Source organism: Borborobacter arsenicus, from assembly GCF_003934165.1.
Classification (GTDB): domain Bacteria; phylum Pseudomonadota; class Alphaproteobacteria; order Rhizobiales; family Rhizobiaceae; genus Pseudaminobacter; species Pseudaminobacter arsenicus.
Window position 1 is genome coordinate 57672 of sequence record NZ_RKST01000017.1, and the last position, 56631, is coordinate 114302.

Consider the following 56631-nt stretch of genomic DNA (forward strand, 5'->3'; position numbering starts at 1 on the left):
AGTGCGCCATAAAGGCAAACGTCGATCTGCGCCTTCCAGTCCTCCGGGGTAGTCTCGATAAAACGCTGGTACTTCACATAACCCGCATTGTTGACCAGGATGTCGACACTGCCCCATTCGGACGCGACCAGTTCCGTCATCGCCTTGACCTGAGCATGGTCACTGACATCGGCCTGGAAGGCACGCGCCGTGCCGCCAGCCGCCTGGATGCTTTCCACCACCTTCGCCGCCTCGCTTTCGGAGCGGCGATAGTTGACGGCGACCTTCGCCCCCTCGGCCGCAAGCGCCCGCGCTATGTCGCCACCCACATCGCGGCCGCCGCCCGTCACCAGTGCAACCTTGCCCTTCAGACCGAACTCCATCTCATTCCTCCATAGCATTTGTTTCTTGCGCAATTCCGGACGGAAAACCGGCTCCCGCTTTTCCTGGAATTGCTCCAGCCGCGCTGATCAGCCGAAACAGGCGTTCGGGCGTCGCGGGTAATTCGAAAATCTCGATGCCGAGCGGAGCCAACGCATCGGCGATGGCATTGGCAACCGCTGCAGGAGCACCGATTGTGCCGCCCTCGCCCATGCCACGAAAACCGCCGGGATTGTTGGGCAGCACCGATTCCAGATGACTGACCTCGATGGCAGGCACCTCGACCGCGGTCGGCACCATGTAGTCCACCAGGCTGGCGGTGAGCAGTTGGCCTTGGCCGTCGAAGACCAGTTCCTCAAGCAGTGCAGCTCCGATGCCCTGCGCCACGCCGCCATGTACCTGGCCGTCGACGACAAGCGGATTGATCATGCGGCCGCAATCTTCGGCAACCACGAAACGCTGCAATTTCACGCCATAGGTTTCCGGGTCGATCTCGACCAGGGCGATATGCGTGGCCGTGGTCGTCGTGCCCAGATAGGGATCGAAGCTCTCGCTCGCCTCCAGTTTCTCGCGCTTGTCCAACGGCAGGGTCTGCATGTCCGAATAGACCGCACGAGCCAGTTCGGCGAAGGTGATTTGGTGATCGGTGCCGCGCACGAAGATGCGGCCGTCGCCGGTTTCAATGTCCTCCACCGACGCTTCGAGCAGATGCGAGGCGACCCGCTTGACCTTTTCGCGTAGCGCCCGCGTCGTCAGGATGGCGGCACCGCCGCCGATGACTGCGCTGCGGCTGGCATAGGTGCCGGTGCCGTGGGCAGTGGCGGCGCTGTCGCCATGCACGATCTCAACGTCCTGCGGCCGCACGCCGAGTTCCTCGGCCACGATTTGCGCCAGCGTCGTCTCCAGACTCTGCCCATGCGAAGCAACGCCGAAGATCGCCGTCACCGCCCCGGTGGAATCGATGCGCACGGTCGCTGATTCATTGCCGGTGTTGATCGGCATGCCCGGTGCCACCGAGATGCGCGAGCCGATGCCGGTCAGTTCGGCATAGGTGGCGATGCCGATACCCAGCCAACGGCCCTGCTTACGCGCCGCCTGCTGGCGCTGGCGAAGCGCCTCATAATCTATGACCTCACAGGCCCGGTCGAGGCATTCGACAAAGCCTGATCTCTCCCAGATGATGCCTGAACCGATCCGATAGGGAAACTCATCAGCCCCCACCAGATTGCGGTGGCGCAGGTCCTTCGGGTCCATGCCTAGCTTGTGCGCAGCCATGTCGACCAAGCGCTCCAGCACGAACACCGAAGTCGGCCGGCCGACGCCGCGATAAGGCCCGGTCGGGGCCTTGGAGGTGGCCACGCCGCGCACGCGCCCAAAATAATTCGGGATCTTGTAGGCGCCCGGCAGGAAGCTCACCACCTGGACTGGTTCAAGGGCTGCCGTCCACGGGTAGATCGAGTAGGCGCCTATATCGCCCAGCACGTCCGCCTTCAGCGCCAGGAAACGCCCGGTTTCGTCGAAGCCGAGTTCGGCCTCAACCAGTTCGTCGAACCCCTGGCTCGACGAGGCGAGGTCTTCCATGCGGTCACTGACGAACTTGACCGGCCGCCCGAGCTTGCGCGCCAGCGCCGAAACGATGATCTCCTCCTGATAGAGCGAACCCTTGCCACCGAAGCCGCCACCGACATCCGGGGCCACCACGCGGACCTTTCCCGGCATTGCCAGCAGGCTCGACAATACATCCCGAACAATACCTGGAATCTGGGTTGAGGAGTGAAGTGTCAGCAGATCCCGGCCGCGGTCGTATTCGGCAAGGTAGGACCGGTTTTCCATGAACAGCGGCGACTTGCGGTGGAAGCGGAACCGACCCTTGACGCTGAGCGGGGCAGCGGCAAGCACTTGACTGGCTTCTCCGGTCTGGAACACCCGCTCGAAAATGACATTGGTGCCGAACTGATCATGCAACAGCGCGGTCGTCGATGCCGCAGCCGCCTCCGGCTCGATCACCGCATCCAGCGGCTCATAGTCGACTTCGATCAGCGCCAGCGCATCCTCGGCCAAGTACCGGCTCTTGGCCACCACCACGGCCACCGGCTCGCCGACATAGCGTACCTTGTCCACCGCCAGCGCCGGATTTGATGTGGCGTGATAGTTCCTCATCCGCGATGTCGCTACCACTGGCGGGATGTCGCTGAAATCGGCTGCGGTGTAGACGCCGATCACGCCGGTTGCGGCGCGCGCCGCCTCCGTCCTGATGGCAAGGATGCGCGCATGCGACTGGTCACTGCGCAGGAAGGCGACATGGACCATGCGATTGATCACCATGTCGGCGACATAGCGCCCTGCACCGGTCAAAAGCCGTGGGTCCTCGAGCCGCTGCACCGGCTTGCCGACATATTTCGGTCTCGACGAGACGAGAACATCGTCCTCGGAAAGCGGAACGGGCGTGCTTGGTCCCGGTTGGAAGGCAGCGTCATTCATAGGCATCGACGCCTTTGCGCAAGTTCTGCCACTGTGCGGCGTCATGGCCACAGATGACCATCGCTCCGGCCTGCTCGATCCGGCGAACCTCTTCATAGGAATTCACCAGATCGTCGGCATTCCAGGCATTGCGAGGAACCTCGTCCCGGTCCAGATTGCGGCGCAGGCTGACCGCATCGGAAACAAGCAGGACATCGCCGGTCTTTTCCAGCGCCGCACACATCCCCATCATGCCAGGCGTGTGCCCCGGCAACGGGATGGTCACCAGCCTGTTGTCGCCGAAGATATCGCGGCTGCCGGTAACAGTCTCGATCGGCATCGGGTGATCCCACTCTGCGGCGAGATAGCCTTGCGCGGCGGCATCGGTTGCCTTGGCCGAAGCAAGTTCGGCCTCGTGGCAGATGAAACTTGCCTTGCGGAAAAAACCATTGCAGCCGCAATGGTCGGGATGGAAGTGCGAATTCACCACCAGATCGATGTCGTCGGGTTGAAGCCCTATCTCGGCCAGACCTGAAACCACGTTCACCTCCGGCTGGCCGATATAGTTCATCACCCGCGCCAGGCTGCCCCAGCGCGCTTCGGCATCGGTTTCCACTGAAGGGTGGCAGCCGGTGTCGAACAGCACATTGCCGGACGGATGCCGGAACAGATGCGCGGCGACCGGGAGTTCGATCGTCTCGTCGCGTTCGGCATCCGGCACATAGATGCGGCTTTTCATTCTGAGCCGGCCGCCGTTCAGCACATGCATCTTCATGACGCAACTCCATCACGTTCATTGGCGAGTTCGCGAACCGCCTTCACGATGTGGTCGTAGCCGGTGCAGCGGCAGATGTTGCCCGAAAGGCCGTCGCGAATGTCGGCGTTGGTCGTGAGCGGATGACGTTCGAGCAAATCCTTCACCGTCATCAGGAAGCCTGGTGTGCAGAAGCCGCATTGCAGGGCATGGTGCTTGCGAAACGCCTCCTGAATGCGGTGCAGGCTGGAGACCGTGCCGAGACTTTCCACGGTCTCGACCGTTGCGCCATCGGCCTGCACAGCAAACATCAGGCAGGAGCGGGCCGAAACGCCATTCACCCGCACGGTGCAGGCCCCGCATATGCCGTGTTCGCAGCCGACATGCGTGCCGGTGAGCCCCAGTGTCTCGCGCAGGAAATCCGACAGGAGCAGGCGCGGCTCGACCGTCTCGGCGAAGCTTTCGCCATTGACGGTGAGTTCGATGTCGACCGTCCGGCTCATTCGCATGCACCCCTTGCACGCCGCGCCGCCGTGGCAAGCACGCGCCTTGCCAGGATCGGTACGAGATGCAGCCTGTATTCGGACGAAGCGTGCAGGTCCGTGTTGGGTTCGAGCCCTTCGACTGCCAGCGTTGCAGCCTGCGCCAATAACCCATCGGAAAGCGGCTTGCCGACCAGATGCGTCTCGGCTGCCTGTGCCCGCAGCGGCGTGTCGCCGACGCCCCCCAGCGCCAGCCGTGCTTCGGCAATCACCCCGTCTCGAAGGGCGACAACCGCCCCCACCGACACGATGGCGAAATCGCCGGCACGCTGTGCGAATTCATCGAAGGCCGCTCCCGCGCCTGCCGGCAGATAAGGCAGATGCGCGGCGGTCAGGAGTTCGCCTTCCTGCAGGTCGGTGACAAGCGGCCCTAGGAAGAATTCCGCTGGAATGGCCCGCCTTTCACCATCCGGCCCATGAATTTCCAGTTCGGCGTCAAGCAGGGTTGCCAGAAGCGGCCATTCGGCAGCGGGATCGGCATGAACGAGGCTGCCGCCGATCGTACCGCGGTTGCGGATGGCAACATGGGCGACATGGTGCATCGCCTCCGCTATCACCGGAAAGTGGCGGATGGTGAGTTGCGATTTCTGGCTCTCCACATGGCGCACCAATGCGCCGATTGTCAGGCCACCCGTCGTTTCGGTGATCTGCGACAATGCAGCTATGCGATTGATGTCGACCAGCAATTCCGGCTGCACCAGCCGGAAATTCATCATCGGCACCAGGCTCTGGCCGCCGGCAATGATCTTGGCATCGCAGGACGCTTGCAGCGCGCGGACCGCCTCATCGATGCTGGTCACGGCCAAATAATCGAACGGTGCCGGCTTCATCCGCACAGCTCCGGAAATCGGGTACTGGATCCGGCGCTCATCATCATTCACCCGTGAAGTGCGGTGCGCGTTTTTCCGCAAACGCGGCGCGCCCTTCGCGATAGTCGTTGCTGTCGCTGGCGGCATCGATCAGCCCTGCGGCCTGCGTGGCGTCGAACGTGCCGAACGCAGTCTCGTTCAGGATGTATTTGGCGCCTGCTATGGTTAGCGGCGCATTGCGGGTGAGCTGCTCGGCAAAGGCGCGCGCCGCAGCCATCGGGTCGGGCGATACATGGTCGACAAAGCCGGTCTTCATCGCCCGTGCCGCGTCGAAGCGCTCGGCCGAATAGAGGATGCGCTTGGCTTCTGTCAGGCCGACAAGGGCCGCCAGTTTCCGTGTCGCCTGCACGCCATAGACGATGGAGAGCCGCGCCGCCGGAATGCCGAAGATCGCGGCGTCATGGGCGAACCTGAAATCGCAGGACATGGCCAGATGCGCGCCGCCGCCAAGGCAGTACCCGCTGGTGACAGCGATAACCGGCTTGGCGATATTGGCAATCTCGTTGCAGCCATGGTCGACCGCCTCCTCATAGGCAATGCTTTGGGCGCGGTCATCGCGGGTGGAGGCGAATTCGCCGATGTCGGCGCCGGCAGAGAAATCGCTGCCTGCGCCGGTCAGGATCACGGCGCGGACCGAACGGTCACGCCCCAATTTCGAGAAGATGTCGCCGACCTCGCGCCACATGGCGAAGGTCACCGAATTGCGCAGCGTCGGCCGGTTCAGCGTGACCGTGGCGATGCCGGCCTCGATGGCGCACAGCATGTCGCTCACGACAACGCCTCCGCAGCCGCGTCCGCACAGACCGCGGCGCTGAAATCTTCGAAGAACTGCTTCGACAACTTGCGTGCCGTGGAATCCAGCAGCCGCGCACCAAGCTGGGCGATCTTGCCGCCGACATCGGCAGTGACGTCGTAGTGAAGCAAGGTAGCATCCGCTCCCTGCGCCTCCAGCCGAACCCTGGCCGAACCCTTGGCAAAGCCGGCAATGCCACCCTTGCCCTCGCCGGACAGGCGGTAGCTTTCAGGCGCATTGATCTCGCTCAGCGTCACCTCGCCGGCGAACTTCGCCTTGATTGGCCCGACCTTGAGCGTCACCGTGGCTGTCATGTTCTCTGGTGAGGTCTGCTCCAAGGTGTCGCATCCGGGGATCGAGCGGCGAAGGACCTCGACGTCGTTGAGGGCGCGCCAGACCGTTTCACGGTCTTGCGCAATGAGGACGCTATCCCTGATTTCCATGGCTCGCACCTTTCGGGCCTTACACGCGGGATGCACGCGGCAGCGGCGCTGCCACGCGCGGGTTGGGGATGAAGGGTCAGTCCTTGACCAGCGGACAGGCGCTTTCCGACAGTGGCCGGAAGGCCTCGTCGCCTGGAATGGTGGCGACATAGTCGTAGACGTCCCACTCGCTCTTGGAATCGGCCGGCGCCTTGACGCGATAGACATACATGTCGTGAACCATGCGGCCGTCTTCGCGGATCTTGCCGTTCTTGGCGAAGAAGTCGTTGATCGGCAGTTCACGCATCTTGGCCATCACTGCTTGCGCCTCGGTGGTTCCGGCCGCTTCGACTGCCTGCAGATAGTGCATGGTCGAAGAATAGTCGCCGGCGTCGCCCATATGCGGTTTGCGGCCCATCTTCTCTTCGAACTTGGCAGCGAAGGCGCGCGTTTCGTCGTCGCGATCCCAATAAAATGCGTTGGTCAGGATCATGCCCTGTGCAGCCTGAAGTCCGAGTGCATGTACGTCGGTAACCCACACCAGCAGACCGGCGACGGTCTTGCCGGATGCTCCCAGGCCGAACTCGCCAGCCGACTTGACGGCGTTGATAAAGGTCGTGCCCGAGCCGGCGATGGCGACCACATCGGCCGGCGATGCCTGCGCCTGCAGCATGAAGGCGCTGTGGTCCGAGGTTTCGATCGGATAGCGCACGGCTCCCGATACGGCGCCCCCCGCCTCCTTGACGATCGCCGAGGCATCACCCTCCAGCGCATGGCCGAAGGCATAGTCGGCAGTCAGGAAATACCAGTTCTTCTTGCCCTGGCGGATCAGCTCATTGGCCGTGCCGTTGGCAAGAGCATAGGTGTCGTAGGCATAGTGGATGCTGTTTGGCGTACAGCCTTCGCCTGTCAGTTTCGACGAACCTGAGCCGTTGACGATGGCGATGCCGTTTTCATCCTTGGCAACCTGCGCAACCGCAAGCGCGATGCCGGAATTGATCAGGTTTCCGATCATCGTCACCTTTTCGGATTCATACCATTCCTTTGCCTTGGCGACCGCCACCTCCGGCTTGTTCTGGTGATCTGCGACCAGAACCTCGATCGGCTTGTCAAGAACCTTGCCGCCGAAATCCTCCACCGCCATCTTGATCGCAGTGACGGAGCCCTCACCCGCTTCATGCGAGAACTGACCGCTGATATCGGTCAGAACGCCGATCTTGACGGCACCGTCCTCGGCCAGTGCCCCGGCGGCCGTAAATACCGTGCTTGCCGCAAGTGCTGCCGCAAACCCGACACCCAATAATCTGTTTAGCCTTCCCATTGCCTTCTCCTCCGCTGCGCGTTTCTTATGCGCGTATTAACGCTTTCACTATAAGACCTTGTCTCTTTCCTGAATTCACATTTCACTAGCATATCACGCTTGCAAAGTCATGATACGTAGATGCATTCGCATTTGCTAGCTTGCATTAATAGACTTTATATGATTAGGTTCTGTCAAGCAGCGCCGCTGAAAAAATCCGCACCCTCAACGACTGCGGGCAAGTCGGAGCTACCAAGACTCAAGACGGCAGGGAGGAAACGTGCCGGAAATCGAGCCTATTCTCGAAGCCCGAGGCTTGACGCGGGCCTTTCACGGCTTTGTCGCCGTCAGCAATGTCAACCTGCGGGTTCGGCGCGGCACGATCCATGCGCTGATCGGCCCCAATGGCGCCGGCAAGAGCACGCTGTTCAACCTGCTCACTAAGTTCCTCTCGCCGAGCAGCGGCCAGATATTCTTCAAAGGCAAGGACATCACCGGCCTTGCGCCGCCCGAAATCTCGCGGCGCGGCATGGTGCGCTCTTTCCAGATCTCGTCCGTCTTTCCGCATCTGAACGCCCATGAGAATGTGCGCGTGGCGCTGCAGGCGCGCAACAGAGACACCTTCGCCTTCTGGCGTTCCGACAGCCGGTTAAGCAGCTTGAACGCCGAAGCGGCACGACTGCTGGAGCGTGTTGGGCTCGGCGACGATGCGCACAGGCCGGCAGCCGAACTCTCCTATGGCCGCAAGCGTGCGCTTGAACTGGCCACCACGCTGGCGCTTGACCCCGAACTTGTCCTTCTGGACGAACCGATGGCGGGCATGGGCCGCGAGGATATCGGGCGCACTGCCGCGCTGATCCACAGCCTTGCCGGTTCACGCACCGTGCTGATGGTGGAGCACAATCTCGGTGTCGTGGCCGATCTCTCCGACACGATCACCGTGCTGCGGCGCGGCGAGGTGCTGGCGGAAGGCAGCTATGCCGAAGTGTCGGCCAATCCGGAAGTGCAGCAGGCCTATATGGGAAGCCACCATGCGTGAGCAGCAGCATCTTCTCGAAGTGAGCAACCTCAACGGCTGGTATGGCGAAAGCCATGTGCTGCACGGCATGACCTTCAATGTCGGCGCCGGCGAGATCGTCACCCTGCTTGGCCGCAACGGTGCCGGCAAGACCACCACACTGCGCGCGATCATGGGCGTGGTGCGCAAGCGGCGCGGCGCGATCACCTACAAGGGCAGCGACATCATCTCGCTGCCGCAGCACAAGGTTCCATGGCTCGGCATCGGCTACGTGCCGGAGGAACGAGGCATCTTCGCCACACTCAACGTGCTGGAGAACCTGATGCTGCCGCCCGTCACCCAATCCGGCGGCATGGGCATCGACGACATCTACCAGCTTTTTCCCAATCTGCGCGGACGCGACCAGACGCCGGGCACGCGGCTGTCGGGCGGCGAACAGCAGATGCTGGCGATCGCTCGCATCCTGCGCACCGGCGCCGATTTCATCCTGCTGGACGAACCGACCGAAGGCCTCGCCCCGGTGATCGTCGAGGAAATCGCCGCCTCGCTGCAAGTTCTCAAGCAGCGCGGACTGACCATCGTTCTGGTTGAGCAGAACCTTCGCTTCGCCGCCTCGATCGCCGACCGCCATTACGTGGTCGAACAGGGCGTCGTCGTGGACGAGATCGCCAACGAGGTCCTGCCGGCCAGCATGGACCGGCTCAACTCCTATCTCGGGGTCTGATCATGACCGCAGCCTGCTTGATGGAAAGGCGCATCAACCGTGACTGAAATCTTCGGGGTTCCGTTTGCCGTCCTGCTCGGCCAGCTTCTGCTGGGCCTCATCAACGGCTCTTTCTATGCGCTGCTCAGCCTCGGCCTGGCCATCATCTTCGGCATGCTGAATGTCATCAATTTCGCCCATGGCGCCTTCTACATGCTGGGCGGCTTTGCCGCATTGGTGGCATTCAACACACTGGGGATCGGCTATTGGCCGAGTTTGATCGTTGCGCCGCTCGCGGTCGGTCTCATCGGCGTGGTCGTGGAAAAGCTGCTTTTGCGCCATCTCTACAAGATGGACCACCTCTACAGCCTGTTGCTCACCTTTGGAGTGGCACTGATGCTGGAGGGGCTGTTCAGGCATCTGTTCGGATCAGCCGGCAAGCCCTACCCGCTGCCGGAAGCACTGAGCGGCGGCATCAATCTCGGCTTCATGTTCCTGCCCGCCTATCGCGCCTGGGTGATCGTGGCTTCGCTCGGCGTCTGCCTGGTGACCTGGTATGCCATCGAGCGCACCCGGCTTGGCGCCTATCTGCGCGCGGCCACCGAAAACCCCTCGCTGGTACAGGCATTCGGCATCAATGTGCCGGTGATGCTGACGCTGACCTACGCCTTTTGCGTCGGTCTTGCCGGCTTTGCCGGGGCGCTTGCGGCGCCACTCTATCAGGTCAGCCCCGGCATGGGCTCAAACCTCATCATCATCGTCTTCGCCGTCGTCGTGATCGGCGGCATGGGCTCTATCATCGGCGCGGTGGTCACAGGGCTTTCCCTCGGCCTCATCGAAGGCCTCACCAAGGTCTTCGTGCCTTCAGCATCGGCCATCGCGGTGTTTCTGGTGATGGTCGCAGTACTGCTGTTGCGGCCATCGGGCTTGTTCGGTCGGGAAAGGTAAACCAAGGTGACATTGCTATCTGCGACTGCGGCGGCCCCAACCACCCGCTCCTTTTCGACGGTACGCCTGTTCTTACTGGTTGCAGCCGCTGCTGTCGTGCTGGCGGCACCCCTGGCGATCTATCCGCTGTTCCTGGTCAAGATCCTCTGCTTCATCCTGTTTGCTTCGGCGCTCAATATCGTGCTCGGCTTTGCCGGCCTGCTGTCTTTCGGGCATGCGGCATTCTTTGGCGGCGCGGCCTATATCACCGCGCATGCCGCCAAGGTCTGGGGCCTGCCCTTTGAACTGGCCGTTCTGGCAGGCGTCGGTTTTGCAACCGTGCTCGGCCTGGTGTTCGGCGCGCTGGCGATCCGCCGCCACGGCATCTATTTCGCCATGGTCACCCTGGCGCTTGCCCAGATGGTCTATTTCCTCGCCGTGCAACTGCCCTTTACCGGCGGCGAGGACGGTATCCAGTCGGTGCCGCACGGCACCCTGCTCGGCATCGTCGACCTCGGCAAATCGACCTCGATGTATTATGTAGTGCTCGGCTTCACCGCCTTCGGTCTGTTCGTCATCTGGCGCGCGATCCGCTCGCCCTTCGGCCATATTCTGGCGGCGATCCGCGAAAACGAGCAACGCGCCAGATCGCTTGGCCTCAATGTCGAGCGCTACAAGCTCATCGCCTTCACGCTGTCGGCCGCTCTTTCCGGGCTGGCCGGCTCGCTGAAGGCAATTGCCTTCCAGCTCGCATCCCTGGCCGACGTGACCTGGCACATGTCGGGTGAGGTCATCCTGATGACGCTGCTGGGCGGCATGGGCACGTTGATCGGCCCGGCGGTGGGTGCAACCTTCGTGGTGTCGATGGAACACTATCTTTCGACCAGTGGCCTGCCCATCACCTTCATCATCGGCACGGTATTCGTCATCTGCGTCATGCTGTTTCGGCGCGGCATCTATGGCGAAATCCGCGCAAGGCTTCTTGCCACCCGGCAGCCTTCCGACCTCGGCGACTGAAACTGACTGGTGTGCCGCCGTTAATCAGGCAGCGTATAGGTCAGTTCGTAGCCGGTCTCCTTGGCGATGATCTCCTGCTTGCAATGGTCGCACACGACCAGCGGCTCGAAATCCGAACCACAGACGCGGTGGCGGAGCCTGAGCGGCGGCTGGCTGCCGGATAGCCAGCGGTCCCCCCATCGCATCATCACGATCATCGGCTTGTAGAGGTCGCGCCCCATTTCGGTGAAACGATATTCATAGCGATCGCTCTTGCTGAAGATGCCGCACTCGACCAGCCGCGCCAGCCGGTCGCTGAGGATGTTGCTGGCAATGCCGAGCTTCTCGACCATTTCATCAAAACGGCGCACGCCGAACCACCCTTCTCGGATGATAAGGAAGCTCCAGCGATCGCCGATGATCTGCAGGCTGCGCGCGACCGAACAGGGCCGCACACGCTCAAGCAGTGCCGGATCGGAACTGCGCCGGCTCTTCAGCTTCACCTCATAGGGGGAATAGCCAGCGCCAGGGCCGTCGCGGAACGAGACTTCACGGCCGCTGACCGGGGCCAGGCATTCCGAGCAAACGGTGGTGGGATGGCTCTGATGTCCGCAACTCTTGTGGATCAGCTTCAGCGGCGGAGCGTCGCCCTTGGTGAGCCATTTGTCGCCGAATTCCATCAGCGACAGCATAGTCGGAAACAGATCCTTGCCGCGCTCGGTCAGGAAATATTGGTGGCCGCGCTCGCCTGCTTTCTTGCCCAGCACCAATATCCGGTTGTCGACCAATGCCGACAGGCGCGTGGACAAGGTCTGGCGCGGAATGCCGAGACGCCGCTGGAACTTGTCGAAGCCGCGGACCCCAAAAAACGCTTCGCGTACGATGAGGAAGGTCCAGCTATCAAGGATGATCTCGACGGTCTTACGCACCGAGCAATGGCGCTCGAGATGGACTTTTTCGTGCATCGGCCGCCTTGCATGGCTCTCCTCAATGCCGGAAAGAGCAGGTCCCACCACAACTTCACTCATGAATTCCTCGCAGCCGCCACCTGACGAAGTCTAATAATGCAAGTTTTCTGTACCGTTTGACAAGCCATTCTGGAAAGTCCCCGGCGTTGAATCCCGAATCCGTGAATGATTGGCAATGCCGCAGACTCTCAATCCCAAAGCATAGCGACCCACACCGCCCTTTGGCCTACTCCTTGGTGATATTGATGTCAGCCGGTTCCATCTCTTTTTTCCCGGCCAGCCATTCCCTTGCGATCGAGCCATCTTCCGGTGTCAGTTCATGACCCGCTTCGATGCTGCGCAGATCAACCGTGGCGCCGGATGCGTCGAGCCAGTTCGCCAAACGGCGGGAATCGACGCCAAACGGATCGTACGCACCGGCAATCATCAGCACGTCGACGCCGCGCAGATCCACCTTGGGTGCGGACTCCAGAACCATCATCGGCCGCAGCAGGATGGCCCGGCGCACGATCCCCGGATGCAGGCCCATGACCACCGCCGCGAAATTGGCCCCATTGGACAATCCCAGAAAGGTCATCTTCACGGGATCGAGTCCGTAGGCCGCAGCGGCACCTTCCGCAAAGGCCGCGAACGCTTCGGCCTCGGAGCGTATGTCGGCCTGGTCAAAGCTGGTGGCGCCGTAGCGGCGGAACCAGCGTGCGCTGCCCTCTTCATGGGCGCGGCCGCGCACGCCAAACAAGGTCGCGCCGGGCGAGATGCGATGGGCCAGCGGCATCAGGTCGGCTTCCGTACCGCCGCTGCCATGCAGGAGGGTGATGACGCTGCCGTCCGGGTTTTCCGGCACGAAAAAGCGATGCACGAACGGCAGATCGCGCCGTGGCAGACGAGGCTCTCCCGGCATGGAGAACTGAGGCAGCATGATACGCAGATCGTCGGCCCGATCCTGGTCGGTCGGCGGGACCATCAGTTCCGTGCCCAGCCGATCCGGCGCTTCGTCAACCGTGAAACCGGGCCCGTCCGTCGCCACCTCCAGCAGCGTGCCTGCCGGCTCGCGGACATAGAGGGAGGTGAAATAGCGCCGGTCATGGACATTGGTGGGCGACGAATTGAGCTTGGCGAACTGCGCCCGCAGCGTTTCGATCGTGGCCGTGTCGATGGCGCGGAACGCGACGTGATCGGCCGTGCCGGTGCCGGGAATGCCGGGCACGTAACCGGAGCCGTCCCGGATGTCGATGGCGTCCGTATTGGAGGCCATGCGCGTGGTGCCTCCTTCCACCAGCCCTAGCCGATAGCCGAACGACGCGATGAAGGCGGCTGTCGCTTCCGGAAGCTCCGACAGGATCGTCACCGCGTGCAACCGCCGGGGTGCGATGGCGTCGTCGCCCCATGGCTGCTCCGCAGACATGTCCGAGCCGACAAGCTTGACGATGATGCCGTCGGGGTCCTTGAGCCGCAATACGGCTTCGCCGAATTCGCGAACCGGACCGTTGACCGGGATGCCGTGCTTGAGTGCGCGCGTCATCCATTCGCCAAGGCTTGTCTGAGGAACCGCAAGCGCGATCTCGAATACCTGTCCGTGGCCGACCCGGCCCGGCGATCCGTCTTCCCACACAAGGAAAGTGATCAGGGAGCCGGGCGAGCCCAGCCTGTCTCCATAGAAGAGGTGGAGTTGCTCGGCGTCTTCGTAGCCTCCGGTACGCTTGACCAGCCGCAGGCCGAGAAAGCCGGCATAGAAATCGACATTCGCCTGAACATTGCGCGTAATCAACGTGACATGGTGGATGCCGCTTGCCGGCGGCGGTCCCGCCCGTTCGTCTTCACTGGTCTGCTGCATGGGTTCGCCTCCTGCGGCGTCCTGTTGGGTTGCGACGATACTCAATGACCGTGGCCCGGGCTACAAGCAGCCCGCCGACCATGGCGGCGGACTGCCTTTTGGGTCAATCTGCGATCGGCTGGAGAATCTCTTCGATCCGCTCACGCAGATGGGCATGCTGGGCAGGGACCTTCAGCGCCTGCCCCAGATGCGCCGTGTCCTCATCACGGTCGAAGCCGGGCTCATTGGTCGCCACTTCGAACAAGACACCGCCCGGAGTCCGGAAGTAGATCGCCCAGAAGTAGTCACGGTCGATGACCGGCGTGACGTGGTAGCCCGTGTCGATCAGTGCCTTGCGCACCTCGAGCTGCTTTTTGCGGTTTTCGACCGCGAAGGCGACATGGTGGACGGAGCCCGCGCCTTGCCGTGCCGCCGACGCGCCGGGCAACACCTCGAGGTCGACGAAGTCAGCGCCGTTACCGTCCTTGATGGCGTAGCGGGTCAATGCACCCTGACGGTCGACTTCCTCATAGCCCATATATTTCAGAAGCTCTCCCGTCGCGCCACCATCCCGCAGCCGCATGGTGACGCCATGGAAGCCGTGGACCCCCTCATCGGCTGGCACCGTGCCACCGGCGAAAGGCAAGCGCTTGTCGCCATCAACCTCCGCCAGCGCGAAGCCGTCCCCATCAGGACCGAGGAAGCGCAGGCGCCTTTCGCCAAAAACATCCTCTTCCTGCAGGCCACTCAGCCCCCGGCTGGCGAAACGTTCCTTCCAGTAGCCGAGCGTGCCGGGCGCCACCGAAAACACCGTCTCGGAGACTTCTCCGGCGCCGCGGTGGCCTTTGACGATATGCCGGAACGGAAAATAGGTCATAACCGTGCCCGGCGTGCCGACCTCGTCACCATAATAGAGATGATAGACATCCGGCGCATCGAAATTGACGGTCTTCTTGACCCGGCGCAGGCCGAGCAGCTTGGTGAAAAAGTCGTTGTTTTCCTGCGCGTCGGCGGCCATCGAGGTGACGTGATGCAGGCCTTTGATTTGAGTAAGCATGGTGGTGTCCTCACTCTCGCTTGTCTTGGTTGGCCGAAAGATAGGATGAACCTTCATTCATCAGAACACCCATAATGTTTCATTTATTATTGCATATGGCGTAATAATCTCGGCATGGGCGAACTCGAATCTCTCCGCGTGTTTCTGGCCGTGGCCGAGCAGAGCAGCTTTACCGGCGCCGCACGCCAGCTCGGCATGACGCCGGCTTCGGTGACACGCACGATCACCGGCCTGGAGGGGCAGCTTGGCGTGCAACTGCTGGTCAGGACCACACGGCAGGTATCGCTGACCTCGGCCGGCGCCGTTTATGCGGCGCAGGTGGCGCCGTTGTCCCAAGGGCTTGCGAGGGCAGCGGAGGAGACCCGCGAGGCGCAGGGCATTGCATCCGGCACCATCCGTATCAGCGCGCCTCTGTCGCTGGGGCTCAAGGTCCTGCCGCCTGTGTTGTCGCAGTTCGTCACCCTCTATCCGCAGACGCATGTCTCGCTGACGCTCTCCGACGGCCTCGTGGACATTGTGGAAGAGGGCTACGACCTTGCCATCCGCATCTCCGGGCCGCCGGCCGACAAGTCGACCATCTGGCGCAAGATATGCCAGATGCAGCGCATTCTGGTTGCCGCCCCAGCCTATCTGGTTTTGCGCGGAATGCCGGAGTCCCCGGACGATCTGGCCGAGCATGCCTGTCTCAGCTACCGGTCGGATGCGCGCGAGGAGGTCTGGGAGCTTTCCAAAGGGGTGAGCCAACGCAACCACAAGGCACGAGGAGGATTCAGTTCCAACAATGGCGACCTGCTGGCGCGCCTTGCCCTCAACGGTGAAGGCATCACGCTCCTGCCGCGATTCATCGTCGACGAATATCTCGCGACCGGCCGGCTGGTGGAGGTGCTTCAGGATTGGGCGACGCCGCAAATCTGGCTCACGCTCTATTATCCACCCTATGAACGGCTGCCCCTGCGGGTGGCGACCTTCTCGGACTTCTTCGAAACCTATGTCAAGGAGGGCAGCGGATTCTGAGCAGGGAACGCCCCGGCCTCAGTCGGATTTATTCTCACTCTTTGCGCCCGGCTGCGCTATCTGGTTGGGGCCGTGGGCCTGGATCGTCATGTGCGCTGCGGCCGAGGAGATACGCCGCCGAGGACCAGGCATGATGCGCGATCCGGTCGAGGCGATGGACCGCGTCGATCTGCGCGAAAGCCTGCGCTGCGGTCAGCTTACCCGCCGCGACAGAGGCAAGAATCGTGACGCGGTGGTGGCGCCGCAGGACGTCGAGTTCCCTTGCTGCGCCCTCCAAGTCTGCGAGCGCCGCGGCGACCTCGGGTGAAACGTTCCAGCCGATGGGCGTGGCCTTCGCGCTGAGGGCGGATTCGGCGGTGATCGACCCACCAACCATGTCGGCCGCGCGCATGGCCCGCGCGCACAATTCGACCGCACGAAGGTCTTGAGGGGCTCCCGCAGGCTGTCCCGGGAGTCTGCCCTCAGCTACGACTTCCACGAGGCGTGAGCCATGATCGAGCGCGTGCAACGTACTCGTCAGGCGGAGTCGCTCGGCCTCGCTCCCAGGCGGCTCCTTCAACTCGGACAGGAAATCCCGCACCTCCTCGAGCGCGGCAGCGAAAGCCGCAGGGTCCTGTGCCACGCGGCCGGCGGCCACGCCCGAAAGCGTTGCGGAAACCGAAGCGGCGCCTGTCGACAGCACGTCCGCTACGACACGCCGGGCGGTCTCGACCGCGATCACCGGGCTGGCAAGCACACTCGGATCAAGCGCACGCTGAAGTGCGGTCTGCCTGGAGGGCAGGAGCCGCTCGACGATACGGGTAAACCACTGCGTCGCCGGAAGGAGCACCGCCACACCCACGACATTGTAGGCCGTGTGGTAGGCGGCAAGAAGCGTCATCCCGTCGACGGACACAAGGAAGGCTCTCATCAGCGCCGCCGTGAAAGGAAAGGCGGCAATCGCAATGAGCGCCGCGACAACCTTAAAAAGCACATAGGCGAGAGCGAGGCGCTTGGCCGTCACGCCGGCACCAATGGCTGCCAATGCCGAGCTTGTCGCCGTCCCGATATTCTGGCCGACGATCAGTGCTGCACCCTGCTCCAGGCCCACGGCCCCGGCATAGAAAGCCGAAATGGTGACGGCGATGGCAGCCGTCGAGGACTGCATGACCGCCGTCATCGCCAGGCCGACGACGATCAGGGTCATGAGGCCCGGTGTACCGAGCACCGCAGGCAGGTCGGACGGATGCAGGGTCTCGGCAAGGCCTCCCATGCCCTGCTGGAGGGTGGCCAGCCCGTAGAGCACCAGCGCGAAGCCTGCGAGGGCGCCACCCGATGCCGCAATCCGCCCTCCCGCCAGCAACCTGGCCAGCGCACCGATAAAGATCATCGGCAGGGCATAGGCCGAAAGTGAGACGCGCACACCGATCAGTGCCACGAGCCAGCCCGTCCCCGTCGTGCCGACATTGGCGCCGAATACCAGGCCGAGCCCCTGCGGAAATGTCAGCAGCCCGGCACTGACGAGGCCGATCGTCGTCATGGTCACTGCGCTGGACGATTGCACGAGCAGTGTAATGATAGCGCCCCAGAAGGCACCCGAGAGCGGTGTAGCCGCCGCCTTGCCGAGGACGGTGCGCAGGGCGGAGCCTGCCAGCGCCTTCAGGCCGTCGGTCATGACGGTCATGCCGAGCAGGAACAGCCCGACACCGCCGAGAATGGCAATTGCAGTCGACATGCACGTCTCGTCCCGGCTGCGCTTGGGCTACGAGTTCGTCAAAGTCCTGGCGCCAGTCGACCCTATGTCGTCGGCCTCCCCACTGCAATGAGGCTCCACGCTATGCGAATGGCCAGCTTGAGGCCCATCGCAGCCGTTCGGACCGGCGCGGCGATGGCCATAGGTCAAACGTCCACCCGGAAGGAAGCCGCAGAACGGCAAACAGTCAGGCACGGACGACTGGCCGTATCCGGTTGCTTTCGTCATCTGGCGGCAACCGCTCGAGCTATATGGAGCGCCCGCCATCTATCGGAACGCACATGCCGGTAAGGAATGCGGCAGCCGGAGACGCCAGGAAGGTTACGACGCCGGCGATATCCGAGGCCTCGCCAAGGCGCCCGAGCGGGATCGTCGCCTCGATCTGGCGGCGGCGGGCCTGAGGATCGGCACTTCCCAGCGTGTCCTTGGTCATGCCGGTGAGCGAGGCAACCGGCGCAACGGCATTCACCCGTACGCCGTCGGGCGCAAGTTCGATGGCCAAGGCACGGGTGAAGCTGATCATCGCGCCCTTTGTTGCCGCATAGACGGATTGCCCCCAGCGCGGATGCTCGGCCGTGATCGAGGCGATGTTGACGATGCACCCCCGGCGGGCGCGCAAGGACGGAATGGCCCGCGTCGTCAGAAGATAGACCGATTTGAAATTGACGGCGAAGATGCGATCGAACTCTTCTTCTTCGATCGCTTCGGCCGGCAGCGGCGGATGGGTGATACCGGCATTGTTGACCAGCACATCGATACCGTCCCTCCACTCCAACGTTGCCTCGATAAGTTGCTGGATCGATCTCGTGTCAGCAACATCAGTATGCTGGAAGCGAGCCATGCCGCCGGCCGCACCTATCTCATGCGCCACGCGCTGGCCGCCGGCCTCATTTGTATCCGCCAGCATGACAGCGTCGCCCGCCGCGGCGAAATTCCTGGCGATCGCCTCGCCGAAGCCGGAGGCCGCGCCCGTGACGATGATGCTGCGCGCCATGGTTCAGCGTCCCTGGAAGTTCGGTTTGCGTTTCGTCATGAAGGCCGCCACGCCCTCGTCGTGATCGGTAGTCTGGAAGCTCAACCGCACCTGCTGGCGCTCGGCAACCAGGCCAGCCGACAGAGTGGTTTCATAGGCCGTGCGCACCGACTGCTTGGCCAATTTGACGGCAACAGGCGCCTTAGCGGCAATGCGAGCGGCGATCCCGACGGCGTGGCGAACCGCCTCACCCGCCGGCACCAGATCGGAGACCAGGCCCCAGCGCTCCGCCGTTGCCGCATCGATGGCTTCGCCGGTCAGCACGAGGCGCATCGCCTGGGCCTTGCTCAGGCTGCGCGGCAGGCGCTGGGTGCCACCATCGCCCGGCAGCGAGCCAAGATCGACCTCAGGTTGGGCAAAGCGCGCCTTGGCGCCCGCAACCACGATGTCACACAACATCACCAGCTCATGTCCGCCGCCGAAGGCAATGCCCTCGATCGCCGCGATCAGCGGCTTTTCGAACGCGTCGATGGCTTTCCAGGCATCGAGCCGGCGCGATCCGTAAATCGCGTCGATACCCCCGGCGGCCATTTCGTGCACATCGGCCCCGGCTGAAAAGGCCCGCTCGTCGCCGGCAAGTACCACCGAACGAACATCATCGCTTGCCGCGCAGATGCCAAGCTCTGCCGCGAGCTCGACCAGAAGATCGCCGCTCAAGGCATTGAGCCGGCTTGCGCGGTTGAGACGGACCAATCGCACCCCGGGTGCTGGCTCGTTTGTTTCAATCAGCCGGGTCACTGCTGCTCCATTTATGAAACCGCTTTCATAATTAACATGGCTCTGTCATATTCCGGATCGACAGTCAACAATACGCATGGATAATATCGGTAAAAACAGATGGTTGTATGATATGGAATCTCGGATTTCACCTCCAATCATATGTAAACGCTTGCAGGAATTGGAAATTTTATGACTCTTCTCGATAGCGTCCGCATTGTCAGTTTCAATCATTTTCTGATGGGCCCTGTCGGCGTCCAGCATCTCGCCGACCTCGGCGCAGATGTCGTGGCCATCGAGCCGATCGGCGGCGGCCAGCAACGGCACTGGGCAGCGGCGGACAAATGGATCGGCCCCGACACGCCGCTGTTTCTCGCCGGCGGCCGCAACAAGCGAAGCCTGGCGCTCGATCTCAAGTCGCCCGCAGGCGCCGAGATCGCACGGCGTCTCATCGCCGAAGCGGACGTGGTGGTGGAGAATTACCGGCCCGGCGTGATGGACAAGCTGGGCTTCGGCTTCGAGGCTGTCCAGGCTTTCAACTCCAGGGTTGTCTACGCTTCCGCCTCCGGTTTCGGAGCAGATGGCCCTTATCGCGACCGCCCCGGCCAGGACCTCCTGATCCAGGCCATGAGCGGGCTGGCCGCGATCACCGGGCGCGCTGGGCAAACAGCGCGCCCGGTCGGCGTCTCGGCGGTGGACCATCATGGGGCCGCACTGCTGGCGCTCGGAGTGCTCGCCGCCCTTTATCGGCGCAGCACCACCGGAAAAGGCTGCAAGGTCGACGTAAGCCTGCTCAATGCGGCGATCGACCTGCAACTCGAATCCTTCGTCACCTATCTGAACGGCCCTCGCCCTGAAAACGGAATTGCGACCGAAGGCTCGTTGGGCGGCTGGTATTTTCCGGCCCCCTACGGCATCTACCGTACGGCCGATACGGATCTTGCCATTTCGCTGACCAGCCTCAAGGCGCTGGCGGCCGCGACCGGATCAACCGAACTGGCAAGCATCGACGATGCCAAGGCATGGACGGCGCGAACGCGTGTCGGCGCCTTGCTCGATGAGGTGCTCGCCCGGCGGCCGAGCGCCGAATGGCAGGCGATCTTCACCAAAGCGGGCATCTGGCATGCGCCGGTCGGCGACTACGAATCGGTACTGGCGGACCCGCAAGTGCAACATAATGGCTGCTTCATCGACACCCATAGCGCATCCGGCGAGCCGATCACGCTCGTTGCCCACCCGGTTCGCTATGACGGGGCAGCACCGGCCGTGCGCCTGGTGCCGCAGCCGCTTGGCGCCCAGAGCGAGGAAATCCTTGTAGAACTCGGCTATTCGGCAGCGGAGCGGGCACGCCTCTTCGAGGATGGCGTGTGCAAGGGCGTAGCCTCCCCTGCACCGCGTTGAGCCGTTCTTGCGGGCTCAGGCGGACGACCGGTCGATTCCCGCACGATAAAGGACGCCTTGAGGCGCGTTGAGGAAGGGGCGTCCCGCCCTTCGATGCGCGCCAGTAAATATTCGCCGACACGCCGGCTTTGCTCGGCAAGCGGCAGGCGGACGGTGGTCAAAGAGGGGTGCGTGTGCTCGGCGATATCGAGATCGTCGAAACCGATCACCGACAGCTGATCCGGCACGTCGATGCCAAGGGTCCGGCATTCGGCCAACGCCCCGAACGCCATCAGGTCGTTGGTGCAGGCAACTGCCGTGACCTGCGGATTGCGCTCGAGGAGACGACGCAGCCCCTGGCGCGCGTCGGTCAGCGTGGAAGGCACCTCGATCATGTCCGGCGCTGGCAGATCATGATCCTCCATGCAGGCGCGAGCGCCAGCGGCCCGCGCCGCCAGCCGCTCGTTGGCGTGCATCTCGGCAGACAGCACAGCTATGTTGGTGTGGCCGAGATTGATAAGGAACCGCGTCGCATCGTAAAATTCCTGTCGATTGTCCACGCCGATGCACGGGTAAGACGAATCGCCCGCATATTGAAAAGCGGTGACGAACGGCAGGCCCGACGTCTCCAGCAATTGCCAAAGCTCGGGCGAGTGATCTTGGCCAACCAGCACCATGCCGTCGATGCCATGCTGCAGAAGCGCCCTGACCTCGTGGAATTCGCGCGCCTTGTCATATTCAGAGCTGGCGATGATCAAGTGGTAGCCGCTGCGATTGAGCGCCTGCTGCAGGATTTCGGCCGATTCGGCAAAAATCGCGGTGCGCAAGGTCGGCACGATCAGCCCGATGGAATGGGTCCGGTCCGAGGCGAGAGCACGGGCCGCGCCATGCGCTACATAGCTGAGTTCCTGGATGGCTCGGGCCACGCGCTCGCGTACTTCCTGCCGCACGAGCTCCGGCCGGTTGATGGCACGCGAGGCCGTCGCCTCCGAAACGCCGGCGCGACGGGCGACATCGGCAAGCCGCATCTTGCGCTTGACGCCGCGGCGCGCCCGTTGACGCTTCGGCTCTCCTTGCTGTGACTGCGTCATTGAAACTCCTTGCGCGACCCCCGCGAATCCACTGCATGCACCGTAGCATCAAAAAAATCCAAGCGCCACACGGATGAAAGCGTTTGCATTATTTTTTATATACCTAAAACAATAGGTTACCAAGATATCAGGATAAAGTTGTATGGAAACCATGCAACAATCCCGCCGCCACGACCCCAAGACCTTCGTCTTATCCGGGTCGGAATTTGCATCTAACGCTTGACTTGACGCAGGCCATAGGGGTAGCTTTTCTGCGCTTATCCAAGAGTTAGAGGCCGGTTCACTGGCGCATGGCTACACGCGCCGCTGTCTTTCGAAAGAAAATGAAAGCGGTTTCATACAAATGGGGGCTGTACGCAACTGAGACATGGCGGTCCGCACAGATTTGAAAGCTGTGTTGGCGGCGTGGACCGGACTTCCTGGGAGGATAGTGATGAAACGAAAGTTAGGCGGGCTGCCTTTGGCCGGGAGCTTGTTGCTCGGCCTGGCTGCGCTGGGGGCAACCCCGGCACAGGCCGAAGGCACGCTCAAGATCTGTTACATGAGCCAACCCGTCATCGACGCCAATGTCGCGATGATGGAAAAATGGGCCAATGCAAATGGCGTCGAATTCGAGAAGAATCCGATGTCCTATACGGTCTATCTGCCGAAAATGAGCCAGATGCTCAGCAATGGCGGCACCGACTGCGATATCTTCTGGCACAATGACGACTGGGGCCAACTGTGGAAGCAGTGGGTCGAGCCGACCTCCGATGTTGCGGGCATGGACAAGATCCGCAAGGGCCCCATGCGTGCCTTCCCCAATGACGAAGGCCAGCCGACAGCGGTGCCGTTGGCACATACGGTCGGAACCTTCTTCTACCGCACCGACTTGGTCGACGAAAAAGACGTGCCGAAGAACTGGGCCGAAATCGTGGCCGTCGGCCACAAGCTCCAAGAAGAAGGCAAGACCAAGTGGGGTTATGTCGGCGGCATGACGCACCAGAACACCTGGTTCTCGATCTGGTGGTCGCTATGGACCAATGGCTGCGACATCTTCAATCCGAAGTTCGAGCGCGACAACGCCGTTCTCGACAAGAGCGGCTGGGTGCCGACGCTGACTGAAGACTGCCACCGCGAGACGATCGAGTTCTGGTGGGACAATCTGCACAAGGACAAGATCAGCCCCGAGGCCATGGTCTCCTATGGCCGCAACGAAGCCAATGCCATCTTCATGGCCGGTGAATCGGCCTTCACCTTTGCCGACTCGACCTTCTGGGGTGAATTCAACAACCCTGAAAAATCGAAGATCGCAGGCAAGGTCGGCATGGCACTCTGGCCGATGGGTCCGCGTCTCAACAACAATGTCGCCTGGGACACGATCTGGGCCTGGGGCATTCCAAAGGCGCTGGACCCCAAGCAGAAAGAACTCGCCAAGAAAGCGCTGGGTGCAATGCTGCTCGACCACGAAGGTCAGATCGCACAGTGGAAGGGGACAGGCGGACCGCCGCCGAACACCGATCTATGGCCTGAACTGGCCAGCCAGGATCCTGTGTTCGCTAAACTCAAGGAAGTCGTCTTCGACGTTAAGGACCAAGTCCTGTCGGCCTATTATTTCCCCAACTGGCCGGCGGTGCAAAAGGCTTATGCCGATATATCGACCGAAGCCTTGAGCGGAAAGCGGGAGGACATACCCGCGGTGTTGGAGCGGGGCATGAAGACCCTGCACGATGCGGCCGTCCAGCAGATCGCGAAGTAGCGCGATGGCGACGATTGCCGGGGATCGTCAGACTGCGTCGCGGGGAGCAATCCCCGCGACGCGACGCCGTAGCCGCCTGATGGGCGAGCGGCTGTATTTCCAGATCGGCCTCATCCTGCCGTCTGTGCTGGTCTTATTGCTGTTCCAGGTCGTGCCGATCTTCATCGGCATGGATGCCAGCTTCCGTCGCTGGTCGCTTTACGATCCGGACAAGACCTGGGTCGGGCTCGAGCACTATCGCTATGTGCTCAGCGACACCAATTTCCTATTCACGGTACTGCCCAACACCTTCCTGCTCATGGTCGCTTCTGTCAGCCTGTCATTGGCGCTGGGCATGGCCGTGGCATTACTTCTCCATCGCGGCTTTGCCGCCCAGCGCCTGGTTCAAACCGTGGTGCTGTTGCCGCTGATGATAGGTCCCGTCATTTCGTCCACGATGATGCGCTGGACCTTCAACGACCAGTTCGGCGTGGTCAACGCGTTCCTTGGCTGGCTCGGGCTCGGCCAACCAGCCTGGCTCGCCGACCGCTGGTACGCCTTCGGCGTGATCGTCTTCACCGATGTCTGGCTCTGGACGCCCTGGTTTGCCCTGTTGCTTTTGGCCGGATTGAAGAGCCTGCCCAAAGAGCCGTTCGAGGCGGCCGCACTGGATGCTGCGGGGCGCTGGCGTGTCTTCACCCACATCACCGTCCCAATGCTGCGGCCGGTCATCGGCGTATGCGTCGTCATCCGGGCCATCGATTGCTTCCGCACCTTTGACCAGGTGTGGCTGTTGACAGGCGGCGGGCCGGCCCGTTCGACCGAAGTGTTCAGCATCTATGTCTACATGGAAGCGTTCCAGAACCTGAATTTTGCCCGCGGCTCGGCGGCCGCCGTCATCGGCACACTGATCATCATGGTGGCGGGACTGGCGCTCTACGCCCTCATCAACCGCTTCATGGATGTGTCTCGATGAGCCTCGCTTCCTCCGCCGCACCATTGCCGCGCCCTACCGGCCTGTTCGATCTGCTGCGTCCCGGCGCGCGCGCCGCCTTCACGATCCTCGCTGTGTCGGCCGTGCTTCTCCTGTTTCTTGCACCGATCATCATCCTGGTGGTGACGTCGCTGCGACCAGGCTGGGGCGTCTACTATATCTATCGCGGGACCGAGTTCACGCTGGCCAACTATTTCGAGGTTTTCCAGCGAGGCGTGGTCATCAAGGCCTTCGTCAACTCGTTCGTGCTCTCGACAGTCGCCACGATCATCTCGCTCGGGGTGACCGTGACAAGTGGCTACATGCTGTCGCGCTTCAAGGGCTGGCTGCCGAAGACCTGGTTCACATCCATCTATGTGTTTCGCACGGTGCCTTACATTTCCTGGGTGCTGCCGCTCTATGTGGTCAATCAGTCGCTCGGCCTTTACGATACCTTCACAGGCATCCTTGCAGCGCATGTCGCCGTGCATGTGTGCTTCTTTTCCTGGATCATGAAGGGATTCTTCGATGGCATCGACCCTTCGATGGAGTATGCGGCGATGATCGACGGCTGCACCCGCTGGGGCGCGTTCCGGCGAGTGGCACTGCCAGCCGCAGGCCCTGCAATTGCCGCACTCGGCATCCTGTCCTGGCTATGGACGTGGAACGAGTTCCTTTTCGCACTGATCCTCACCGGCAATCGCACGCCCCTGCTCACCGTAACCATGGCGCAGTTCGTCACTGAACTCGGTACGGAGTGGAACCTGATGAGCGCGATGGCGGTAATGGCCATGATCCCCGCCATCATCATTACGCTGTTCGCCCAGAAATACGTGATCCAGGGCCTGCGCATCTGACGCGCCTTTACTCGGAGAATTGATATGGCTGAAGTCGTTTTGCGCGATGTCTGCAAACGCTACGGTAATTACAACGCCGTCGACAACGTCAACCTGACTATTCGTGACAAGGAATTCGTCGTGCTCGTCGGCCCATCCGGCTGCGGCAAATCGACAACGCTACGCATGATTGCCGGCCTGGAAGAAATTTCCGGCGGAACCATCGCCATCGGTGACCAGATCGTCAACGACCTGCCGCCGCGCGAGCGTGACATCGCCATGGTGTTCCAGAACTATGCGCTCTACCAGCACATGACAGTCTATGACAACCTGGCCTTCGGCCTGCGCAACCGGAAAGTGCCGGAGGATACGATCAAGGCCGAGATCGACCGCGCGGTCGACATCCTCGGCCTGCGCGACCTGCTCAAGCGCAAGCCGCGCGAACTGTCCGGCGGCCAGCAGCAGCGTGTCGCTCTCGGCCGCTGCATTGTGCGGCATGCCAAGGTGTTCCTGTTCGACGAACCGCTGTCCAATCTCGACGCCAAGCTGCGGGCCCATATGCGTCTGGAACTCAAGCGCCTGCACCGTCGCGTCGAGACCACGGCCGTCTACGTCACGCATGATCAGGTCGAAGCGATGACCCTCGGCGATCGAGTGGTCGTCATGAACAACAGCCGTATCGAGCAGGTCGGTACGCCATGGGAAATCTACGCGCACCCGCGCACCCGCTTCGTGGCGAGCTTCATCGGTTCTCCGGCGATGAACTTCCTCGATGGAAAGGTCCGGCGCAACGGCTCAGGTTTTTATGTCCAGGCGCCCGGTGGGACATTCCATGTTTCCGACCAGGGTTCGAGCGAACTGGCCGCACACGATGGGGGTGAGATTATCGTGGGACTGCGCCCCGAGCATATAAGCCTGAGCGAAACCAGAACCGAGAATGCGCTGCACGGCCGCGTCGAACTGACGGAGCAGCTGGGCGCGGAGCAGTTGGTGGAAGTTATTGCCGAGGGGGCAAAAATCATGGTCTCGCGCGTCGATGCCGAGCGCGAGTTGAAGCCGGGCACGCCGGTCTATCTCACGGTAGAGCCCGGTCAGTTACGCTATTTCGATCGAATAACTGAAGAAAGACTGGTTTAAATCACCACCAGGGGTGCGACGCCAAAGCCTTGAGGCGTCGTAGCCGAGATCAAGCGGCAGGCCGGCCTCGTGGGGTCCGGCTTGCAGGGGATATGGCGATGGCCGTCAGGACACCCAGTGATCGCGAGCGCCAAGCGCGATGTGGATCGACTTCACCTCCATATACTCCTCAACGCCATACATGCCGGTATCGCGGCCGATACCCGACTGTTTGAAGCCGCCGATCGGCATTTCGGGACCGCCGGTGATGGTGGTGTTGATCCAGGTGCGCCCGGCCTGGATGCGCCGGATAGTGCCGAGCGCCTTGTCGAGATCGGAAGTCCAGACGCTTGCGGCAAGGCCGTAGGCATTGTCATTGGCGAGTTCGATCGCTTCTTCCCGCGTCTCGAAGGTGATCATCGCCAGAACCGGGCCGAAAATCTCCTCGCGAGCCACCACCATATGGTTGGTGACGTCGGCAAGCAGCGTCGGATGGATGAAGCGGCCGGCCTTGCTGGCCACGGACTCACCGCCACAGGCCAGGCGGGCGCCCTCCTCACTCCCCTTTCGGATATAGCCCAGGATCTTCTCATTGTGCGCTGCAGAGACGATGGCACCAAGCTGCGTGCGCGGATCGAGCGGATCGCCGATGCGCACCCGGGCAAACTTGTCTACCAGCAGTTTTTCGAACTCGGCGGCCACTGACTTCTCGACAATGAGCCGACTGCCGCTGACGCAGCACTGGCCGGCATTGTGGCATATGCCGAACACCACACCATCGGCAGCATCGTCCAGATTGGCGTCGGCGAACACGACCTGCGGGCTCTTGCCGCCGAGCTCGAGCCCGACTTTCTTGAAGTTGCCGGCCGAAGCCAGCAGCGCATGACGGCCTACGGCCGTGGAGCCGGTGAACGACACCTGGTCGATGCCCATGTGTTCGGTCATCGCCTGGCCGATTTCCGGTCCGGTGCCGCTGACGACGTTGAAGACGCCCTCGGGAAGCCCGGCGTCAGTGAGGATCTCGGCCATGATCAGCGTGGTCGCCGAGGTCATTTCAGAGGGCTTGGCAACGATGGTGCAGCCTGCCGCCAGCATGAAGGGAATGCGCTCGGCCAGAATGAAGAACGGGAAGTTCCAGGGCGTGATGAGGCCGACGACACCGACCGGCTCGCGCGTGACGATGCCGAACAGCTTGTCACCAAGATTGTTGAAGCTGTCGCCGTGCAGGCAGCGGGCAGCGCCGGCGCCATATTCGTAGATGCCGGCGGCACCTTCGATCTCGGCGCGCGATTGCGAGATCGGCTTGCCGGTTTCCAGCGTCTCCCAATAAGCGAGTTCCTCGGCACGGGCGCGAATGCCGGCCGCCGCCTTGAGCAGCACGGTTGCCCGCTCCGCCCCTGAAATGCCGGACCAGACACGGCTGTCGAAGGTCTTGCGCGCCACGGCCACGGCATTGTCGAGGTCCTTGCGCGTACACAACGTTATACGCGTCACCGGCACGTCGTGACCTGGGCTCAGCCGCACCATGGTTTCGCGGCTGCCGGTCGCGATCCAGCGGCCTCCTACGTGAAACCCGAATTCCCGCGGTTGGGCCGGCAATGAAAGAGTGGGGCTTTTCGCGTCCATCGTCTTTGCTCCTCAGCGTTTTGGCCGCTCGACCGGAGCGGCCGATTGGTGCACCTATATGTTTGCCTTGACCAGGTCGGCGCATTTTTCCGCCAGCGCCATGGTCGGCCCGTTGGTGTTGCCGCTGGGCAATTTCGGCATGACCGAGGCATCAATAACTCTCAGCCGATCTATGCCGCGCACCCTGAGCTGCGGATCTACGACGGCGGCATCGTCGATGCCCATCTTGCAAGTGCCGACCGGGTGGTAGTCGCAGCAGGCATATTGGCGCGCATAGGCCATGATCTCTTCGTCCGACTGGGCTTCCGGTCCCGGCAGCCGCTCGCTGTCGATGAGATGGGAAATGGCGTTTTGCGACAGCACCTCGCGGATGATCCGGACCGACTTCAACGCCATGGCGCGGTCCTTCGCCTCGCCAAGATAGTTCGGGTCGATCAGCGGCTCATCGGCGGGATCGGCCGAACGCAGGCGCACCGTTCCACGGCTTTCCGGCCGCAGGAAGGTCGAATTGACGGTGAAGCCATGGCCAGGGATCGTCGTCTGGCCGCCGCGCACCACCGTGCCCGGCGCAACGTGGATCTGCAGGTCAGGCCGGGTTGCACCGTCGCTCTTGAAGAAGCCGCCACCCTCGACAATGACCGAAGCCGCAGGCCCGTTACGATAGAGCAGCCATTGAACGCCATGCGGGATCGAACGTGGAAACCTGTCATGGCCGTCATAGCTGATGCGCTGCTTCGTGCCGACATGCACGTTGGTGCACAGATGATCCTGAAGGTTCCTGCCGACGCCGGCAAGATCATGCAGAGGCGCGATACCGAGTGCCTTCAATTCGTCGGCAGGCCCGATGCCGGACAGCATCAGCAGGCGCGGCGAGTTGATCGCGCCGCTTGCCACCAGCACCTCACGCCCGGCCCGCTCCATCCGCAGCGTGCGGCCGTTCGCCAGTTCGACCCCAACGGCGCGGCCGCTTTCGACGACGATGCGGACCACGCGCGCGCCGGTCCTCACCGTCAAATTACGGCGCGACCTTACAGGGTGCAGGTAGGAGACGGCAGCTGAGCGGCGGCGGCCATAGCGGCAGGTGACCTGATAGAGCCCGGCGCCATACGGCGTTTCACCGTTGAAATCGGCATTATAGGGCAAGCCATATTGCTGCACGGCCCGCACGAAAGCGCGGCTGATGGGGTGGGGCGAAATCTGGTCCGACACCCAGAGCGGCCCGCCCTCGCCGTGATAGCGGTCGGCCAATCGGTCATTGTCTTCCGATTTGCGGAAATAGGGCAGGATATCCTCGTAACTCCAGCCCGTATTGCCGAGTTCGGCCCAATGGTCGTAATCCTCCTTCTGGCAGCGAATGTAGATCATGGCATTGATCGAACTTGATCCGCCGAGCGTCTTGCCCTGCGGATACCAGATTTCGCGATTGTCGAGGTTCTTTTGCGGTACTGTGTGGAAACGCCAGTTGACGCCCGGGCCGAACAGCTTGCCGAGACCACCGGGGATGTGGATCATCGGGTTCCAGTCGCGGCTGCCCGCCTCTAGCAACAACACCCGCACGGACGGATCTTCGCTCAGCCGGTTGGCCAGTACGCAGCCGGCCGAGCCGGCGCCGACGATGATGTAGTCCCAGGCGTTTGTTTGCCGGCTTGCCATGTCAACGGCCCTTGAAGCCGGGTTTGCGTTTCTCCGCAAAGGCGCGCAGCCCCTCGACGCGATCCTCGGTGTCGAAGGCCTCCACGGTGAGCCGGTGCTCCAACTTCAGCCCCTCCTCAAGCGGCAGGTTCGCCGCCGCGCGCACCGCCCGCTTGGCATAGGGCGTGATGGCGACCGACATCGCCGCGATTTCGCCAGCGATTTCCAGCGCCCGTTCCATCAAGGCGCCGGGCGCAACCACCTCGCTGACCAGCCCCTTGCGCTCGGCAAGTGCTGCATCGACCATCATACCGGTCATCACCATCTGCATGGCAAAGGATTGTCCAACCAGGCGCGGCAGGCGCTGCGTGCCGCCATCGCCGGGAAACGAGCCGATGCGGATTTCCGGCGTCGCGAATTTGGCCGTGTCGCTGGCGACAAGGATGTCGCACAAAAGCGCCAGTTCCAGCCCGCCGCCCATGGCATAGCCGTTGACGGCGGCAATGAGCGGTTTTTTGAACGCTTCGATGCCCTTCCAGACCGACAGCCGTTCCGGGTCAGCGTAGGAGGCAACGCCGCGCGCCAGCATGTCGGAAATATCGGCGCCCGCGGCGAAGGCACGACCGGCGCCGGTCAGCACCACGCATCCTACCGACGGATCGGCTTCGGCCTCGCTAAGCCGATCGAGAAGCTGGCGCAGCAGTTCCTTCGATAGGGCGTTGAGCTTTTCAGGGCGGTTCAGCGTCAGCACGACAACGCCCGGACGGGCGTATTCGGCAATCACCAGTTCCGGCATATCGGCAACGGTCATGCGGCCTGTCCTTTGCGTGTCTCGATGCGGTTGCCGCGCAGGAAATCCGAGGCACGCTCGCCGATCATGATGGACGGCGCATTGGTATTGCCGGAGACGAGGCGCGGCATGATCGAGGAGTCGGCCACCATCAGGCCATCGACACCATGAACCCTCAGTTGCGGGTCGACAACTGCCATCTCGTCCAGGCCCATCTTGCACGTGCCGACCGGATGATAGCCGGAGCGGGCCTCGCGCCGCACATAGGCCTCGTAGCCGGAACGCGTCGTCACTTCGGGACCAGGCATGAACCGGTCGGCGATGTATTTCGCTATTGCCGGCTGCGCCATGATCTCCTGCCCGATCTCAAGCGAAGCCACCGTGCGGTCGAGGTCGTAGCGCTCGGCGAGGAAATTCGGATCGATGTTCGGCGCCGTTCGCGGATCAGCACTTTTCAGGGTCACCGACCCACGCGAGCGCGGATGCAGGAAATAGGCGTTCAGCGTGCAGCCATTGCCGGAGCAGTGGCCGTCGGTGACCGCCTCAATGCCGGTACCAGCGAGAAAATGGAACTGCAGGTCGGGTGCAAAGAGCCGCTTGCTCGTTGCCCAGAAGGCGCCGCCCTCCACCACCGTGGCGCTTACCGGCCCATTGCGGAAGGCGGCATACTGGATGCCCGCCCAAAGCTGGCGATGCGGCTTGCGATAGGCGTCGTAGCTGGTGATGCCTTTCAGATTGTACATCAGGAAGACATCGAGATGGTCATGCAGGTTCTGGCCGACGCCGGGCAGGTCGACCTTGACGTTAATGCCGTGGCTGGCGAGTTGGACCGCCGGCCCGATGCCGGACAACATCAGAAGCTTGGGCGAGTTGATCGCGCCGGCCGTCACGATCACCTGGGCATCGGCGTTCACTTCGATTAGGCGGCCGTTTTCGATATATTCGACACCGGCAGCGCGACCATTCTTCAGCACAATGCGATGCACAAGTGCACCCGTGCGCACCGTCAGGTTCTCCCGCCCGCGCGCCCGGCCGAGATAGCCGACGGCGGCGCTGCAACGGCGGCCATTGCGGTTGGTCACCTGATAGAGGCCGCAGCCGCTCTGGCCGGCGCCGTTGAAGTCGGCATTGTAGGGCATGCCATATTCCTGGCAGGCCTGCACGAATACCCTGGACAGAGGATGCGTGTGGCGCTGGTCGGAAACGCCGAGCGGACCGTCGGTTCCGTGATAGGCGCCGGCCAGACGCTCATTGGCTTCCGAGCGCTTGAAATAGGGCAGCACCTCGCGATAGGACCAGCCGGGACAACCCATATCGACCCAGCCATCGTAATCCTCCGCGCTGCCGCGGATATAGACCTGAGCGTTGATGGAACTGCCCCCGCCCAGCACACGCGCCTGCGCATAAGCCGGCGTGATGCCTTCCTGCTGCTGTTGTGCGGCAAGCTCGAAACCCCAGGTCAGCGGACCCTTGGTGGTCTTGTAATAACAGACCGGCAAGTGGATGTAGGGACTGCGGTCGGCAGGGCCGGCTTCCAGCAGAAGCACCCTCCGCTCTGCGTCTTCGCTCAGCCGGCTGGCCAGCGCGCAGCCGGCTGAGCCGCCACCAACGATGACGTAATCATAGGTTCTTGCCCCTGCCCCCGTCATGAGACCCATTTCAGGATATGTTCGCCAACGCAGACCAGGTCGCCATTCTGGTTGGTGATGGTGATAGTCGAGCGCGTGCGCCGCCTTTCGACATCCACTTCCTTGACGGTGTAATGTAGCTTTAGCCGATCACCGATATAGACCGGCCTGATGTAGCGGATGCCGTCATAGCCGAGCGAAACCGGGGTCTCGGTCGCCCGCACGTTCGGCACCCGCTCCACGATCTCGGTCGAGCAGGCGGACATATAGGCGACCAGCATCGCCCCATGGGCGATGCGCCCCTTATAGGTGGACGCCGCCATCTCGCCCTCATCGACATGGTTGGGCGAATGGTCGCCGCTGAGGTCGGCAAAGGTGTTCACGGCTTGCTCGGTGACCTCGCGATCAAGGCTGACTTCGTCGCCGACCCTGAGATAGAAATCAGCCATTCGATACTCCCCCGATCAGGCCGCGTATCTGTAGACAGAGGCCGGCGTCAGGCCCGCTTGCGTGGCAAGGCGCCTGATCTTCTCGATCTCTGCTGCGGAGGGCTTTACCAGCGGCGGGCGAACATGGGCCGACTTCATCTTGCCGAGGATGACCAGCAATTCCTTCATGCGGTTGTGCATATCGACCAGCGGATGGTCGTAGAACGCGCGCACCGTCGGGTAAATGCGGTCGTTGATCGCCTTGGCGGTGTTGAGGTCCCCGGCCTGTACCGCGCGGAACAGCGCGACCTGCAGATCGGCAATGACGCTGCCGGCACCGGAAAGCAGGCCGTCGCAGCCGAGCGCCAGCGAGCCGAGCAGCCATGAACTATGGGTGGTGAGTGTCTTGACCGGGTGGTCCAGCGCCTTCAGTTCGCGAATCTGGCGTTCATGCAGATTGCCATCGCCGCACATGTCCTTGATCGCCCGGATCGCGGGGAACCGATGGCAGAGCTCAAGCAGGGTCGGCAGCGGATAGGCGAGATTGGAGCCGAGCGGATACTGGAACAGGATGATCGGCAGGTTCGAAGCATCGGTGATGCGGCGCAGGTGCTCATAGATCATCTCGGGCCGCATATGGCCACCAAGCGACAGAATATCGGGCGGGAAAACGAGCAGCGCATTGGCGCCCTCACGTTCGGCATCGGCTGCCATGCGGGCGGCTTCGAGGCTCGAATTGGTAAAGATGCCAACGACGGTAGGTACGCGCTCCTGCAGCACATCCTTGGTGGTGACGATCGCCTGGTGCTGTTCGTCAAGCGTCAGCGCATGCACCTCGGCAGCATGGCCGTTGATGGTGATGGCGGCAATTCCTTCGACCGAGGCCACGTCGGCAAGGTGATCGCGATAGGCGCGTTCGTCCACGGCAAGATCGGCGTCGAACGGCATCAGTACGGCCGGGATAACACCTTTTGGATCGAAATGCTTGGCCTGGGCCACGAGAGTTCTCCTTAAAAAATTGACTGGATGAAGCCACGCGGCCGATACGGCCGCGCGGCGGCTTTTGCCGGTTCAGAAGCCCGTGCCGAGCATTTCCTTGATGTTGGTGGCGTCGATCTGCTTGCCGGGGAGAACGACCTCGGCGTCAACCTTCTCGCCCTTGGCGAGCTTGTAGGCGATCTCGATGCCCTCGGGCGCGACGTAGGGATAGGTGAAGGTGGCGGCAAGCTTGCCGGCGGCGATCGCTTCGAACGCATTGTTCTGGCCGTCGACGCCGACGACCTTCACTTCGCCAAGACGATTGGCGGCTTCCAGCGCCTGGATTGCGCCCAGCGCCATTTCGTCATTGTGGGCATAGACAGCCTGGATCTCGCCGGGTCCAAAGCGCTGCAGCTGATCTTCCATGAACTTCACCGCGTTCTCACGCAGATAGTCGCAGTTCTGGGAGGCAACGACTTCCAGCCCGGAACCCTCGATGCCCTTGACGAAGCCGTCATGGCGATCGACGGTCGCCGAGGCACCGCCGGTGCCCTGCAGTTCGATCACCTTACCCTTGTTGTCGAGCGCCTTGACCAGGAACTTGCCGGCAGCTTCACCGATCGGCAGGTTGAGCGCACCGACATGCACCGTCACCGGGATGTTGACCTTGCGGTCCATGGTCACGACCTGGATGCCGGCGTCGAGCGCCTGCTGCACGACCGGCGTCAGTGCGTCGGAGGTCAGCGGGCTGATCATCAGCACCTTGACGCCGCGGGCAATCAGGCTTTCGACATCGGCGACCTGCTTGGACGAGTCGTTCTGGCCGTCGGTGATCACCAGTTCGACGTCCTTGTAATGTTCCTCGGCATATTTTTTGTTGCCGTCGACCATGGCGACGCGCCACGGATGGTTGAGCGTGCCCTGGCTGAAGCCGATCAGGATATTGTCAGCGGCGAACGACGCGCCCGACATGGCGATCAGCGCCGCTGCCCCGGCAAGAGCGATGCCGGCCTTCTTCAGGTTCTGCTTTAACGACATGGATAATCCTCCCTTTGGTTTTGCCTCTGTTTCCAGCGTCTTCCGCACTGTCCTGCGGCGGACTTCGCGACGGCGAAGTTGGCGGGCCAAGGGGTCATTTGCGCTTGCGCTGCATCTCGTAGAGCACGGCTCCGACGATGATGGCTCCCTTGACGATCTGTTGTGTGAACGGCGAGATGCCGACCAGGTTCATGATGTTGGCGAGCACGGCCAGGATTGCCGCGCCGATGATGGTGCCGAAAATGCCACCCTCGCCGCCGAACAGGCTGGTGCCGCCGATGACCGTGATGGCGATGGCTTCCAGTTCGATGCCGGTGCCTGCCGTCGGCTCGCCTACCGTCAGCCGCGACACGAAAATCAACGCCGTCAACGCGGCCAGGAAGCCGCTTATGACATAGACGTAGAAATTGACGCGATTGACGCTGATACCCGAAAGGTGGGCGGCTTCCTCATTGGAACCCACGGCATAAATCTGACGCCCGAACGGAGTGTAGCGCAGCACGAAGATGGCAATGGCTGCGACGACGGCAAAGATCCACACCGGCACCGGCACGCCAAGCAAAGCGCCACGGCCAAGCCAGGCGAAGCTGGCTGCCGCGTCCTTCAGCCCGATCGGCTGGCCATTGGCCAGCGTCAGCGCAAGACCGCGCGCCATCACCATCATGCCAAGCGTCATGATGAAGGGCGGCACGCGCCCGACGGCAACGCCGATCCCGTTGACCGCGCCGAGACCCGAACCGATCAGCAAAACGACGACGACTGCCAGCCAGGGCGACCAGCCGCCGGTCAGCAAGAGGGCGGCCGCAACCGCGCACACGCCCAATATCGAGCCAACCGAAAGATCAATACCCTTGGTCAGGATGACGAAGGTCATGCCGACGCTGACGATGCCGTAGAGCGCGACCTGCCGGAACACATTCATCAGGTTGGCCGGATTGAGAAATGCCGGCGACAGCAATGCAGCCACGACACAAAGGCCGAGGAAAACCCACAAAAGACCGGATGCCTTCAGGATCGACGCAGAAAGCTTGTGAATGTTTGATTGCGGCTGCGTTGTGGTGAGGTCGCTCATGTCCTGATCCCCGCAGGGCAGATCGCAGCCCGGTTGGCGGCAATGATCGTGTCTATGGCGAAGGCAGCGCCGGCATGGGCATTGGACCAGGTGACCCAGTCGGCGGCGCGTTTGACGACCTCCGTGCCATTGCCCATTGCCACGCCAAAACCGGCCCAGCGGATCAGGTCGAGATCGTTTTCGGAGTCCCCGATAGCCGCAACGCTTTCCCGATCCACACCAAGGCGGCGGGTTAGCGCTGCGATCGCGCCCTGCTTGGAAACGCCGTTGGCCGTGATCTCGATCAAATGCCTGTCGGAACGCACGAAGCTGAATTCGTCCGTGAAGCGAACCATCAGCCGATCCAGGGCATCGCCCGAACGTTCCGTCTCCAGACACAACACCTTGAATACGGGTTCGCCAAAACACTCCAGCGACGGCGTCAGCACCGGTTCGGTTTGCGTGGCTCTTGCTTCCCGCTCGACGAGATGGCCTTCCGACAATGCATGCCAGCCTGCCTCGGTGAACCAGCATGGATTGAGGCCGGCAGCCTCGGCTTCGGCGATCAATATTTTGGTTCTGGTGAGATCCATTGCTACGCCACGTTCCATCACGGCTTCATCTGGCAGGATGGTGCCGGTCCAGGCGCCATTGAGGCATACGCTCGGACCTCGAAGTCCAAGGGCCGCCGCAATGTCACGCAGGGCATTGGGCGCCCGCGCAGTGGCGGCGACCACTTGAACATCGGCTTCGGCTGCCCGTGCGACTGCCTCGACAACCGCCGGCAACAGACGGTAATCGTCGGTCAGGGTCGTGCGGTCGACGTCGAGGGCAATGAGGGAAATAGGCTGGCGCATCATTCCTCCTCAGTGAATCGTCGCGTGTTTCATGATTGCTTCTTCCGTCGCATCAGCCTTGGCGAGTTCGGCGGCGATGCGGCCTTCGCACATGACCAGAATGCGATCGCACATGCCGATCACCTCCGGCAGGTCGGATGAAACCATCACGATGGCCAAGCCATTGCGTTCCGTGAGATCGACCAGCAACTCATAGATCTCGCGCTTGGCGCCGACATCGACGCCGCGCGTCGGTTCGTCGACCAAAAGCACGTCGCATTTGGCGTTGAGTTGCTTGGCAATGACGCATTTCTGCTGGTTGCCACCCGACAGGTTGCCGATGCGGGCATCGACATCGGGCGTCTTGACCCGGAGCCTTGCGGCAAAGTCCTGGGCCGCCTTGCGCTCCTTCCCAAGGTCCAGCCGGAAAGCACTAAGAAAATCACGCAAGCGCGAGATGGTGATGTTGAAGCTGACCGACTGCAGCAGAAAAAGTCCATCGGTCTTGCGGTCTTCAGGTGCGAAGCCGATGCCGAGCGAGATTGCCTTGCGCGGCGTGTCGATGGTCAGCTCCTTGCCGTGCAATTCGATGCGGCCATTGTCTATGGGGTCGGCGCCGATGATGGCCCGTAACAGTTCCGATCGCCCGGCACCGGCAAGACCGCAGATGCCGACAATCTCGCCGCCGCGCAGGGTGAGCGAAATATCCTTGAGAATCTTGCCGCGGTTGATGCCGGTGACCTTCAGCACAACGGCGCCGAATTTCGGGTTTCGGGCAGGAAAATAGTCGCCGATGGAGCGGCCCACCATGGACCGGATCAATTCGTCCGTGGTCATCTGGCGGGTCGCGGTGGAATTCACCACCTTGCCGTCCCTGAGGACGGTAACCGTCTGGCTGATATCGAAGACCTCCTTTAGCCGGTGTGAAATATAGATGAAGGAGACGCCTTCGTTCTGCAGGCTGCGGATGGTGGCAAAAAGCTTCTGCAGTTCGTTGTCACCAAGCACTGCCGAGGGCTCATCGAGCACGATCAGCTGGGCATTTCGCGACAAGGCGCGGGCAATCTCCACCATCTGTCTTTGTGCCACGCTCAAGCGATCGATGCGGGCAAGCGGATCGACAGAAAACCCGAGACGCTCCATGTAGCCCCTGGCATCGAGCGAAGCCTTCTTCCAGTCGACGAGCCCGAACCGGGTGCGCGGCAGGCGATGAAGAAAGATGTTTTCGGCAACGGTCAGATGCGGGGCCTGGGCGAACTCCTGATAGATCACCGCGATGCCAAGGCCGATCATCTGGGAGGGCGTGGGCAAGGCCACCACCTTGCCGTCGAAGGTGATCACGCCACGGTCGGACTGGTAGGCACCGGAGAGGATTTTCATGAGGGTGGATTTGCCGGCGCCGTTCTCGCCGACCAGTGCGTGAACCTCACCGCGTCGCACGGAGAAGCTGACACCGTCCAGCGCCCGCACACCGGGGAACGACTTGGCGATGCCAGCCATCTGCAGGATCATCGTCGGATCGAAGGTTTGCGAGCCCTTCGAGATCGCTTCCAGAAGCATGAATTCCGATCCTCTCCATTCCCAGCCGAGAAATCGTTTTCTCAGCCAGCTTGCAAAACACCCTTCAAGTGGTCAAAGCTGATGAATCTGCATTCCTCCGCCTATGTTGTAGATGTCGCCGGTGCTGAAAGGCATGGCGCCGGTCGCCAATGTGGCGATGCCGCGGGCGATGTCCTCCGGTTCGCCCCAACGGCGCATCGGGCAGATGCCGCCCGCAGCCACTAGCGGCGAGTAGCGGTCATATACATCCGCGGTCATGCTGGTGCGGATCAGCCCGGGGCGGATTTCGTGCACGCGGATTCCTTCAGCGGCAAGCCGCAGCGCAAACTGCTGCGAGGCCATCGAAAGCCCGGCCTTGGACACGCAGTAAGGACCCTTTTCCGGCGATACCAGGCCCGCATTGGCCGAAGTGATGGTGATGATGGAGCGTTCGGCAGCGGGTGCTGTCTGCGCCACCATGCGGCGCGCGACCGCCTGGGTCAGGAAGAAGGTGCCGCGCAAATTGATGTTGATCAGATGGTCGAACATTTCTTCCGAAACGTCGAGGAGATCGCCGCGCACCGGCACCTGGATGCCGGCGTTGTTGACCAGGCAACTGATGGCGCCAAGATTCCCTTCGACCTGATCGAGCAGCGCACTGTAGGAGCCGGTGTCGGAGATGTCGCACTGCCGAAACAGCGTCTTGCGCCCTGCCTGCCGCACCATCTCAACGGTTTCCCGGCCACTGTCGTCATCCACGACATCGACCACGGCAATATCAAAGCCGCGGGCGGCGAGTTCGCGGCAGATCGCACGGCCGATGCCGCGGCGCCCGCCGGTGACGAGTGCAACACCTCGTCCGCCCGAGGCCGTATCGGAAGGCAGCGGCATTTCGCCGGGGTGCGCAAGCGGTTCTCTCAGCGTCATGACGGCTCCGTCACCCTGGTTTGTTCTTCACGCGATGCGGCCACCGCGCCGGCATCGACAAGGCCCTCGGTTTCGGCACGCGAGTAGCCGAGCTCACTGAGGATTTCGCGGGTGTGCTCACCAATCTCCAGCGCAAGGACGCGCACATCCGGGACCTGCCCGTCATAGCGGTTGGGATGGTTGACGAGGTGAATGGTGCGGCCCCTGACCTGGATGCGCCGGAACACCTGCATATGGGTGAGTTGAGGATCGGCAAGGAGGTCGTCGTAATAGGCTATCGGTGCCCACCAGATACCGCGCTCGTCAAGACGGCGGGCAAGCTCGTCGGTGGTGAAGACGGCGGTCGCCTTGTCGAGCAAGCGGGCATAGTCGTCGCGGCTCTTGTAGCGATCGACGGTGGCGGCGGCGCGCAGTTCGTCGCTGTCCACCGCCTCGGCAAGCGCGGCAGCCTCGCACAACGAAATGACGACATGGCCGTCTCGGGTCGGGTAGACTCCGTAGGGTGCGGCGTGGAACCAGGTCGCCAGATTGTGCTCGCGCGTCAGCACCTCGCGTGTCATGCCGCCGGCGAAATAATTGACCAGCGCCTCGCCCTGCAGGTCTATGGCCGAGTTAATGAGGCTGGACTCGACACGCGTGCCGCGCCCTTCGCGCAGCCGCCGGATCAGGGCGCCGAGGATACCCATTGCCATCAGCGCACCGCCATGCTGGTCCACCACCGCGACACCGACCGGCGTCGGGCCACCGGCAGGAGTGCCGGTAACGCTGATCAGTCCCGAGCGCGCCTGACAGAGGATGTCCTGGCCGGGCTTCTGCGCCATCGGGCCGCTGGAGCCGAAGCCGCTGGCCGAGGCGAAGATCAGGTCCGGATTGATGTCCCGCAGCGCCGCTTCATCGAAACCCAGCCGGTCGAATACGCCGGGGCGGAAGTTCTCGGAGACGACGTCTGCCGAGGCAATCAGCCGCCGGGCGACGGCCTTGCCTTCGGCGCTCTTGAGATCGATGGCGATGGAACGCTTGTTGCGGTTGGCGCAGAGATAAAACCCGCTGACGCCCTCGACATAAACATCGGCGCCCGACCAGTGCCGTTCATAGGCTCCGGTAAGCGGCTCGACCTTGATGACATCAGCACCCATGTCGGCCAGATATTGGTCTGCAGCCGGCCCCTGCAGAAAATGGCAGAAGCTGACAACCCTGATGCCATTGAGCAGCATCTTTCCCTCCCGTTGATGAGAAAACGTTTTCACGACAGAATGTGCGAGTCAAGCGATTTTTCGCTTCGATTGGCACGTCAGCTATGGTAATCGAAGAAAAATTGATAAAACGATTTCACAAATGGAGATGCCCATTGGCGAGCGGAATTCGAGGACCGGATGGCGGCGGGGCCAAGCTGATCGATGTTGCCCGTCTTGCCAACTGCTCGCCGGCGACAGCCTCGCGCGTACTTAACGGCAATCCGCGGGTCGGACAGGACGAACGCGAGCGCGTCATGCGGGCGGCAGCCGAACTCGGCTACGTTCCCAACGGTTCGGCGCGGGCGCTGCGGTCGACCCGTTCGCGGCTCGTCGGCGCCATCATACCGACCCTCGACCACGCCATCTATGCCACCATGGTCGACGGCCTCCAGGCCAAACTGGCCGAAAAGGGCGTTTCGGTCATCATCAGCACGTCACATTACGATCTCGACCTCGAGCTTGAGCAGACACGCCTTTTGGTCGAACGCGGGGCTGAATCGATCGTTCTGGTCGGGTCGACGCATAGTGCCCAGACCATGTCGCTTCTCGACCAGAAACAGGTCGACTACGTGTTCACCTATACCTCCAGCGTCGCTGAAGCCGGAGCGGCAATCGGCTTCGACAACGAAAAGGCGGGAGCGGCGGCCGCTCGTTTCCTGCTCGACCTCGGCCACAAGCGGCTTGGCATGATTGCCGGCATCACCACCAACAACGACCGCGCAAAGGGTCGCCTCGACGGTTTTCTGTCCGAGCTCGCCGCACGAGGTTTGGATCCGGCCGCCGTACCGGTGGTGGAAGGCGCTTACAAGGTCGAAAGCGGCAGACAGGCAATGCGCTCGCTGATGGATGTGCCGCAGCCACCGACAGCCGTGTTCTGCGGCAGCGACATCCTGGCCACCGGCGCCATCAAATACTGCCACGAACAAGGCATTGCGGTGCCCGGAGAGGTCTCGGTCGTCGGCTTCGACAATCTGGAAATAGCCGAGCTGACCAGCCCGGAACTCACAACACTGGAAGTGCCGGCGCGCGAGATGGGTAATCTTGCCGCCGACTACATTCTCGCACCCGCCGCGCAGAAGCGTTACCTGCGCCAGACGGAACTGCCGATCCGCATCATCGTGCGCGATAGCACCGGGGCCGCCCCTAGCCAAGCGCATTGACGCGGAAAGCATGGGCCCGCGCTGGGGCGCGCCTGCTCCCCAGACCACAACCATCGCTCAAAAGTGCAGTGTCTCATTACCCGCTTACCCAGGCTGCCCACATCTGGCGGCAAGAACCGCCCCCATCCTCTGGACCAGGTCGGAGACAGCCCCCGCGCTTTCCCACGAATAGATGGAGACTGCCATCGCGGACTCCATGCCGAAAGGCGCATATTGCCGAACGCCATACCCGGCGACCGCACTTCTGGGCAGAAGGGACAGGCCGAGCCCCGCCTCCACCGCGACCAGCACATTGTGCAGGCTGCTGCCCGAGAAGGCGACGTACCAACGAAGCTGCTCATGCTCGATGCGCTCGAACATGGTCTCGCGGTAAAGGCCTCCCTGCGGGAAGGCGACCAGCGGGATCGGATTGGGCCATTCGCCGGGCGCGTCAGCGCGTTCAAACCACGCCATGGCTTCAGGGAACGTCGCCCGGCAATCAGGGCCGGCCTCGGCCTCCTTGACGATCGCGACGTCGAATTCGCCGGCGCGATAGCGCCTGGTCAGATCACGGCTAAGTCCCGCGATGACATCCAGCCTGATCTTACGGTGGCGCCGGGCGAAGTCTGCGAACACCGTCGCCATGGCGCTGGTGACGATATCCTCGGGAACACCGATACGGATGGATGTCGTACCGGCCGGATCGCCAAGGGCGGACTCCGCCTCCTCATGAAGGGCGAGGATTCTGCGGGCATATCCCAGAAGCCGTTCACCGGCAGAAGTCGGCTCGACCGGTCGTGCTGCGCGGTCTACCAATGCCAACCCGACTGCTTCTTCGAGCCGGGCAAGCTGCTGGCTGATGGTGGATTGCGTCATGTTCAGCCGTTCCGCCGCGAGTGTGAAGCTTCCCGCATCGACGATTGCGGTGAAGGAACGAAGCAGGCGTGGATCAAGCATGTTTTTCCCGCGCCAGATCGGCACGCGCCTCGATGGACATCAAATTTCGTAATATGATACATCTTGATATTTAATTTCCAAATAGGGGCTTGCGCCCCTATCTAGACACCGTGGCCATGCGCCACAGCAAAATCACTCACGCAGGCCGTCCTCGGCCCCAGTCATCACGGAAATCAAAATGCTTCGCCGTTCGATCCTTACAGGTGTCGCTTCCCTGCTGCTGTCGGCCGTCCCTCTCGTTGCGACAGGAGAAGACATGAGCAAAACGCCATTGCACGCGGCGGCAGGGCAAAACAATGTCGCCACCATCAGGAAGCTATTGGCCGAGGGCGTTAAGATCGATGCACGCGACGGCAGCGGAGCGACCGCGCTGCTGGTTGCTACCCATGGCAACAGGATCGAGGCCGCCAAGGCATTGATCGAGGCCGGCGCCGACGTCAACGCCAAGGACAATATCGAGGACAGCCCCTATCTTTATGCGGGTGCACGCGGGCACCTCGAAATCCTGACGATGACACTGGCGCACGGTGCTGACCTCAAAAGCACAAACCGCTACGGGGGCACCGCCCTCATACCTGCCTCCGAACGCGGCCATGTCGAAACTGTACGCACGCTGATTGAAGCGGGCGTCGCTGTCGACCATGTCAACAAGCTCGGCTGGACGGCGCTTCTGGAGGCGATCATCCTCGGCGACGGCGGCAAGCGGCACGAGCAGATCGTCGACCTGCTCGTCAAGGCGGGCGCCGACGTCAATCTGGCGGATGGCGACGGCGTGACGCCGTTGCAACATGCTCGCACGCGAGGCTTCGCCACGATCGAGGGAATACTCACAGCAGCCGGGGCACATTGACGGAAAGGAAGATCAATGAGCGACGAGACGAAATTCCTGGGCGAGGCGATTGAACTCGCTCGCGCCAACATACACGAGGGCGGCCGCCCGTTCGGCGCGCTGGTTGTGCGCGACGGCCAGGTGGTTGCCACCGGCGTGAATGAGATGCACGCCACCAACGATCCAACTGCCCATGCCGAGATGATGGCGATCCGCGCTGCCAGCCGCAAGCTCGGATCGACCGATCTCGGCGGCTGCGCCGTCTATGCCAGCGGCCACCCTTGTCCGATGTGCATGGCGGCGATGCGGCTGGCCGGTGTCGGCAAGGTCGCCTATGCCTATTCCAACGAGGACGGCGCGCCGTTCGGCCTGTCCACGGCGGCAATCTATGCCGAGCTCAAGCGGCCCTTTGCCGAGCAGTCGATGGCAATCAGCCATGTGCCCGTGCGGCCGGAAGGCACGGCGGAGCTTTATGCCGAATGGGCAGAGGCTCGGGATAAGCGGGGATAGACGCATGGAGTCCGAGGAGCCTTCGTCCGCCGCTCGCATCCTGCTGCTGGCGGCCGTTGCCCTGGTTGGCCTTAATCTGCGGCCGTTCATTACCGGCATCGGGCCATTGGCGGCCGACATAAGTGCGCAGACCGGGCTCGACCTTAAAGGCATCTCGCTCCTGACACTGGTGCCGATGCTCTTGATGGGGATATTCGCCTTTGCCGGGCCGTTCCTGCAAAACCGCATCGGTGCACGGCGCTCGGTCATTGCCGCGCTCGTCGTCCTCACCCTCGGCTCTTTCCTGCGCCTGTTCGCTTCGAGCGGCTGGCAGATGGTGGGAACCGCAGCCCTGCTCGGGCTGGGCGTAGCGGTGGTCCAAGCGGTGTTTCCCGGTATCGTCAAACAGCAATTCCCGCGCCATGTCGGCGTCGTCATGGGGCTGTATTCGGCCACGCTGATGGGCGGCGGCGCGTTGGGCGCACAGGCTGCACCGCTGATTGCCGCGGCTGCCGCAGACTGGCATGTCGGCCTTGCCTGGTTGGCCGTTCCGGCAGCGTTGGCGCTGTGGCTGGCAATACGCTGCCTGCCGCGCGACGGCGGTACCCGGCAAGGTACAACGAGCACGACAGCGCTCCTGAAGTGGCCGCGCGTCTGGCTGCTGATGGCCTGTTTCGGACTTGTCAATGGCGGTTATTCGACCGTGGTGGCATGGCTGGCGCCGTTCTATCAAGAGCATGGCTGGAGCGCCGCCGCCAGCGGCAGCCTGCTTGCCATCATGGCCGTCTGCCAGGCACTGGCAGCACTTTTCCTGCCGGTGCTTGCTGCCAGGGGCGAGGACCGCAGGCCATGGCTCTGGCTGACCTTGGCCATGCAGGCGGCCGGCTTCGCCGCGCTGACGTTTTGGCCGGAGGCGGCGCCACTCGCGTCGGCAATGCTGCTGGGCGCGGGGCTGGGCGGCTGCTTTGCCCTGTCGATGATCGTGGCCCTCGATCACCTGGCCGACCCGGTCGAGGCCGGCGCGCTATCGGCGCTCATGCAGGGAGGCGGTTTCCTGATCACGGCACTGCCGCCATGGATCGTGGCTGTGCTGCACGACCTTACCGGCAGCTTCCACGCCGGCTGGTTGATGCACCTGGCCTGCGCGATCGTCGTGGCGGTGCTTTACTGGCGCGTCTCGCCTGGAAGTTATGCCAACGCCATGAACCCGGGCAACACAGGCGTTGCGCACCAACCCTGCCAGCAGAAGTGCGCTATCGAGACGCCATTGTAGGAACTGCCGTCGTGCCCGCCCGGCCCGCGACCCAGGCCGGTCCGTCGCCGATCAGTTGATGCGCGGCACCGATGCAGCTTGATTTCTGCAACGGCACAACTACTTGGCGTAGTCTTCGATTGTCTTATGCAGGCTATATTTCGCTTTGAAACCCAGTTCATCGGCGGCCAAGCGAATGTCCGAAGGAGCGGGGCGCAGATAGGGAAAGCCGGCGAAGCCGCCCGTCGGGGGAATTTTCAGCCGGACGCGCAGATCGGGATAGATCGCGCGAACGGCATCGCAGAACTGGTCGAAACTGTACCATTCTCCCGTCGCGATATTGTAGACGCGCGAGCCTGGCCGATCGGCATGAAGGGCTGCGACATTGGCCTCGGCGCAATCACGCATGTCGACAAATTCCTCCCTGCCGTCCCAGACGAGAAACGGATCGTCTATGACCGCTTCTCGCCTGGCCTCACCTGCGGCCAGAAGGGTTGCAAGAAGTCGCCCCGGCACGCTCGTCGCCAAGCCCGCGCCGCCGCTCAGAACCGCGCCATAGCGCAGGACGACCACATCGACGCCGTAGAGGTCATGATAGACCAAGGCGAGATGTTCCGCGGCGATCTTGGTGGCAGCATAGATGCTGGCCGGCCGCTGGCTGACGATGCGAAGCGCAAGATCCTCCTCTATCGGGCTGTTGTCATGGCTGGCGAAGGCGGTGTATCCGACCGTCGTGGAACTGGCTATGACCACGCGGCGCAGGCCGCGCTGCCGCGCAATCTCCAAGATGTTTGCCGTGCCTACCGTGTTGACCAGAACACCTTTTGGCGGGTCGAGGCGGATTGCCGTCGACAGGAGCGCTGCGGTGTGGACGATCTCGTCCACCTTGTAGGCCGAGACAAGCGCGTCCAGCGCCTGGCGATCAAGGATATCGCAAACTTCAAACGACAGACCGTCCGGTTTTTGTTCGCCCAGATCGACTGGCCTTACATCGGCGACAATGACAGTCTTGCCGCAGGCAAGCAGCAACTCTGCCGTTTTCATGCCGATTGCGCCCGCACCGGTTACGAGAATTGTCACAGGCCCTACTCCGTCCTACTCGTTTTCGGCAAAGACAAGATGATACACCCGGCCCTTGAACGGCCCCATGTTCTCGGCGATTTTCGACCGCACGATCTGGCGTGTTTCGCTTGCCAGCGCCGCATTCATGTCCGCGACGCTGTCGAAATAGAGGTCGAAGATCATATAGGCGGGCGGCGCACCTTCTTCCGGCACCACCAGGCGGCGAAGTCTGACGTCCCGGATGCCCGGATAGCTGCGGATGGCCGGAAGCACATTCTCCCGCATGCTCCGGTCGAACTGTTCCTGGTCGGCTTCTTCTACATGGCCCTCTAGGAAGGCCGAGCGGACGATCATGATAAACCTCGAGGTTTTCGCCTATTTGTATCCCATCATATGGGGGAGGAAGAGGACGATCTGCGGGAACAGGATCAGGATGAACATCACCACGGCCAGCGGCACGCAGAAGGCCCAGATCTCCCGGTTGATCTCGCGCATCGGAACCTTGGTCAGGGTGGAGAGGACAAACAGGATCAGGCCGTAGGGCGGGGTGATGACGGCGATCATGAAGTTGATGATGCACACGACGCCGAAATGGACCAGATCAATGCCGAGCGCGTGGACGGAGGGCAGGAACACCGGCACGAACACCATCAGCATCACCGCGCCGTCGAGCACCGTTCCCAAAAGCAGGAACAGCACGTTGACCAGCAGCATGAATTGAAGCGGCGAAAGTTCCATCGCCTTGATCCAGCTGGCGAGGCCAGCAGCGAGGCCCTCATTGGTGATTGCGTAGTTGATGATGAAGGAACTGATGATGAGCATCATCACCACGGCAGATTGCCGCGAGGATTCGAAGAACACGGCCAACAGCGATTTGGCGTTGAGGTTGCGATAGACGACAATCCCCAGCAGCATCGCCCACAAAGCGGCGACGGAGGCAGCCTCGGTCGGCGTGAACATGCCACTCCAGATGCCGCCAAGCAGCACCACCGGCAGGGTCATCGGTATGAGCGCGCCGGCGACCACGCGCAACCGATCCTTTGCTGCAACCTCACCGGCCTGAGGCAGGTTGCGGCGTACCGCGGCAAACGAAATCAGCAGGCTTAGCGACAACGCCATCAGGAAGGCGGGAACAATCCCGGCCAGAAACAGCGTACCGACCGATGCGCCGGAAATGACGGCGTAAAGGACCAGCGGGATCGATGGGGGCATGATCGGCCCCAGCAATGCGGCTCCCGATGCGACGGCGACGGCCAATCCTCCCGGATAATTGCCCTGGCTGCGCATCATCTTGATCGCGACCATGCCCGGACCCGAGGCTTCGGAAACAGCACTGCCGGTCATCGACGACATTGCGAGGTTCATCAGCACGGTGACGTGGCCGTGCCCGCCGCGCAGCCGGCCGACCAGCAGGTTTGCCGCCGACCAAAGGCGCTCCGAGATGGTAGCGGCATTCATCACATTGGCGGCCAGAATGAACATCGGCACCGCAAGCATCGCGCTCATGCCCATCGTGTTGTTCAGTGTCTGGTCAACGAGCAGGCCGACATCCTGCTTGCTTGCCCACAGATAGACGATGCCGGAGCCGAACATCGTCAGCACGACGGGAACGCGCAGGGCCGCGCCGGCGAAGAAGGTGATGCAGAGCATGATCAGGCTGTTGGTCATGGTCTCAGCCGATCACGTTCGTGGTGGGGGCCGCATCGGAAGCGCCGACATGGTCGTGCCATTGCGGGCCACAATATTCGATGAACTGGGCGACCAGCCGGATCACGACCATCACGATGTAGACGACGAAGCAGGAGAAGACGAAATCGAGCCTGAACTCCAGGACATCGGTTTTTTCACGCCACAGGAAGAGGACGTAGTCGATAATCGTCGGCAGGGCAGCAAGAAAGATCAGCGCAAATACACCCCGTCCGACGATACCGATTATGCGTCGGGCCCGGGGCGAGACCACGTCCCACACAACGTCAAATGCGACATGATCGCTGGACCTGACGACAAAGGCATCAGTCAGGAAGGTGCACCAGAGCAAGAGGAGGATGCCAACCTCATCACCCCACAAAAGCGGATGATGAAACACGTAACGCATCGTGATGCCGATGATGAAGACGGCAAAGATGGCAGCAAACATCAGGCCCGAAACGATTTCTGCAATTTTGCGAAACCGCTCTACGGCGCTCATAAAGCGAATGCCCATGGTACTTCCTCCCCTCCGGCCTGCCAGGCCACTCAGCCAGGCAAGCCGGATATTGCAATCACTTGGTCGCGTCGATCTTTTCCTTCAAACCGGCCTGCCACTTCTCCTCGAAGCCCTCCTCCTTGTAGAGCTTGGCCGCGTTGGAGCGAAAAAGCTCCAGGTCTGGTCTTGAGATGACGATCCCGGCTTTCTCGAAGCCTTCGAGCGCTGACTTTTCATCCTCGATCGTCTTCTGGACTTCCATTGCCGCGGCTTCCTTTGCCGCAGCGCGCAGCGTGGCCTGTTGTTCAGGCGTAAGCGCGTCGAAGACAGGTTTTGCAATGGCGATGAAGACCGGCTGAACGATGTGCTGGGTCAGCACGATTTCCTTCGAAACCTCGTCGAACTTCCAGTCACGCGTCATATTGGTCGGGTTGTCCTGACCATCGATGGCTCCGGTTTGAAGTGCGAGATAGACTTCCGTGATGGGCATGGCGAGCGGGGTGATCCCCATGGCGCGCGCAAGCGTCTGGAAAGCAGCGCCCGGCGGCATGCGCAACTTCACGCCGGAAAAATCTTCCGGCGTCTTAATGTTTTTCACTTCGCGCAAGCCGACGACGCGCGTGCCCAGATAGGCCGTGTCAAGGATGACGAGGTCCATGGTCTCGGCCACCTTGGCATAGAATTCCTCGCCGATCGGGCCGTTGAACACTTTGAGCATATGTTCAGGGTCGCGGAACACATAGCCGGAACTGAAAACGCCATATTCGGGAAGCTGCGCCTCGATCTCGAAGGTGACAGGCGATGCCATCTCGAGATTGCCGCGCTGCATAGCAGGCAGTTCCGTGCCCTGCCGGAACAAGGTCGAAGCGGTGTGAACCGAAACCGAGATGTCGTCGGGATAGGCTTCCTCCATTCGCTGCTTGATGAGGCGGAAAGCATCGCTCAACGGAGAGCTGTCCGGCGCGGCCGTGGAGATGCGGATTTCGGTCTTGGCATGTGCCGGTACGGTAAAGCCAGCCATGGCAACGGCGCCGGCAAGCGATATGAGAAGGTGTCGTCTGTTCATTTCATTCCCCTTTTGTTTGCTATTTGGAGACCGAGGTTTCCATTTTCTGCGTGCGAGCTGAGACTGCTTGATCAAACCCCGAGGCCGCCGAGGGACTTTCCTCCATCGGCGAAAAGCGTTTGCCCGGTGATGAACTTCGTTGCCGGGTCGACCAGAAATGCGATTGCGCCGGCAATGTCCGCTGGATCGGCGGCAGCACCGCTGGGCTCAAGCGACTGCGCCTTCTGGTACTGGTCGGCCGGCATGCTGCGGGTCATCGGCGTATCGGTAAAGCCGGGTGCGACGGAATTGACGGCGATCTGCCGGTCCCGAAGTTCCATCGCCATTGCGCGTGTCAGGCCGATCACGCCCGCCTTGGACGCGACGTAATGAGCGAAATTCGTGCCCCCGATGGCAGCTCGCGACGAGACCGTGACGATGCGGCCGCCTGCCGGCATGCGCGAGAGCACTTCCTGCGCGGCGCAAAAGACGCCGAGCAGATTGACGTCGAGCATCAGTCGGAAATCATCCAGGGTAATGTCTTCGAAGCGGCGCGGCTGATAGATGCCCGCAACACAGACCAGGGCTGAAATTTCGGGATACCCCTCCATAGCCGCAGCGATGGAAGCACGATCGCGCACATCGACGACATGCGTCGAGACGCGATCCCCTTCGGTTGCGAATTCCTCGGAGGGAATCGGGCTCTTGTCCGCAACAGCGACGTGAAAACCATCCTGCACGAGGCGCCTTACGGTTGCCGCTCCGATGCCGGAAGCACCTCCGGTAACGAATGCAACGGGCCGCGCCATCTATGCCTCCCTCGCGACCTTGACAGATAGTCTGCCGATGCCGTCGATCTCAGCGTCGATCGCGTCACCGACTTTCAGGAATGTCTGGCTTGGCACACCCACGCCGGCTGGCGTTCCGGTCAACAGGACATCGCCGGGATCGAGCGTCATGATCTCGGAAGCGCGCGACACCTGTTCGGCAATCGAGAAGATCATCTTGCCGGCATCGCTGTCCTGCTTGACCTCCCCGTTGACAGAAAGGCGCAGCCTGGCCGATTGCGGATCACGGAACTGCGAGGCTGGGACGATGCAGGGACCCATGGGGCAGCAAGTATCGTTTGCTTTACCGGCAACCCAATCCAGCTTGTAGAATTGTTCGGGAGCCTTGTTGAAGTCGCGCGCGGAGAGGTCGATGGCAACGCTGTAGCCGGCGATGTGGGCCATGGCGTCTTGCACCGACGCATAGCGCGCTGTCTTGCCGATAATGACCGCCAACTCAATTTCCCAGTCGAACGCTTTTGTCCCGCGCGGCATGATGACATTGGACCCGGGGCCGACAATGGCGTTGCGCGGCGGCTTCATGAAAAAGAAAAGGCGCTGGCTTTCCTTGGTGATGTCGGGGAAGCCCATCTCGGCCATGTGATCGAAATAGTTCGCGCCGGCACATAGGATTTTCCCGGGATACTGCAGGGGCGCCAGCAATTCGGCCTGATCGACGGGAACCCCGCTTGCTGCCTTTTGCGCGAGCATCTCAAGGACAGGCTCATGTCGCGACCAGTCTGAAAACAGATCCGCAACACTCGCGGGAAGTTCGCTCCCATGGCGGGAGGCGAGATCAGCGATCGGGTGCAATTGCCCGGCCACCTGCAAGCAGGCTGTCGGCTTGCCGCCCATTCTGGCTGTCACCAGTGACCACATGAAACGTCCCTCCCTAACTCAGACGGGGGCATAATGTCATATTTTCCATAATCGTCAATAGTTTGGAAAATATTTGTATATTGGAAACTAGTGCGCCGTTTTCAAATCTGCTAAGGCTAGGAAATGAACGAGATTTTATCCGCCACAGGCCAGGGACAGACCGTAAGCGAAACCGTATATCGGTCGCTTAAGATGGATATTCTCTCCGGGGTAATCCCGTCGGGATCGGCTTTGCTGACGCGCGATTTGCTGGCACGGTACGACTGCGGCATCAGTCCGCTGCGCGAAGCCCTGGCGCGGCTTGTCGGCGAACAGTTCCTCGAAGCCACAAGCCATCGGGGGGTGAAGGTTCCCCAGCCTTCCATCAGCGATGTCGAGGACGTCTATCGCATCAGGATCGCGCTTGAACGTGAGGCGCTGGCCTTGGCGCTAACTCATGGCGACGACGAATGGGAAGGCGAGATCATCGCGACCTGCCATCGCATGGAAAAGGCCACCCTTCCCGACCACGTTGCGGACCAGCCAACCTCGATCATCGAGTGGGAAATCCGCCACCGCGCCTTTCACCACAGCCTGATCAAAGCGGCCCCTTCGCCTCGCCTGCTCAAGCTGATCGATCAAATGGTCGATCAGACCGAACGGTATCGTGCGCTTCGGCTCACAGGCATGGACAGGGCGAAGATTCAGGGCGACGTGGCAGCCGAACACCGCAAGCTGATGGAACTGGTGCTTGCCCGTGACCCCGCCAGTCTCGACTTCCTGTCGCAGCACCTCGATCGGACAAGGGTGGCGGTGATTTCAATTTTGAGCGAGCGCTGACCTGCGTCGCAGGGGAAGTGTCGAGTCTAGGCTACGGTTGCGCCTGTCTCATCCACCAAAGGGGTTTCCAGACTGAGTTCCACCGGGCTGACGATAACGCTGTCCTCGTCGGCATAGATCCATGATCCGGGCTGGAACTGGACGGAGCCGAATTCGACAGGCCCCTCCAGCGCCTCCGTCGTGTCTTTCCAGCCGCGGCGGGCGGTCGCGCCCAGCGCCTTGATGCCGATATCGAGTTGATTGACAGCCGTGGAATCGCGGATCGCGCCGAAGATGACGATCCCCGCCCAGTTGTTTTCAACGGCGATGCCGGCGATGCGGTCGCCGACCAGCCCGACCCGCAGGGAGCCTCCGCCGTCCACGACCAGCAAACGGCCCGTACCATTGGCCTTCAATGCCTGCAGGATCGGCAGATGATTTTCATAGGTGCGAAGGGTCGCGCATTGCCCGAAAAAGCGCATACGCCTGCCGAAACTGCGGAATTGGAGGTCGCATACCTCGACGGCCTGCGGGTGGGCGTCATAAAGGTCGGCGGTCGTTGCCTGCATCATCAAGTGTCTCTCGGGAAGGAAATCAGTCGGCGCCTTGGCTGGGATTGGTGTAGTCGGCATGTGCCCGCTCGAACGCCCAGACCTTGTCAAAGCCCATGAGCGCGGAAAAATCGTTGAACGGGTAGAGCGTTCCCTGCCAGTCCTTGCTCGACCCGGTTTCCAGGAGATGACGATAGGCCGAGGCCATCGCGGCACTGGCCGCCAGAAAACCTGTTACCGGGAAGATGGCGACCTTGAAGCCGAGCTGCTCCAGATCGGTCTTGCCCAGGATGGGCGTGCGTCCACCATCCACCATGTTGGCCAAGAGCGGCAGGTCGAAACTGCCGGCGATCTTCTCCATTTCTTCCACCGTTTCCGGCGATTCGATGAACAGGATATCGGCACCGGCCTTGGCATAGGCCTCGCCGCGGCGCAGCGCTTCATCGAGCCCGTGCGCCGTGCGGGCATCGGTGCGGGCGACGATCAGGAAATCCTTCGAGCTGCGGGTCTCTGCTGCCACGCGGATCTTGGCCGCCGCATCGGCTATGGCAATGACGCGACGATCCGGCGTATGGCCGCATTTCTTCGGAAATTCCTGATCCTCGAGCTGGATGGCCTGCGCCCCGGCCGCCTCGTAGCCGCGCACCGTATGCTCGACATTGAGCAGGCCGCCATAGCCGGTATCGCCATCGGCTATCAGCGGTGTGCGCGTCCCTCCAGCGATCTGCCGCACGCGGCCGACCATGTCGCTATAGGTGGCAAGCCCGGCGTCGGGATAGCCGAGATGCGAGGCGACGGTGCCGTAGCCGGTCATGTAAAGCGCATCGAAGCCAAGACCGTCGGCAAGTTTCGCCGAGATCATGTCGAACACGCCCGGTGCGGTGACCAGTCCGGGTTGCCGAAGCCGTTGCGCCAAGCCTCGCATCATGTGCCGCCTCTCCAGTGCTTGATAGATAAAAAAGCTCCGCCGGAAGGGTCCGCCGGCGGAGCCAGGTGTTCAACGCGCCGGATAGACCAGCTCGGCCGCTGCTTTGTCAGCTGGCCATACCACGTTGAACTCGTTGTTCGGCTGGTATTGGACGGCGATCATCGTCTTTTCGGTGATGAGTTGATGCAGACCGCCAAGGTCGGAAGGTCCGTATTTGACCGGGCCGTAAGGCGTGTCGAAGGTCATTTCCGACAGCTTGGCGATGATTGCGTCACGATCCCACTTGCCTACGGCCGTGGCCGCATCGATCAGGGTCTTCATGGCCGTGTAGCCTTGCACGGCAGTGGAGACCACTTCGCCGCCACGCGCGATATTGGCCTTTTCCACCCATTCCGCCAGGCCCGGCGTCTTCTGCTTTGACGACCAAAGGTCGAGGACCACGACATTGTCACCGGCATCGCCATAGTCCGAGCGCTTCTCGCCGGCACCTTGCGTGACGATCAGTTTCGGCTTGATGCCAAGCTGCAGGGCCTGCCTGGCCACCTGGAGATTGTCACCCGAATAGCCGATCACGAACAATACGTCGGGATCGAGTGTCTTGACCCGGTTGAGGATCGGCGAGAAATCGGGCGTTCCGGCGCGGAACGGCTCGTTCATCACCACTTCAAGCCCGGCCTCCTTGGCAAACTTCTGCGTGAAATTGGAGCCATCGGTGCCGTAGAGCTTGTCTTCATAGGCGATTGCCACGGTCTTGAGATCAGGCACGCTCTTGAAGAAATTCACCGCCGCCTTCTGGCGATGATAATCCCAGATATAGACGTGGAAATACCACGGGTTCTTGCCGAAATTCTCTTCCAGCCGCACCGAGGACGAGCCTGGATGCACGAAGATGGTGTTGTAGCGCTGGATGGCGCTCAGAAGCGCGAAATCCGATGTGCTGCCGAAGCCGCCCACCACGGCATCGACCTTGTCCTGCCCGCCCAGCTTGGCGGCAACCGTCGCCGACGTATTGGGCTCGCCCTTGGTGTCCTCGATGATCAGTTCGAGTTTGCGGCCGAGCACGCCGCCTGCGTCATTCGCTTGCTTGGCGGCATATTCGATGCCCCATTGCAGTTGCGTTCCCGCACCGGCCAACGGGCCGGTCAACGGCAACGGGACGCCGATCTTGATCGGCGCATTGTCCTGCGCTTGTACGGGCAATGTCATGGCTGCCGCCATGGCGGCAGCCCCGACAAGCCGGGTTAGATGTGACCACATTTCCTTCTCCTCCCTTCCTCCGATAGGCCGTGCGGTTCCATCAACCTCACAGACCCAGATAAGCGACGCGCAGCCGCTCATCGTTGCGAACATCGTCGATATCGCCCTGGAGCATGACGCGCCCCTCACTCAGGATCAGGCAACGATCGGCGATGCTCATGGCTGCGGCGACGTTCTGCTCCGCCATCAGGATGGCGCAGCCACTTGCCGCCTTGATCCGCCCGAGCGCCTCGAACACCTCCTCGACCAGCTTCGGCGCCAGCCCGGCCGAAGGCTCGTCTAGGATCATGACGCGCGGCTCGATCATCAAGGCGCGTGAAATCGCCAGCATCTGGCGCTGCCCGCCGCTCATCGAACCGGCCAGTTGCCGGCGCCGTTCGTGCAGGATCGGGAAAAGATCGAAGACCCGGTCGAACAGCCGCTTGCGTTCCGCTGGCATCACCTTGGGTTTCAGCGCTTCCAGCGCGCCGGTCAGATTGTCGATGACGCGGGCATTGGCAAAGCAGCGCGCGCCGTCGGGAACGAAGGCGATGGCCCGGCGCGCAAGCTGCCAGGCGCTGAGCGGCGAAAGATCCTCACCGTCGAGCCTGACAGAACGGTTTCTCGTCCTGACCGTGCCGACCACCGCGCGCAGCGATGTCGTCTTGCCGGCACCATTGGAACCAAGCAGGACCATGACCTCACCACCCGAAACGCTCAGCGAGAGTTCGGGAACGATCGTCAGCGCACCATAGCCGGCGCCGGCAAGGGCGACATCGAAACGGTTCATGGCCCGAACCCCTTGCCGAGATAGGCTTCGCGCACCGCAGGGTCGCGCAGCACCACCTCCGGCGTTCCTTGCGACAGCAGGCGGCCGTTGTTGAGCACGACGGCGTGCTGGCACAAAGTGGCGATGATGCGCATGACGTGCTCGATCACCACGATGGTAATGCCGGCGGCATGCACCTCACGCACCAGTTCGATCACCTGCGCGGTGTCCTCGAGGCTCAGCCCCGCCATGGCCTCGTCGAGCAAAAGCACGCGCGGCTTGCAGGCCAGCGCCCGGGCGATCTCCAGCCGCCGCAGATCGGAGATCGACAGGTCGGCACATGCCGTGTCGAGCGCGGGAGCAAGGCCGCAGAAGCGGGCAAGGTCGGCCGTCGTACTCATCTGCCGCGGCAGCTCACGGCTGGAGCGCGCGTAGCGGAACGGAACGCCGATGACTTCGCCGATGGTGAGTTCCTTCGGCACGCGCGGCACCTGATAGGTGCGGGCAAGGCCTGCGGCGACAGCCTGGTCGCTGCGCCAGCCGGTGATGTCCTTTTCGCCGAGCCTCACCCGGCCGCCGCTCGGCGGGATCTGGCCGGAGACCATATTGCAGAAAGTGCTCTTGCCGGAACCGTTGGGACCGATCAGGCCGGTGATTGCACCCGACGGGATGGTCAAGGTGAGGTCGTTGATGGCCTTCAGGCCGCCGAAAGCAACGGTGCAACCGCTGACGCAAAGATCGGTCATGCCTTGGCCTCCGATCTGGAGCGGGCGGGCACCGCATCGCGACGGGCGAGCTTGCGAAGCAACTGGCGCAAACCTCCCACCAGCCCCCTCGGCAGGATCACGATGAACAGGATGATCACCGCGCCATAGACGACCTGGTAGCCGACGCCACCGACATAGTGGCGCGCAATCTCTTCCAGAAAACGCAGCACCAGCGCGCCAAGGATGGGGCCGAGCGTGGTATCCATGCCGCCGAGGATGCTGACCGCCAGCGGCAGGATGCTCCAGTTTGGCGTGAAGACGTCTTCGGGAATGACATAGCCGTAAAGGCCGCCATAGCAGGCGCCGGCGACACCGGCGACCATGCCGGAGACGGCGAATGCCATGATCTTGGTGGCCACCACCGGGACGCCCGAAGAGGCGGCGAGCGCCGGATTGCTGCGGATCATGAAGAAGGCAGGACGGAACCGGTCGGACAGGAAGATATCGCTGACGATCGCCGCCACCACCAGGAAACCGGTGATCAATAGCAGTTGCGCCGGCGGCGAGCCGCCCATCAGCACCGGCGGCATGATGCCGGTGGAGCCTCCGGTGATGCCGGGGGTCACCAGGATCAGCACCTGCATCGACAGCCCGAAGGAGAGGGTGGCGATGGTGAAAT

At 62.2% G+C, this 56631-nt stretch carries 56 protein-coding genes (2 of these 56 running past the window's edge); 15 read left to right on the forward strand and 41 right to left on the reverse strand.

The annotated features are described in order from the left end of the window. The 8 genes from EET67_RS18540 to EET67_RS18575 form a co-directional block, all read right to left on the reverse strand. On the reverse strand, positions 1–362 hold the start of the coding sequence (locus EET67_RS18540; protein WP_128627697.1) for an SDR family NAD(P)-dependent oxidoreductase. 394 nt of this gene lie to the left of the window's left edge; only the first 362 of its 756 coding nucleotides appear in the window; its start codon is at positions 360–362; its stop codon lies off the left edge, out of view. Position 363: 1 nt separating this feature from the next. Further along, positions 364–2841 carry a xanthine dehydrogenase family protein molybdopterin-binding subunit gene (locus EET67_RS18545; RefSeq protein ID WP_128627698.1) on the reverse strand — a complete coding sequence of 826 codons (2478 nt, stop codon included), beginning with the start codon at positions 2839–2841 and terminating at the stop codon, positions 364–366. After that, the gene (locus EET67_RS18550; protein WP_128627699.1) at positions 2834–3595 is read right to left on the reverse strand and encodes an N-acyl homoserine lactonase family protein; all 762 of its coding nucleotides are present in this window, start codon (positions 3593–3595) and stop codon (positions 2834–2836) included. The genes EET67_RS18545 and EET67_RS18550 overlap by 8 nt, the downstream gene beginning before the upstream one ends. Continuing rightward, on the reverse strand, positions 3592–4077 hold the full coding sequence (locus tag EET67_RS18555) for a (2Fe-2S)-binding protein (RefSeq protein WP_128627700.1): 486 nt from the start codon (positions 4075–4077) through the stop codon (positions 3592–3594). Before EET67_RS18555 ends, EET67_RS18550 begins: the two co-directional genes overlap by 4 nt. Then, on the reverse strand, positions 4074–4946 hold the full coding sequence (locus EET67_RS18560) for an FAD binding domain-containing protein (protein WP_128627701.1): 873 nt from the start codon (positions 4944–4946) through the stop codon (positions 4074–4076). Before EET67_RS18560 ends, EET67_RS18555 begins: the two co-directional genes overlap by 4 nt. Before the next feature lie 43 nt (positions 4947–4989). Next, positions 4990–5748, reverse strand: a complete 759-nt coding sequence (locus tag EET67_RS18565; protein ID WP_342634674.1) for an enoyl-CoA hydratase-related protein — start codon at positions 5746–5748, stop codon at positions 4990–4992. Positions 5749–5753: 5 nt separating this feature from the next. Beyond that, positions 5754–6221, reverse strand: coding sequence for an SRPBCC family protein (locus EET67_RS18570; protein WP_128627703.1), 468 nt, complete (start codon positions 6219–6221; stop codon positions 5754–5756). A gap of 76 nt (positions 6222–6297) precedes the next feature. After that, on the reverse strand, positions 6298–7521 hold the full coding sequence (locus EET67_RS18575) for an ABC transporter substrate-binding protein (RefSeq protein ID WP_128627704.1): 1224 nt from the start codon (positions 7519–7521) through the stop codon (positions 6298–6300). A 259-nt stretch (positions 7522–7780) separates the two neighbouring features. On the opposite strand from EET67_RS18575, the gene EET67_RS18580 reads away from it, so the two are divergent. The 4 genes from EET67_RS18580 to EET67_RS18595 are packed head-to-tail and all read left to right on the forward strand — an operon-like array spanning position 7781 to position 11165. Further along, positions 7781–8539: an ABC transporter ATP-binding protein gene (locus EET67_RS18580; RefSeq protein ID WP_128627705.1), complete on the forward strand. Its 759-nt coding sequence runs from the start codon at positions 7781–7783 to the stop codon at positions 8537–8539. Next, on the forward strand, positions 8532–9242 hold the full coding sequence (locus EET67_RS18585) for an ABC transporter ATP-binding protein (RefSeq protein WP_245451047.1): 711 nt from the start codon (positions 8532–8534) through the stop codon (positions 9240–9242). Before EET67_RS18580 ends, EET67_RS18585 begins: the two co-directional genes overlap by 8 nt. Before the next feature lie 39 nt (positions 9243–9281). Further along, a complete protein-coding gene (locus EET67_RS18590; RefSeq protein WP_128627707.1) occupies positions 9282–10169 on the forward strand; it encodes a branched-chain amino acid ABC transporter permease in 888 nt (295 codons plus the stop codon). Between the two features lie 6 nt (positions 10170–10175). Continuing rightward, positions 10176–11165: a branched-chain amino acid ABC transporter permease gene (locus EET67_RS18595; protein WP_425359533.1), complete on the forward strand. Its 990-nt coding sequence runs from the start codon at positions 10176–10178 to the stop codon at positions 11163–11165. Between the two features lie 20 nt (positions 11166–11185). Here EET67_RS18595 and EET67_RS18600 read toward each other — a convergent pair whose 3' ends face one another. The 3 genes from EET67_RS18600 to EET67_RS18610 all read right to left on the reverse strand — a co-directional run bounded on the left by EET67_RS18600 (position 11186) and on the right by EET67_RS18610 (position 14982). After that, positions 11186–12172, reverse strand: coding sequence for a winged helix-turn-helix transcriptional regulator (locus EET67_RS18600; RefSeq protein ID WP_245451049.1), 987 nt, complete (start codon positions 12170–12172; stop codon positions 11186–11188). Between the two features lie 166 nt (positions 12173–12338). Next, on the reverse strand, positions 12339–13946 hold the full coding sequence (locus EET67_RS18605; RefSeq protein WP_128627708.1) for a VOC family protein: 1608 nt from the start codon (positions 13944–13946) through the stop codon (positions 12339–12341). 103 nt (positions 13947–14049) lie between these two features. Then, positions 14050–14982 (reverse strand): VOC family protein, encoded by a 933-nt coding sequence (locus EET67_RS18610; protein WP_128627709.1) that lies wholly within the window; start codon positions 14980–14982, stop codon positions 14050–14052. A 114-nt stretch (positions 14983–15096) separates the two neighbouring features. On the opposite strand from EET67_RS18610, the gene EET67_RS18615 reads away from it, so the two are divergent. Beyond that, entirely contained in the window at positions 15097–15996 is a 900-nt protein-coding gene (locus EET67_RS18615; RefSeq protein WP_128627710.1) for a LysR family transcriptional regulator, read from the forward strand. Positions 15997–16030: 34 nt separating this feature from the next. Here EET67_RS18615 and EET67_RS18620 read toward each other — a convergent pair whose 3' ends face one another. The 3 genes from EET67_RS18620 to EET67_RS18630 all read right to left on the reverse strand — a co-directional run bounded on the left by EET67_RS18620 (position 16031) and on the right by EET67_RS18630 (position 19499). After that, entirely contained in the window at positions 16031–17710 is a 1680-nt protein-coding gene (locus EET67_RS18620; RefSeq protein WP_128627711.1) for a Na/Pi cotransporter family protein, read from the reverse strand. 265 nt (positions 17711–17975) lie between these two features. Continuing rightward, the gene (locus EET67_RS18625; RefSeq protein ID WP_128627712.1) at positions 17976–18722 is read right to left on the reverse strand and encodes an SDR family oxidoreductase; all 747 of its coding nucleotides are present in this window, start codon (positions 18720–18722) and stop codon (positions 17976–17978) included. A 3-nt stretch (positions 18723–18725) separates the two neighbouring features. Then, the gene (locus EET67_RS18630) at positions 18726–19499 is read right to left on the reverse strand and encodes an enoyl-CoA hydratase-related protein (RefSeq protein WP_128627713.1); all 774 of its coding nucleotides are present in this window, start codon (positions 19497–19499) and stop codon (positions 18726–18728) included. Between the two features lie 171 nt (positions 19500–19670). Here EET67_RS18630 and EET67_RS18635 point away from each other — a divergent pair, with 171 nt between their 5' ends. Next, positions 19671–20879, forward strand: a complete 1209-nt coding sequence (locus tag EET67_RS18635; protein ID WP_128627714.1) for a CaiB/BaiF CoA transferase family protein — start codon at positions 19671–19673, stop codon at positions 20877–20879. Here the strand turns inward: EET67_RS18635 and EET67_RS18640 are convergent. Continuing rightward, entirely contained in the window at positions 20804–21949 is a 1146-nt protein-coding gene (locus tag EET67_RS18640) for a LacI family DNA-binding transcriptional regulator (protein WP_128627715.1), read from the reverse strand. The genes EET67_RS18635 and EET67_RS18640 overlap by 76 nt on opposite strands. A gap of 433 nt (positions 21950–22382) precedes the next feature. On the opposite strand from EET67_RS18640, the gene EET67_RS18645 reads away from it, so the two are divergent. Genes EET67_RS18645 through EET67_RS18660 form a run of 4 tightly spaced genes read left to right on the forward strand, consistent with a single transcriptional unit; the run spans position 22383 to position 26612 of the window. Then, the gene (locus EET67_RS18645; RefSeq protein WP_128627716.1) at positions 22383–23687 is read left to right on the forward strand and encodes an extracellular solute-binding protein; all 1305 of its coding nucleotides are present in this window, start codon (positions 22383–22385) and stop codon (positions 23685–23687) included. A 4-nt stretch (positions 23688–23691) separates the two neighbouring features. Continuing rightward, a complete protein-coding gene (locus EET67_RS18650) occupies positions 23692–24642 on the forward strand; it encodes a carbohydrate ABC transporter permease (RefSeq protein WP_128627717.1) in 951 nt (316 codons plus the stop codon). Next, positions 24639–25496 (forward strand): carbohydrate ABC transporter permease, encoded by an 858-nt coding sequence (locus EET67_RS18655; RefSeq protein WP_128627718.1) that lies wholly within the window; start codon positions 24639–24641, stop codon positions 25494–25496. Before EET67_RS18650 ends, EET67_RS18655 begins: the two co-directional genes overlap by 4 nt. 24 nt (positions 25497–25520) lie before the next feature. Beyond that, positions 25521–26612, forward strand: coding sequence for an ABC transporter ATP-binding protein (locus EET67_RS18660; RefSeq protein WP_128627719.1), 1092 nt, complete (start codon positions 25521–25523; stop codon positions 26610–26612). Between the two features lie 105 nt (positions 26613–26717). Here EET67_RS18660 and EET67_RS18665 read toward each other — a convergent pair whose 3' ends face one another. From EET67_RS18665 to EET67_RS18720, 12 genes are all read right to left on the reverse strand, one after another. Beyond that, positions 26718–28217 (reverse strand): aldehyde dehydrogenase family protein, encoded by a 1500-nt coding sequence (locus tag EET67_RS18665; RefSeq protein ID WP_128627720.1) that lies wholly within the window; start codon positions 28215–28217, stop codon positions 26718–26720. Positions 28218–28271: 54 nt separating this feature from the next. Next, the gene (locus EET67_RS18670; RefSeq protein WP_128627721.1) at positions 28272–29870 is read right to left on the reverse strand and encodes a GMC family oxidoreductase; all 1599 of its coding nucleotides are present in this window, start codon (positions 29868–29870) and stop codon (positions 28272–28274) included. A 1-nt stretch (position 29871) separates the two neighbouring features. Next, positions 29872–30660 carry an enoyl-CoA hydratase-related protein gene (locus EET67_RS18675; RefSeq protein ID WP_245451051.1) on the reverse strand — a complete coding sequence of 263 codons (789 nt, stop codon included), beginning with the start codon at positions 30658–30660 and terminating at the stop codon, positions 29872–29874. Beyond that, the gene (locus EET67_RS18680) at positions 30657–32288 is read right to left on the reverse strand and encodes a GMC family oxidoreductase (protein WP_128627722.1); all 1632 of its coding nucleotides are present in this window, start codon (positions 32286–32288) and stop codon (positions 30657–30659) included. The genes EET67_RS18675 and EET67_RS18680 overlap by 4 nt, the downstream gene beginning before the upstream one ends. Continuing rightward, positions 32285–32716 carry a MaoC family dehydratase gene (locus tag EET67_RS18685; RefSeq protein WP_128627723.1) on the reverse strand — a complete coding sequence of 144 codons (432 nt, stop codon included), beginning with the start codon at positions 32714–32716 and terminating at the stop codon, positions 32285–32287. The genes EET67_RS18680 and EET67_RS18685 overlap by 4 nt, the downstream gene beginning before the upstream one ends. Positions 32717–32731: 15 nt before the next feature. Then, entirely contained in the window at positions 32732–33694 is a 963-nt protein-coding gene (locus EET67_RS18690) for a dihydrodipicolinate synthase family protein (protein ID WP_128627724.1), read from the reverse strand. Between the two features lie 72 nt (positions 33695–33766). Next, entirely contained in the window at positions 33767–34711 is a 945-nt protein-coding gene (locus EET67_RS18695; RefSeq protein ID WP_128627725.1) for a substrate-binding domain-containing protein, read from the reverse strand. Positions 34712–34805: 94 nt separating this feature from the next. Continuing rightward, the gene (locus EET67_RS18700) at positions 34806–35783 is read right to left on the reverse strand and encodes an ABC transporter permease (protein WP_128627726.1); all 978 of its coding nucleotides are present in this window, start codon (positions 35781–35783) and stop codon (positions 34806–34808) included. After that, positions 35780–36619 (reverse strand): Cof-type HAD-IIB family hydrolase, encoded by an 840-nt coding sequence (locus tag EET67_RS18705; protein ID WP_165899961.1) that lies wholly within the window; start codon positions 36617–36619, stop codon positions 35780–35782. Before EET67_RS18705 ends, EET67_RS18700 begins: the two co-directional genes overlap by 4 nt. Before the next feature lie 9 nt (positions 36620–36628). Beyond that, complete coding sequence (locus tag EET67_RS18710; RefSeq protein ID WP_245451053.1) at positions 36629–38158, reverse strand: sugar ABC transporter ATP-binding protein; 1530 nt, start codon at positions 38156–38158, stop codon at positions 36629–36631. Positions 38159–38230: 72 nt separating this feature from the next. Then, a complete protein-coding gene (locus EET67_RS18715; protein WP_245451056.1) occupies positions 38231–39064 on the reverse strand; it encodes a 3-ketoacyl-ACP reductase in 834 nt (277 codons plus the stop codon). Beyond that, a complete protein-coding gene (locus EET67_RS18720; protein WP_245451058.1) occupies positions 39061–40278 on the reverse strand; it encodes a CaiB/BaiF CoA transferase family protein in 1218 nt (405 codons plus the stop codon). Before EET67_RS18720 ends, EET67_RS18715 begins: the two co-directional genes overlap by 4 nt. Before the next feature lie 134 nt (positions 40279–40412). On the opposite strand from EET67_RS18720, the gene EET67_RS18725 reads away from it, so the two are divergent. Next, positions 40413–41459 (forward strand): LacI family DNA-binding transcriptional regulator, encoded by a 1047-nt coding sequence (locus EET67_RS18725; protein ID WP_245451059.1) that lies wholly within the window; start codon positions 40413–40415, stop codon positions 41457–41459. Between the two features lie 84 nt (positions 41460–41543). Here the strand turns inward: EET67_RS18725 and EET67_RS18730 are convergent, their stop codons facing one another. After that, positions 41544–42395 carry a LysR family transcriptional regulator gene (locus EET67_RS18730; protein ID WP_128627729.1) on the reverse strand — a complete coding sequence of 284 codons (852 nt, stop codon included), beginning with the start codon at positions 42393–42395 and terminating at the stop codon, positions 41544–41546. 256 nt (positions 42396–42651) lie between these two features. Here EET67_RS18730 and EET67_RS18735 point away from each other — a divergent pair, with 256 nt between their 5' ends. Genes EET67_RS18735 through EET67_RS18745 form a run of 3 tightly spaced genes read left to right on the forward strand, consistent with a single transcriptional unit; the run spans position 42652 to position 44986 of the window. After that, positions 42652–43245: an ankyrin repeat domain-containing protein gene (locus EET67_RS18735; protein ID WP_245451061.1), complete on the forward strand. Its 594-nt coding sequence runs from the start codon at positions 42652–42654 to the stop codon at positions 43243–43245. Positions 43246–43260: 15 nt separating this feature from the next. Further along, entirely contained in the window at positions 43261–43734 is a 474-nt protein-coding gene (locus EET67_RS18740) for a nucleoside deaminase (RefSeq protein ID WP_128627731.1), read from the forward strand. Positions 43735–43738: 4 nt separating this feature from the next. Then, entirely contained in the window at positions 43739–44986 is a 1248-nt protein-coding gene (locus EET67_RS18745) for a cyanate transporter (RefSeq protein ID WP_128627732.1), read from the forward strand. A 99-nt stretch (positions 44987–45085) separates the two neighbouring features. On the opposite strand, the gene EET67_RS18750 is transcribed toward EET67_RS18745, so the two are convergent. The 7 genes from EET67_RS18750 to EET67_RS18780 all read right to left on the reverse strand — a co-directional run bounded on the left by EET67_RS18750 (position 45086) and on the right by EET67_RS18780 (position 50963). Beyond that, a complete protein-coding gene (locus EET67_RS18750) occupies positions 45086–46045 on the reverse strand; it encodes an NAD-dependent epimerase/dehydratase family protein (RefSeq protein WP_128627733.1) in 960 nt (319 codons plus the stop codon). A 15-nt stretch (positions 46046–46060) separates the two neighbouring features. After that, positions 46061–46381, reverse strand: a complete 321-nt coding sequence (locus tag EET67_RS18755; RefSeq protein WP_128627734.1) for an EthD family reductase — start codon at positions 46379–46381, stop codon at positions 46061–46063. Positions 46382–46402: 21 nt separating this feature from the next. Continuing rightward, positions 46403–47695, reverse strand: coding sequence for a TRAP transporter large permease (locus EET67_RS18760; RefSeq protein ID WP_128627735.1), 1293 nt, complete (start codon positions 47693–47695; stop codon positions 46403–46405). 4 nt (positions 47696–47699) lie between these two features. Continuing rightward, complete coding sequence (locus EET67_RS18765) at positions 47700–48230, reverse strand: TRAP transporter small permease (protein ID WP_128627736.1); 531 nt, start codon at positions 48228–48230, stop codon at positions 47700–47702. Between the two features lie 58 nt (positions 48231–48288). Continuing rightward, the gene (gene dctP, locus EET67_RS18770; protein ID WP_128627737.1) at positions 48289–49278 is read right to left on the reverse strand and encodes a TRAP transporter substrate-binding protein DctP; all 990 of its coding nucleotides are present in this window, start codon (positions 49276–49278) and stop codon (positions 48289–48291) included. 71 nt (positions 49279–49349) lie between these two features. Further along, a complete protein-coding gene (locus EET67_RS18775; protein ID WP_128627738.1) occupies positions 49350–50066 on the reverse strand; it encodes an SDR family NAD(P)-dependent oxidoreductase in 717 nt (238 codons plus the stop codon). Next, on the reverse strand, positions 50067–50963 hold the full coding sequence (locus EET67_RS18780) for a fumarylacetoacetate hydrolase family protein (protein WP_128627739.1): 897 nt from the start codon (positions 50961–50963) through the stop codon (positions 50067–50069). Positions 50964–51086: 123 nt separating this feature from the next. On the opposite strand from EET67_RS18780, the gene EET67_RS18785 reads away from it, so the two are divergent. Continuing rightward, positions 51087–51782: a GntR family transcriptional regulator gene (locus EET67_RS18785; RefSeq protein WP_128627740.1), complete on the forward strand. Its 696-nt coding sequence runs from the start codon at positions 51087–51089 to the stop codon at positions 51780–51782. Between the two features lie 26 nt (positions 51783–51808). Here EET67_RS18785 and rraA read toward each other — a convergent pair whose 3' ends face one another. From rraA to EET67_RS18815, 6 genes are all read right to left on the reverse strand, one after another. Beyond that, positions 51809–52333 (reverse strand): ribonuclease E activity regulator RraA, encoded by a 525-nt coding sequence (gene rraA / locus EET67_RS18790; protein WP_210211139.1) that lies wholly within the window; start codon positions 52331–52333, stop codon positions 51809–51811. A gap of 22 nt (positions 52334–52355) precedes the next feature. Next, positions 52356–53240, reverse strand: a complete 885-nt coding sequence (locus EET67_RS18795; protein WP_128627741.1) for an isocitrate lyase/PEP mutase family protein — start codon at positions 53238–53240, stop codon at positions 52356–52358. A gap of 69 nt (positions 53241–53309) precedes the next feature. After that, complete coding sequence (locus EET67_RS18800) at positions 53310–54497, reverse strand: ABC transporter substrate-binding protein (protein WP_165899963.1); 1188 nt, start codon at positions 54495–54497, stop codon at positions 53310–53312. A gap of 46 nt (positions 54498–54543) precedes the next feature. After that, entirely contained in the window at positions 54544–55266 is a 723-nt protein-coding gene (locus EET67_RS18805; protein WP_128627743.1) for an ABC transporter ATP-binding protein, read from the reverse strand. Further along, on the reverse strand, positions 55263–55991 hold the full coding sequence (locus tag EET67_RS18810) for an ABC transporter ATP-binding protein (RefSeq protein ID WP_128627760.1): 729 nt from the start codon (positions 55989–55991) through the stop codon (positions 55263–55265). The genes EET67_RS18805 and EET67_RS18810 overlap by 4 nt, the downstream gene beginning before the upstream one ends. Then, positions 55988–56631, reverse strand: partial view of a branched-chain amino acid ABC transporter permease gene (locus EET67_RS18815; protein ID WP_128627744.1) — the 3' portion only. It continues 319 nt past the right edge of the window; only the last 644 of its 963 coding nucleotides appear in the window; its start codon lies off the right edge, out of view; it ends in the stop codon at positions 55988–55990. The genes EET67_RS18810 and EET67_RS18815 overlap by 4 nt, the downstream gene beginning before the upstream one ends.

Excerpts from the sequence above, each read along its gene's own strand:
- EET67_RS18545 (WP_128627698.1), bottom strand. The coding sequence starts at position 2,841 with ATGAATGACGCTGCCTTCCAACCGGGACCAAGCACGCCCGTTCCGCTT.
- EET67_RS18550 (WP_128627699.1), bottom strand. The coding sequence starts at position 3,595 with ATGAAGATGCATGTGCTGAACGGCGGCCGGCTCAGAATGAAAAGCCGC.
- EET67_RS18555 (WP_128627700.1), bottom strand. The coding sequence starts at position 4,077 with ATGAGCCGGACGGTCGACATCGAACTCACCGTCAATGGCGAAAGCTTC.
- EET67_RS18560 (WP_128627701.1), bottom strand. The coding sequence starts at position 4,946 with ATGAAGCCGGCACCGTTCGATTATTTGGCCGTGACCAGCATCGATGAG.
- EET67_RS18565 (WP_342634674.1), bottom strand. The coding sequence starts at position 5,748 with ATGCTGTGCGCCATCGAGGCCGGCATCGCCACGGTCACGCTGAACCGG.
- EET67_RS18570 (WP_128627703.1), bottom strand. The coding sequence starts at position 6,221 with ATGGAAATCAGGGATAGCGTCCTCATTGCGCAAGACCGTGAAACGGTC.
- EET67_RS18575 (WP_128627704.1), bottom strand. The coding sequence starts at position 7,521 with ATGGGAAGGCTAAACAGATTATTGGGTGTCGGGTTTGCGGCAGCACTT.
- EET67_RS18585 (WP_245451047.1), top strand. The coding sequence starts at position 8,532 with ATGCGTGAGCAGCAGCATCTTCTCGAAGTGAGCAACCTCAACGGCTGG.
- EET67_RS18600 (WP_245451049.1), bottom strand. The coding sequence starts at position 12,172 with ATGAGTGAAGTTGTGGTGGGACCTGCTCTTTCCGGCATTGAGGAGAGC.
- EET67_RS18605 (WP_128627708.1), bottom strand. The coding sequence starts at position 13,946 with ATGCAGCAGACCAGTGAAGACGAACGGGCGGGACCGCCGCCGGCAAGC.
- EET67_RS18610 (WP_128627709.1), bottom strand. The coding sequence starts at position 14,982 with ATGCTTACTCAAATCAAAGGCCTGCATCACGTCACCTCGATGGCCGCC.
- EET67_RS18615 (WP_128627710.1), top strand. The coding sequence starts at position 15,097 with ATGGGCGAACTCGAATCTCTCCGCGTGTTTCTGGCCGTGGCCGAGCAG.
- EET67_RS18620 (WP_128627711.1), bottom strand. The coding sequence starts at position 17,710 with ATGTCGACTGCAATTGCCATTCTCGGCGGTGTCGGGCTGTTCCTGCTC.
- EET67_RS18625 (WP_128627712.1), bottom strand. The coding sequence starts at position 18,722 with ATGGCGCGCAGCATCATCGTCACGGGCGCGGCCTCCGGCTTCGGCGAG.
- EET67_RS18635 (WP_128627714.1), top strand. The coding sequence starts at position 19,671 with ATGACTCTTCTCGATAGCGTCCGCATTGTCAGTTTCAATCATTTTCTG.
- EET67_RS18640 (WP_128627715.1), bottom strand. The coding sequence starts at position 21,949 with ATGACGCAGTCACAGCAAGGAGAGCCGAAGCGTCAACGGGCGCGCCGC.
- EET67_RS18645 (WP_128627716.1), top strand. The coding sequence starts at position 22,383 with ATGAAACGAAAGTTAGGCGGGCTGCCTTTGGCCGGGAGCTTGTTGCTC.
- EET67_RS18650 (WP_128627717.1), top strand. The coding sequence starts at position 23,692 with ATGGCGACGATTGCCGGGGATCGTCAGACTGCGTCGCGGGGAGCAATC.
- EET67_RS18655 (WP_128627718.1), top strand. The coding sequence starts at position 24,639 with ATGAGCCTCGCTTCCTCCGCCGCACCATTGCCGCGCCCTACCGGCCTG.
- EET67_RS18660 (WP_128627719.1), top strand. The coding sequence starts at position 25,521 with ATGGCTGAAGTCGTTTTGCGCGATGTCTGCAAACGCTACGGTAATTAC.
- EET67_RS18665 (WP_128627720.1), bottom strand. The coding sequence starts at position 28,217 with ATGGACGCGAAAAGCCCCACTCTTTCATTGCCGGCCCAACCGCGGGAA.
- EET67_RS18670 (WP_128627721.1), bottom strand. The coding sequence starts at position 29,870 with ATGGCAAGCCGGCAAACAAACGCCTGGGACTACATCATCGTCGGCGCC.
- EET67_RS18675 (WP_245451051.1), bottom strand. The coding sequence starts at position 30,660 with ATGACCGTTGCCGATATGCCGGAACTGGTGATTGCCGAATACGCCCGT.
- EET67_RS18680 (WP_128627722.1), bottom strand. The coding sequence starts at position 32,288 with ATGACGGGGGCAGGGGCAAGAACCTATGATTACGTCATCGTTGGTGGC.
- EET67_RS18685 (WP_128627723.1), bottom strand. The coding sequence starts at position 32,716 with ATGGCTGATTTCTATCTCAGGGTCGGCGACGAAGTCAGCCTTGATCGC.
- EET67_RS18695 (WP_128627725.1), bottom strand. The coding sequence starts at position 34,711 with ATGTCGTTAAAGCAGAACCTGAAGAAGGCCGGCATCGCTCTTGCCGGG.
- EET67_RS18700 (WP_128627726.1), bottom strand. The coding sequence starts at position 35,783 with ATGAGCGACCTCACCACAACGCAGCCGCAATCAAACATTCACAAGCTT.
- EET67_RS18705 (WP_165899961.1), bottom strand. The coding sequence starts at position 36,619 with ATGCGCCAGCCTATTTCCCTCATTGCCCTCGACGTCGACCGCACGACC.
- EET67_RS18710 (WP_245451053.1), bottom strand. The coding sequence starts at position 38,158 with ATGCTTCTGGAAGCGATCTCGAAGGGCTCGCAAACCTTCGATCCGACG.
- EET67_RS18715 (WP_245451056.1), bottom strand. The coding sequence starts at position 39,064 with ATGACGCTGAGAGAACCGCTTGCGCACCCCGGCGAAATGCCGCTGCCT.
- EET67_RS18720 (WP_245451058.1), bottom strand. The coding sequence starts at position 40,278 with ATGCTGCTCAATGGCATCAGGGTTGTCAGCTTCTGCCATTTTCTGCAG.
- EET67_RS18730 (WP_128627729.1), bottom strand. The coding sequence starts at position 42,395 with ATGCTTGATCCACGCCTGCTTCGTTCCTTCACCGCAATCGTCGATGCG.
- EET67_RS18735 (WP_245451061.1), top strand. The coding sequence starts at position 42,652 with ATGAGCAAAACGCCATTGCACGCGGCGGCAGGGCAAAACAATGTCGCC.
- EET67_RS18740 (WP_128627731.1), top strand. The coding sequence starts at position 43,261 with ATGAGCGACGAGACGAAATTCCTGGGCGAGGCGATTGAACTCGCTCGC.
- EET67_RS18745 (WP_128627732.1), top strand. The coding sequence starts at position 43,739 with ATGGAGTCCGAGGAGCCTTCGTCCGCCGCTCGCATCCTGCTGCTGGCG.
- EET67_RS18755 (WP_128627734.1), bottom strand. The coding sequence starts at position 46,381 with ATGATCGTCCGCTCGGCCTTCCTAGAGGGCCATGTAGAAGAAGCCGAC.
- EET67_RS18760 (WP_128627735.1), bottom strand. The coding sequence starts at position 47,695 with ATGACCAACAGCCTGATCATGCTCTGCATCACCTTCTTCGCCGGCGCG.
- EET67_RS18765 (WP_128627736.1), bottom strand. The coding sequence starts at position 48,230 with ATGGGCATTCGCTTTATGAGCGCCGTAGAGCGGTTTCGCAAAATTGCA.
- dctP (WP_128627737.1), bottom strand. The coding sequence starts at position 49,278 with ATGAACAGACGACACCTTCTCATATCGCTTGCCGGCGCCGTTGCCATG.
- EET67_RS18775 (WP_128627738.1), bottom strand. The coding sequence starts at position 50,066 with ATGGCGCGGCCCGTTGCATTCGTTACCGGAGGTGCTTCCGGCATCGGA.
- EET67_RS18780 (WP_128627739.1), bottom strand. The coding sequence starts at position 50,963 with ATGTGGTCACTGGTGACAGCCAGAATGGGCGGCAAGCCGACAGCCTGC.
- EET67_RS18785 (WP_128627740.1), top strand. The coding sequence starts at position 51,087 with ATGAACGAGATTTTATCCGCCACAGGCCAGGGACAGACCGTAAGCGAA.
- rraA (WP_210211139.1), bottom strand. The coding sequence starts at position 52,333 with ATGATGCAGGCAACGACCGCCGACCTTTATGACGCCCACCCGCAGGCC.
- EET67_RS18795 (WP_128627741.1), bottom strand. The coding sequence starts at position 53,240 with ATGATGCGAGGCTTGGCGCAACGGCTTCGGCAACCCGGACTGGTCACC.
- EET67_RS18800 (WP_165899963.1), bottom strand. The coding sequence starts at position 54,497 with ATGTGGTCACATCTAACCCGGCTTGTCGGGGCTGCCGCCATGGCGGCA.
- EET67_RS18805 (WP_128627743.1), bottom strand. The coding sequence starts at position 55,266 with ATGAACCGTTTCGATGTCGCCCTTGCCGGCGCCGGCTATGGTGCGCTG.
- EET67_RS18810 (WP_128627760.1), bottom strand. The coding sequence starts at position 55,991 with ATGACCGATCTTTGCGTCAGCGGTTGCACCGTTGCTTTCGGCGGCCTG.